This window comes from Bacillus sp. RC51 (assembly GCF_044908115.1).
Classification (GTDB): Bacteria; Bacillota; Bacilli; order Bacillales; family Bacillaceae_G; genus Bacillus_A; species Bacillus_A mycoides.
In genome coordinates this window covers 1-57,671 of sequence record NZ_JBIYCW010000001.1, presented here as the reverse complement: position 1 = coordinate 57,671, position 57,671 = coordinate 1, and the positions used below count along the sequence as shown (strand labels likewise).

Annotated in this window: 64 protein-coding genes, 3 riboswitches and 3 other annotated features (1 of these 70 running past the window's edge); of the genes, 14 read left to right on the top strand and 50 right to left on the bottom strand. The window is 36.1% G+C overall.

Features of this window, described 5'->3' with window-relative positions:
* Together ABH959_RS00320 and ABH959_RS00315 are read left to right on the top strand one after the other, a co-directional pair.
* Positions 1-681: the 3' portion of an inorganic phosphate transporter gene (locus tag ABH959_RS00320; protein ID WP_002030715.1), read on the top strand. It extends 318 nt beyond the left edge of the window; 681 of the gene's 999 nt are visible here — the last part of the coding sequence; its start codon lies beyond the left edge, outside the window; it ends in the stop codon at positions 679-681.
* A gap of 117 nt (positions 682-798) precedes the next feature.
* Entirely contained in the window at positions 799-1,599 is an 801-nt protein-coding gene (locus ABH959_RS00315) for a sulfite exporter TauE/SafE family protein (protein ID WP_002086690.1), read from the top strand.
* Between the two features lie 293 nt (positions 1,600-1,892).
* Here the strand turns inward: ABH959_RS00315 and ABH959_RS00310 are convergent, their stop codons facing one another.
* On the bottom strand, positions 1,893-2,120 hold the full coding sequence (locus ABH959_RS00310; protein WP_000883004.1) for a hypothetical protein: 228 nt from the start codon (positions 2,118-2,120) through the stop codon (positions 1,893-1,895).
* Between the two features lie 170 nt (positions 2,121-2,290).
* Between ABH959_RS00310 and ABH959_RS00305 the strand changes: the two genes are divergently transcribed.
* Positions 2,291-2,803: a Crp/Fnr family transcriptional regulator gene (locus ABH959_RS00305; protein ID WP_002086692.1), complete on the top strand. Its 513-nt coding sequence runs from the start codon at positions 2,291-2,293 to the stop codon at positions 2,801-2,803.
* A gap of 30 nt (positions 2,804-2,833) precedes the next feature.
* On the opposite strand, the gene hmpA is transcribed toward ABH959_RS00305, so the two are convergent.
* The 3 genes from hmpA to ABH959_RS00290 form a co-directional block, all read right to left on the bottom strand.
* Positions 2,834-4,042, bottom strand: a complete 1,209-nt coding sequence (gene hmpA / locus ABH959_RS00300) for an NO-inducible flavohemoprotein (protein WP_404492156.1) — start codon at positions 4,040-4,042, stop codon at positions 2,834-2,836.
* A 220-nt stretch (positions 4,043-4,262) separates the two neighbouring features.
* Positions 4,263-4,781 (bottom strand): hypothetical protein, encoded by a 519-nt coding sequence (locus ABH959_RS00295; RefSeq protein ID WP_113937027.1) that lies wholly within the window; start codon positions 4,779-4,781, stop codon positions 4,263-4,265.
* Positions 4,782-4,895: 114 nt separating this feature from the next.
* On the bottom strand, positions 4,896-5,993 hold the full coding sequence (locus ABH959_RS00290; RefSeq protein WP_113937026.1) for a site-2 protease family protein: 1,098 nt from the start codon (positions 5,991-5,993) through the stop codon (positions 4,896-4,898).
* Positions 5,994-6,145: 152 nt separating this feature from the next.
* Here ABH959_RS00290 and ABH959_RS00285 point away from each other — a divergent pair, with 152 nt between their 5' ends.
* Positions 6,146-6,343, top strand: a complete 198-nt coding sequence (locus tag ABH959_RS00285; protein WP_404492155.1) for a hypothetical protein — start codon at positions 6,146-6,148, stop codon at positions 6,341-6,343.
* Positions 6,344-6,471: 128 nt separating this feature from the next.
* Here ABH959_RS00285 and ABH959_RS00280 read toward each other — a convergent pair whose 3' ends face one another.
* Positions 6,472-7,323 carry a YhfM domain-containing protein gene (locus ABH959_RS00280; protein ID WP_113937025.1) on the bottom strand — a complete coding sequence of 284 codons (852 nt, stop codon included), beginning with the start codon at positions 7,321-7,323 and terminating at the stop codon, positions 6,472-6,474.
* Between the two features lie 108 nt (positions 7,324-7,431).
* Here ABH959_RS00280 and ABH959_RS00275 point away from each other — a divergent pair, with 108 nt between their 5' ends.
* The gene (locus ABH959_RS00275; protein ID WP_404492154.1) at positions 7,432-8,208 is read left to right on the top strand and encodes a class I SAM-dependent methyltransferase; all 777 of its coding nucleotides are present in this window, start codon (positions 7,432-7,434) and stop codon (positions 8,206-8,208) included.
* A gap of 39 nt (positions 8,209-8,247) precedes the next feature.
* On the opposite strand, the gene ABH959_RS00270 is transcribed toward ABH959_RS00275, so the two are convergent.
* Entirely contained in the window at positions 8,248-8,457 is a 210-nt protein-coding gene (locus ABH959_RS00270; protein WP_000880630.1) for a hypothetical protein, read from the bottom strand.
* A gap of 262 nt (positions 8,458-8,719) precedes the next feature.
* Positions 8,720-8,978 (top strand) — a binding site (T-box leader).
* 57 nt (positions 8,979-9,035) lie between these two features.
* Here ABH959_RS00270 and brnQ3 point away from each other — a divergent pair.
* Positions 9,036-10,391, top strand: coding sequence for a branched-chain amino acid transport system II carrier protein BrnQ3 (gene brnQ3, locus ABH959_RS00265; RefSeq protein ID WP_269481058.1), 1,356 nt, complete (start codon positions 9,036-9,038; stop codon positions 10,389-10,391).
* A 24-nt stretch (positions 10,392-10,415) separates the two neighbouring features.
* Here the strand turns inward: brnQ3 and ABH959_RS00260 are convergent, their stop codons facing one another.
* From ABH959_RS00260 to ABH959_RS00235, 6 genes are all read right to left on the bottom strand, one after another.
* Complete coding sequence (locus ABH959_RS00260; protein WP_002126339.1) at positions 10,416-10,772, bottom strand: DUF3992 domain-containing protein; 357 nt, start codon at positions 10,770-10,772, stop codon at positions 10,416-10,418.
* A 10-nt stretch (positions 10,773-10,782) separates the two neighbouring features.
* Positions 10,783-11,415 (bottom strand): response regulator, encoded by a 633-nt coding sequence (locus ABH959_RS00255; protein WP_000598709.1) that lies wholly within the window; start codon positions 11,413-11,415, stop codon positions 10,783-10,785.
* The gene (locus tag ABH959_RS00250) at positions 11,412-12,467 is read right to left on the bottom strand and encodes a sensor histidine kinase (protein WP_002011673.1); all 1,056 of its coding nucleotides are present in this window, start codon (positions 12,465-12,467) and stop codon (positions 11,412-11,414) included. The genes ABH959_RS00255 and ABH959_RS00250 overlap by 4 nt, the downstream gene beginning before the upstream one ends.
* Complete coding sequence (liaF, locus tag ABH959_RS00245) at positions 12,467-13,207, bottom strand: cell wall-active antibiotics response protein LiaF (protein ID WP_404492153.1); 741 nt, start codon at positions 13,205-13,207, stop codon at positions 12,467-12,469. Before liaF ends, ABH959_RS00250 begins: the two co-directional genes overlap by 1 nt.
* A 106-nt stretch (positions 13,208-13,313) precedes the next feature.
* Positions 13,314-13,976: a PspA/IM30 family protein gene (locus tag ABH959_RS00240; RefSeq protein ID WP_002011675.1), complete on the bottom strand. Its 663-nt coding sequence runs from the start codon at positions 13,974-13,976 to the stop codon at positions 13,314-13,316.
* A 44-nt stretch (positions 13,977-14,020) separates the two neighbouring features.
* On the bottom strand, positions 14,021-14,377 hold the full coding sequence (locus tag ABH959_RS00235; protein WP_002011676.1) for a lmo0954 family membrane protein: 357 nt from the start codon (positions 14,375-14,377) through the stop codon (positions 14,021-14,023).
* A 309-nt stretch (positions 14,378-14,686) separates the two neighbouring features.
* On the opposite strand from ABH959_RS00235, the gene ABH959_RS00230 reads away from it, so the two are divergent.
* Positions 14,687-15,109 (top strand): GNAT family N-acetyltransferase, encoded by a 423-nt coding sequence (locus ABH959_RS00230; protein ID WP_002149464.1) that lies wholly within the window; start codon positions 14,687-14,689, stop codon positions 15,107-15,109.
* Positions 15,110-15,177: 68 nt separating this feature from the next.
* On the opposite strand, the gene ABH959_RS00225 is transcribed toward ABH959_RS00230, so the two are convergent.
* From ABH959_RS00225 to gltP, 3 genes are all read right to left on the bottom strand, one after another.
* Positions 15,178-16,494, bottom strand: coding sequence for a Na+/H+ antiporter NhaC family protein (locus ABH959_RS00225; RefSeq protein WP_002149465.1), 1,317 nt, complete (start codon positions 16,492-16,494; stop codon positions 15,178-15,180).
* A gap of 94 nt (positions 16,495-16,588) precedes the next feature.
* Positions 16,589-16,694: riboswitch (SAM riboswitch) on the bottom strand.
* A 120-nt stretch (positions 16,695-16,814) separates the two neighbouring features.
* A complete protein-coding gene (locus tag ABH959_RS00220; RefSeq protein ID WP_002149466.1) occupies positions 16,815-17,333 on the bottom strand; it encodes a ribonuclease FAU-1 family protein in 519 nt (172 codons plus the stop codon).
* Positions 17,334-17,401: 68 nt separating this feature from the next.
* A complete protein-coding gene (gene gltP, locus ABH959_RS00215; protein ID WP_002086711.1) occupies positions 17,402-18,676 on the bottom strand; it encodes a glutamate/aspartate:proton symporter GltP in 1,275 nt (424 codons plus the stop codon).
* A 492-nt stretch (positions 18,677-19,168) separates the two neighbouring features.
* Between gltP and ABH959_RS00210 the strand changes: the two genes are divergently transcribed.
* Both ABH959_RS00210 and ABH959_RS00205 read left to right on the top strand, forming a co-directional pair.
* The gene (locus tag ABH959_RS00210; protein ID WP_044437969.1) at positions 19,169-20,443 is read left to right on the top strand and encodes a murein hydrolase activator EnvC family protein; all 1,275 of its coding nucleotides are present in this window, start codon (positions 19,169-19,171) and stop codon (positions 20,441-20,443) included.
* 98 nt (positions 20,444-20,541) lie between these two features.
* Positions 20,542-20,703: a hypothetical protein gene (locus ABH959_RS00205; protein ID WP_002158647.1), complete on the top strand. Its 162-nt coding sequence runs from the start codon at positions 20,542-20,544 to the stop codon at positions 20,701-20,703.
* 30 nt (positions 20,704-20,733) lie between these two features.
* Here the strand turns inward: ABH959_RS00205 and ABH959_RS00200 are convergent, their stop codons facing one another.
* From ABH959_RS00200 to ABH959_RS00145, 12 genes are all read right to left on the bottom strand, one after another.
* Positions 20,734-22,089, bottom strand: coding sequence for a sodium-dependent transporter (locus ABH959_RS00200; RefSeq protein WP_002086712.1), 1,356 nt, complete (start codon positions 22,087-22,089; stop codon positions 20,734-20,736).
* 111 nt (positions 22,090-22,200) lie between these two features.
* Positions 22,201-22,447, bottom strand: a binding site (T-box leader).
* Between the two features lie 61 nt (positions 22,448-22,508).
* Entirely contained in the window at positions 22,509-23,126 is a 618-nt protein-coding gene (locus ABH959_RS00195) for an NAD(P)-binding protein (protein ID WP_002166092.1), read from the bottom strand.
* Positions 23,101-23,853: a sirohydrochlorin chelatase gene (locus ABH959_RS00190; protein ID WP_002030685.1), complete on the bottom strand. Its 753-nt coding sequence runs from the start codon at positions 23,851-23,853 to the stop codon at positions 23,101-23,103. Before ABH959_RS00190 ends, ABH959_RS00195 begins: the two co-directional genes overlap by 26 nt.
* A 1-nt stretch (position 23,854) precedes the next feature.
* The gene (gene cobA, locus ABH959_RS00185) at positions 23,855-24,631 is read right to left on the bottom strand and encodes a uroporphyrinogen-III C-methyltransferase (RefSeq protein ID WP_002030683.1); all 777 of its coding nucleotides are present in this window, start codon (positions 24,629-24,631) and stop codon (positions 23,855-23,857) included.
* 84 nt (positions 24,632-24,715) lie between these two features.
* Positions 24,716-24,916: a DUF3906 family protein gene (locus ABH959_RS00180; RefSeq protein ID WP_000366913.1), complete on the bottom strand. Its 201-nt coding sequence runs from the start codon at positions 24,914-24,916 to the stop codon at positions 24,716-24,718.
* Positions 24,917-24,926: 10 nt separating this feature from the next.
* Positions 24,927-26,549 carry a nitrite/sulfite reductase gene (locus ABH959_RS00175; RefSeq protein WP_404492152.1) on the bottom strand — a complete coding sequence of 541 codons (1,623 nt, stop codon included), beginning with the start codon at positions 26,547-26,549 and terminating at the stop codon, positions 24,927-24,929.
* A gap of 11 nt (positions 26,550-26,560) precedes the next feature.
* Positions 26,561-27,154 carry an adenylyl-sulfate kinase gene (gene cysC / locus ABH959_RS00170; protein ID WP_002011691.1) on the bottom strand — a complete coding sequence of 198 codons (594 nt, stop codon included), beginning with the start codon at positions 27,152-27,154 and terminating at the stop codon, positions 26,561-26,563.
* A gap of 12 nt (positions 27,155-27,166) precedes the next feature.
* The gene (gene sat, locus ABH959_RS00165; RefSeq protein ID WP_113937016.1) at positions 27,167-28,303 is read right to left on the bottom strand and encodes a sulfate adenylyltransferase; all 1,137 of its coding nucleotides are present in this window, start codon (positions 28,301-28,303) and stop codon (positions 27,167-27,169) included.
* Positions 28,304-28,342: 39 nt separating this feature from the next.
* Positions 28,343-29,047, bottom strand: a complete 705-nt coding sequence (locus ABH959_RS00160; protein ID WP_113937015.1) for a phosphoadenylyl-sulfate reductase — start codon at positions 29,045-29,047, stop codon at positions 28,343-28,345.
* Between the two features lie 87 nt (positions 29,048-29,134).
* Positions 29,135-29,278 carry a YezD family protein gene (locus tag ABH959_RS00155; RefSeq protein WP_000116159.1) on the bottom strand — a complete coding sequence of 48 codons (144 nt, stop codon included), beginning with the start codon at positions 29,276-29,278 and terminating at the stop codon, positions 29,135-29,137.
* 72 nt (positions 29,279-29,350) lie between these two features.
* Positions 29,351-29,459, bottom strand: a riboswitch (SAM riboswitch).
* 117 nt (positions 29,460-29,576) lie between these two features.
* Complete coding sequence (gene lysA / locus ABH959_RS00150) at positions 29,577-30,893, bottom strand: diaminopimelate decarboxylase (RefSeq protein WP_219301800.1); 1,317 nt, start codon at positions 30,891-30,893, stop codon at positions 29,577-29,579.
* 180 nt (positions 30,894-31,073) lie between these two features.
* A riboswitch (Lysine riboswitch) is annotated at positions 31,074-31,255 on the bottom strand.
* An 89-nt stretch (positions 31,256-31,344) separates the two neighbouring features.
* Complete coding sequence (locus tag ABH959_RS00145) at positions 31,345-31,740, bottom strand: DUF3888 domain-containing protein (RefSeq protein WP_016092994.1); 396 nt, start codon at positions 31,738-31,740, stop codon at positions 31,345-31,347.
* A gap of 253 nt (positions 31,741-31,993) precedes the next feature.
* Between ABH959_RS00145 and ABH959_RS00140 the strand changes: the two genes are divergently transcribed.
* Together ABH959_RS00140 and pssA are read left to right on the top strand one after the other, a co-directional pair.
* Positions 31,994-33,880, top strand: coding sequence for an LTA synthase family protein (locus ABH959_RS00140; protein ID WP_242308971.1), 1,887 nt, complete (start codon positions 31,994-31,996; stop codon positions 33,878-33,880).
* A 165-nt stretch (positions 33,881-34,045) separates the two neighbouring features.
* On the top strand, positions 34,046-34,747 hold the full coding sequence (gene pssA, locus ABH959_RS00135) for a CDP-diacylglycerol--serine O-phosphatidyltransferase (protein ID WP_002011698.1): 702 nt from the start codon (positions 34,046-34,048) through the stop codon (positions 34,745-34,747).
* A gap of 32 nt (positions 34,748-34,779) precedes the next feature.
* Here the strand turns inward: pssA and ABH959_RS00130 are convergent, their stop codons facing one another.
* The 20 genes from ABH959_RS00130 to ilvE all read right to left on the bottom strand — a co-directional run bounded on the left by ABH959_RS00130 (position 34,780) and on the right by ilvE (position 53,015).
* Positions 34,780-35,760 (bottom strand): 2-hydroxyacid dehydrogenase family protein, encoded by a 981-nt coding sequence (locus ABH959_RS00130; protein WP_002011699.1) that lies wholly within the window; start codon positions 35,758-35,760, stop codon positions 34,780-34,782.
* Positions 35,761-35,895: 135 nt separating this feature from the next.
* A complete protein-coding gene (locus tag ABH959_RS00125) occupies positions 35,896-36,060 on the bottom strand; it encodes a YozQ family protein (RefSeq protein ID WP_002030670.1) in 165 nt (54 codons plus the stop codon).
* A 68-nt stretch (positions 36,061-36,128) separates the two neighbouring features.
* Complete coding sequence (locus ABH959_RS00120; RefSeq protein WP_404492151.1) at positions 36,129-37,148, bottom strand: histidinol phosphate phosphatase domain-containing protein; 1,020 nt, start codon at positions 37,146-37,148, stop codon at positions 36,129-36,131.
* A gap of 12 nt (positions 37,149-37,160) precedes the next feature.
* On the bottom strand, positions 37,161-37,484 hold the full coding sequence (gene hisE / locus ABH959_RS00115) for a phosphoribosyl-ATP diphosphatase (protein WP_002086729.1): 324 nt from the start codon (positions 37,482-37,484) through the stop codon (positions 37,161-37,163).
* A gap of 10 nt (positions 37,485-37,494) precedes the next feature.
* On the bottom strand, positions 37,495-37,800 hold the full coding sequence (gene hisI / locus ABH959_RS00110) for a phosphoribosyl-AMP cyclohydrolase (protein WP_002086731.1): 306 nt from the start codon (positions 37,798-37,800) through the stop codon (positions 37,495-37,497).
* Positions 37,797-38,555, bottom strand: coding sequence for an imidazole glycerol phosphate synthase subunit HisF (gene hisF / locus ABH959_RS00105; protein WP_113937009.1), 759 nt, complete (start codon positions 38,553-38,555; stop codon positions 37,797-37,799). The genes hisI and hisF overlap by 4 nt, the downstream gene beginning before the upstream one ends.
* Positions 38,549-39,268 carry a 1-(5-phosphoribosyl)-5-[(5-phosphoribosylamino)methylideneamino]imidazole-4-carboxamide isomerase gene (gene hisA, locus ABH959_RS00100; protein ID WP_404492150.1) on the bottom strand — a complete coding sequence of 240 codons (720 nt, stop codon included), beginning with the start codon at positions 39,266-39,268 and terminating at the stop codon, positions 38,549-38,551. Before hisA ends, hisF begins: the two co-directional genes overlap by 7 nt.
* Entirely contained in the window at positions 39,241-39,870 is a 630-nt protein-coding gene (hisH, locus tag ABH959_RS00095) for an imidazole glycerol phosphate synthase subunit HisH (RefSeq protein ID WP_404492149.1), read from the bottom strand. Before hisH ends, hisA begins: the two co-directional genes overlap by 28 nt.
* Positions 39,871-40,455 carry an imidazoleglycerol-phosphate dehydratase HisB gene (gene hisB, locus ABH959_RS00090; RefSeq protein WP_002030662.1) on the bottom strand — a complete coding sequence of 195 codons (585 nt, stop codon included), beginning with the start codon at positions 40,453-40,455 and terminating at the stop codon, positions 39,871-39,873.
* Positions 40,455-41,744, bottom strand: a complete 1,290-nt coding sequence (hisD, locus tag ABH959_RS00085; protein ID WP_002126285.1) for a histidinol dehydrogenase — start codon at positions 41,742-41,744, stop codon at positions 40,455-40,457. The genes hisB and hisD overlap by 1 nt, the downstream gene beginning before the upstream one ends.
* 12 nt (positions 41,745-41,756) lie before the next feature.
* Positions 41,757-42,392, bottom strand: coding sequence for an ATP phosphoribosyltransferase (hisG, locus tag ABH959_RS00080; RefSeq protein ID WP_033708301.1), 636 nt, complete (start codon positions 42,390-42,392; stop codon positions 41,757-41,759).
* Positions 42,368-43,630, bottom strand: a complete 1,263-nt coding sequence (locus ABH959_RS00075) for an ATP phosphoribosyltransferase regulatory subunit (protein ID WP_002064441.1) — start codon at positions 43,628-43,630, stop codon at positions 42,368-42,370. The genes hisG and ABH959_RS00075 overlap by 25 nt, the downstream gene beginning before the upstream one ends.
* Before the next feature lie 308 nt (positions 43,631-43,938).
* Positions 43,939-44,520 carry a 3-isopropylmalate dehydratase small subunit gene (leuD, locus tag ABH959_RS00070; RefSeq protein WP_113937007.1) on the bottom strand — a complete coding sequence of 194 codons (582 nt, stop codon included), beginning with the start codon at positions 44,518-44,520 and terminating at the stop codon, positions 43,939-43,941.
* Entirely contained in the window at positions 44,498-45,892 is a 1,395-nt protein-coding gene (leuC, locus tag ABH959_RS00065) for a 3-isopropylmalate dehydratase large subunit (RefSeq protein WP_002011716.1), read from the bottom strand. The genes leuD and leuC overlap by 23 nt, the downstream gene beginning before the upstream one ends.
* Positions 45,892-46,956, bottom strand: a complete 1,065-nt coding sequence (leuB, locus tag ABH959_RS00060) for a 3-isopropylmalate dehydrogenase (RefSeq protein WP_113937006.1) — start codon at positions 46,954-46,956, stop codon at positions 45,892-45,894. The genes leuC and leuB overlap by 1 nt, the downstream gene beginning before the upstream one ends.
* A gap of 78 nt (positions 46,957-47,034) precedes the next feature.
* On the bottom strand, positions 47,035-48,555 hold the full coding sequence (gene leuA, locus ABH959_RS00055; RefSeq protein WP_219301795.1) for a 2-isopropylmalate synthase: 1,521 nt from the start codon (positions 48,553-48,555) through the stop codon (positions 47,035-47,037).
* A 1-nt stretch (position 48,556) separates the two neighbouring features.
* The gene (gene ilvC, locus ABH959_RS00050; RefSeq protein ID WP_404492148.1) at positions 48,557-49,573 is read right to left on the bottom strand and encodes a ketol-acid reductoisomerase; all 1,017 of its coding nucleotides are present in this window, start codon (positions 49,571-49,573) and stop codon (positions 48,557-48,559) included.
* A gap of 21 nt (positions 49,574-49,594) precedes the next feature.
* Complete coding sequence (ilvN, locus tag ABH959_RS00045) at positions 49,595-50,104, bottom strand: acetolactate synthase small subunit (protein WP_269481053.1); 510 nt, start codon at positions 50,102-50,104, stop codon at positions 49,595-49,597.
* Positions 50,101-51,801 (bottom strand): acetolactate synthase large subunit, encoded by a 1,701-nt coding sequence (gene ilvB / locus ABH959_RS00040; protein WP_016093002.1) that lies wholly within the window; start codon positions 51,799-51,801, stop codon positions 50,101-50,103. Before ilvB ends, ilvN begins: the two co-directional genes overlap by 4 nt.
* A 73-nt stretch (positions 51,802-51,874) precedes the next feature.
* Positions 51,875-52,103, bottom strand: a binding site (T-box leader).
* A gap of 15 nt (positions 52,104-52,118) precedes the next feature.
* A complete protein-coding gene (gene ilvE, locus ABH959_RS00035; RefSeq protein ID WP_002011723.1) occupies positions 52,119-53,015 on the bottom strand; it encodes a branched-chain-amino-acid transaminase in 897 nt (298 codons plus the stop codon).
* Between the two features lie 415 nt (positions 53,016-53,430).
* On the opposite strand from ilvE, the gene ABH959_RS00030 reads away from it, so the two are divergent.
* Together ABH959_RS00030 and ABH959_RS00025 are read left to right on the top strand one after the other, a co-directional pair.
* Entirely contained in the window at positions 53,431-53,670 is a 240-nt protein-coding gene (locus ABH959_RS00030; protein WP_002011724.1) for a DUF3911 family protein, read from the top strand.
* An 86-nt stretch (positions 53,671-53,756) separates the two neighbouring features.
* Positions 53,757-53,996 carry a YkuS family protein gene (locus ABH959_RS00025; RefSeq protein WP_002011725.1) on the top strand — a complete coding sequence of 80 codons (240 nt, stop codon included), beginning with the start codon at positions 53,757-53,759 and terminating at the stop codon, positions 53,994-53,996.
* A 428-nt stretch (positions 53,997-54,424) separates the two neighbouring features.
* On the opposite strand, the gene ABH959_RS00020 is transcribed toward ABH959_RS00025, so the two are convergent.
* Positions 54,425-54,514 (bottom strand): hypothetical protein, encoded by a 90-nt coding sequence (locus ABH959_RS00020; RefSeq protein ID WP_000608225.1) that lies wholly within the window; start codon positions 54,512-54,514, stop codon positions 54,425-54,427.
* Positions 54,515-54,622: 108 nt separating this feature from the next.
* A complete protein-coding gene (gene ytfJ / locus ABH959_RS00015; protein ID WP_002030645.1) occupies positions 54,623-55,030 on the bottom strand; it encodes a GerW family sporulation protein in 408 nt (135 codons plus the stop codon).
* 307 nt (positions 55,031-55,337) lie between these two features.
* Here ytfJ and ABH959_RS00010 point away from each other — a divergent pair, with 307 nt between their 5' ends.
* On the top strand, positions 55,338-55,712 hold the full coding sequence (locus tag ABH959_RS00010; protein WP_080515469.1) for an imidazole glycerol phosphate synthase: 375 nt from the start codon (positions 55,338-55,340) through the stop codon (positions 55,710-55,712).
* A 34-nt stretch (positions 55,713-55,746) separates the two neighbouring features.
* Here the strand turns inward: ABH959_RS00010 and ABH959_RS00005 are convergent, their stop codons facing one another.
* Positions 55,747-57,090, bottom strand: a complete 1,344-nt coding sequence (locus tag ABH959_RS00005; protein ID WP_002011730.1) for a TrkH family potassium uptake protein — start codon at positions 57,088-57,090, stop codon at positions 55,747-55,749.
* Positions 57,091-57,671 lie beyond the last annotated feature (581 nt).

Sequence of the window (57,671 nt, the reverse complement as noted above, 5' to 3'; positions counted from 1 at the left end):
TCTTCGCATGCAATCATTGGCGCAATCGCTGGTGCAGCAATTGCTGCTGCTGGTATTAGCGCATTAAACTATAAAGGGTTTATAAAAATTCTTGAAGCTTTAATCATTTCACCGATCATCGCTTTTGTTATTGGTTACATCGTATATAGTATTTTTAAAGTGGTATTTAAAAACTTTAACTTAACGAAAACGAACAAGAACTTCCGTATATTCCAGATTTTCACCGCTGCATTGCAAGCTTATACGCACGGTACGAATGATGCACAAAAAGCAATGGGAATCATTACGATGGCTCTTATGGCCAATAACTATCATACTTCTGGCGATATCCCTTTCTGGGTACAATTATCTTGTGCAATCGCAATGGGTCTTGGTACTTCTGTCGGTGGTTGGAAAATTATTAAAACTGTCGGTGGACAAATTATGAAAATTCGTCCTGTAAATGGTGTAGCTGCCGATTTATCATCATCACTTGTTATTTTCGGCGCAACATTTATTCACTTACCGGTTAGTACGACGCACGTTATCTCTTCTTCTATTTTAGGAGTTGGTGCTTCACATCGCGTGAAAGGTGTAAAATGGGGAACTGCAAAACGCATGTTAATTACATGGGTTATTACACTTCCTATTTCAGCTTCTTTAGCTGCATTATTTTACTACTTATTACACTTAATCTTTTAATCAAAAGTCGTCTTCCTTATTTTTCTAGGAAGACGACTTTTTTGTGAACAAGCCTATTTCTTATTAAAAAGCGTGTATAATGATTGATGGATAAGTTATATAGAGGAGTTGGCAATTTTGGAATACATCATGTTACTTTTCATCGGATTAATCGCCGGGACAGTCGGGAGCCTAGTCGGACTTGGAGGCGGAATTATTATCGTTCCGTTATTAATTGGATTACACAGTTTATCACCACAACTCGCAGTAGGAACTTCTATGGTAACAGTCGTTTTTACAGGGCTGGCTTCTACCCTTACTTATATGAAACATAAACGGGTAGATTATAAAAGTGGACTTATTTTATTTATCGGGAGTGGCCCTGGTGGTATTATCGGATCATGGGCAAACAAATTTTTAAACCAAGATACATTTTCTTTATACTTTGGGATTTTTCTTATATTCGTCTCCATTCTTCTTATACTACGAGACAAATTGAAACCTCTTTCCCTATCAAATATGACTGTAATTAAGCGATCTTTTACAGATAACGAAGGAAATACTGTAGACTATCAATTTCCACCATTTCTCGCTATCTTTATTGCCTTTATAGTTGGATTTATATCCGGATTATTTGGAATCGGTGGTGGTGCCTTACTTGTGCCAGCGATGATGCTCCTTTTTGCGTTCCCAGCACACATTGCTGTAGCAACTTCAATGTTTATCGTATTTCTCTCAGCAATTGTAAGTTCTTTAACTCACATCTCTCTAGGAAATGTCAGCTGGGCTTATGCATTAATTCTTATTCCTGGTGCATGGATTGGCGGAAAAATCGGGGCTTATATTAACACAAAATTAAGCGGTAATGCAGTAATTAATTTATTACGTATCACATTAATTATTCTTGGAACTAGATTAATCATTACTTCATTTTTATAACGCGTTCTTTCTAGAATGCGTTTTTTCTTATACACATGAATATAAAAAGGCTCCTAGGAGAACAAATAAAACTAAACAAACACTTAATAGCATAAAATTTGAAATATGTAATTTCTTCAAGTTGATCACTCCTATAGCTATGACTGTTATCTTTATGATAGCGAAAAAACAGTTATCTTACAGTTACAAAGCGCTAACAATGCAAAATCATTTATTACAAATTTTATCCTTATATTTCATTTCTTTGTATAATCTATCGATTCAATAAAAAAAGATGTCATATTGACATCTTTTTAGTGAAGAAGTGACCATCCCATAAAGTCTTCATGTACTTGGCACGCCCTCTTATCGTTTCGATCATATAATTCAGCATAACTATCTGTTTCTTCATCATAAGCCATCGTATAAATAATTTGGCCGTCTATTTCAACGGATAAAACGACTCCACCTTTCATCTCTTCTACATGAATGATAGCATTCGCCGGAATTCTCATATCCGTCATCTTCATCGCATCTAACAATATACTAAACCCCCTACAGCGTATTCATTGCTAGTACTATTACACACTAAATAGTATACTACTGTAATAGCATACATTTCGTCAATGAAATTGCTGTTTAAAAAGCATATTGTCTTTATACATATACGCTAAAATATAAGAAATAGAAATGTTTTAATGGAGGGCTAACATTGATTCTACATAAGGGAGATGTATTATTCCGTCAAGGTGAGGACGGTCCATTATATTTTATAAAAACAGGTTTATTAAAAGTTATTCGGTTAGAAGAAGACGGAACACCATTTTTATTTAATATTATCGTTCCTGGTGAAACGATACCTCACCATTCTTTAATTTCACCGAAGGAATATCACGGTACAGCTATCGCTTTAATGAAAACAGAAGTTGAGCCTATAATTAGCAATGAATGGTACGACAAACTTCAGGCAAATCCTGCATCATATGAAAATATCGCTATACAATTACAATCGAAGTTAAGAATGATGCAACAGCGTATCGATCAATTGACAACTGTCTCTCCTAAAGAGCGCCTTCATCGTTTACAAGAGTGGTTCACCTTTTATTTAGGTGACATCCCTATTTATGAAATATTAACACAAACTGAAATTGGTCAGCTCATAGGTGTACGCCGCGAAACAGTAAATCGCTTACTTAGAGAACAAGCAAAAAACGAGGTAAAATAATACCTCGTTTTTTTGCTTGGCAACGTTAACCTATTGTAAGCTTGCTGCGGGACCGAAAAATTCATAATGAATGTTCTCTTGTTTAACACCCAAATCAATTAATGCAGTATTTATATGTTTCATAAATGGTACTGGACCGCAGAAATAAAATTCTGCTTCAGTCGTTGGAATAATAGTTTGTAACCATTCACGTTCAATGAATCCTTCTTGATCAAAATTCTTCATTTCCACATCTTGCTCTGTCGGTGAAGAATAGCAAGTATATGCTTTAACTTGTTCATACTCTTTTTCTACTGTCTCAACATGCTCTTTCATCGCATGTGTATTACTATTTATCGCCGCATGAACAAAGCATACATTACGCTTTGATTCTTGTTCAATTAACGTATTTAACATACTCATCATCGGTGTAATACCTACTCCACCACTAATTAGTACGACAGGTAATGTTGACTCCATATTTAATACGAAATCTCCCGCTGGTGCACTTACTGGTAAGACATCTCCTTCCCCTACATGATCATGTAAGTAATTAGATACTTTACCATCTGGTGTATCTACACCTTTTTCTTTCTTTACACTAATACGATAATATTCTTTTCCAGGAGCATCAGATAAGCTATATTGACGATTATGCGTATATGTTTCACCTTCAATATTTATTTGAATCGTTACATATTGTCCTGGGATGAATGAAGAAACTTTCCCGCCATCTTCAGGTTTTAAATAAAATGATGTAATAACATCGCTTTCCTTCACTTTTTTAACAATCATAAAGTTGCGGAAATCTTTCCATCCACCTTCTTTATGTGCAGCTTCTTCATACATACCCGCTTCAATGCTAATGAATGCATCAGCAATGACGCCATACGCTTCTCCCCATGCATTTAAAACTTCATCAGGTGCGCCTGCGACCTCTTTAATCGCTCGTAGTAAGCATGTACCTACTATTGGATAATGCTCTGCTTTAATACCTAAACTTCTATGCTTATGACCGATTTGTTTTACAACTGGAATAATAGCTTCTAAATTATCAATGTACATTGCAGCTGCATATACAGCATTTGCTAACGCTTGTTGTTGTCTTCCCTTTTTCTGATTCGTATGGTTAAAAATATTCAATAACTCCGGATGTTCCGAAAATAAAATTTGATAAAATCTCGTTGTAATTTCAACGCCTTTTTCTTGTAATAACGGTACTGTTGACTTTACGATTTCAATTGTTTTTGCATTTAACATTGTATCCCACTCCTCTATTTCCTTAACTGTTTTTAGTTTAACTGAATTGTATAATACATATTGTGATTTTAATCACTATTAACATGGTGTTTTTGTGAAAAATATATGAACAAAAACATATTAAATAAATTTTAACTAGTGGCGTGCTCCCATACGCTACTAATTATTAGCCTCATTAATTGGGCTCAAAAAAAGGCTAACTAGAATTCTAGCTAGCCTACTACTTCGTTTGTATCGCTTGTTCAATTACTTGTATATTCTGCCCATCTCCAAACTCGGTATACCCCCATACATTCGTCTCACCTTTATATTTATTTACAAGTATATCCAAGTCATGATATACGCGATGAGCATAGACTACATACTCAATATTCTGAAGCCCCACACCTTTTTTTACAATTTCATAACTTCTATTCACATCGCGTTTTATTTTTTCATTTTTTATTTCTTTATGTATATTTTTTAAAGAAGGTTCTTGCTCTTGAAACCATTGTTTAAAATGTTTCCAATCCCCATCTGTATATTTCTCTGCCTTACCGTAGTTCAAGAAATTATTATAACTTTCATGTGTCGTACGAACAAATTCGAGTGTCTTCTTCTTCTCTTGCACATCTTCTATTTGTGCTACTGTATTTACTCCAGCAGACTTATTCGCATAATACAATAGTACTTTCATAAGACTATAGCTCGCTATTGCCATTACAGTAATAGCTACCAATACACTTAACAATTTCTTCATATACAGAACTCCTTTTCTACTATGAATATTACAATGTACTGTTACACTTGTAACATTCTCTCGCAGAAATGTAATTCCTGTTTAAATCCTCCTTTTCATTTCGACACTATTTTTCTACAAACTTCTCCTTGGTAAATGCTCTTGTAAAACAACATAACCTTCATAAGCTGTATAACCGAGTATAGCCATTAATCCGATATAACAAGCAAATACTGTCCATTTCGTTTTCGTATCGACTTTATAATAATTTTCTTGTTGTTCCTTTTCTGTTTCCCATTCATTTAATTTTCTTTCTGACATTTCAAATGCTTCTCTTATATGAATTGTATGCATTTCTTTTTCATCTTCATATGGGACATAATCAAGTGGCTCAAATTTTGGTAAAAGGTACTCTAGCACTTCAATCTTTTGAAGTTCTCCTGTTTTTAATTCTTTTTCACGTTCTCTTTGTCTTAATACATTCATTTCATGGTGAATCATATAAATCGTTCGATGCACCGCATCAGTTTCTTTTAATTCCTCTTCAAGCCTAGTAACATATTCTTTCATTCCATCGATTTTATATCCTAATTCCTTAATCGGCTCATCTCTCTTTATTACTCTATATAGTTCCATACAGCCGATAATAAAAATAAATCCTCCTAAAATACTCTTGAAGTAAATAGAATAGCCGAGTAGTAAAACTAGCCCTGCCCCCCAAATTTTCGTGCTTACAACTGAAATTATTCGTCCACCATCTAATGGAGAAACTGGAATTAAGTTAAAGAAATTAATCATACTTCCAAGTAAAATAATAAGCGCCCAAAACGGCTCTTTCGTGATTATATACAGTGGGATCGCGGGTAAAAATGAAAGCAATCCGAAAAGAGGTCCCATATATGCAATGTAAGCTTCATCTTTTGCATTTTTCGGCATCTCTTTCATCCCAATAAGAGCTCCCATAAATGGTATGAAGATTGCTGGCGATGTTGGTATCCCTTTCTTTCTCGCTGCCCATAAATGCCCCATCTCATGTACAAACAATAAATATACGAGTGCTACCCCAAACTTCCAACCATATATGACTGCGTATGCACCAAGCGATAAAAACATACTAAATACTGTTGAAAATTTTGCTAACTTAAAAATTGCAAATACCCATTTTAACTTAGATAGTAAAAATAACCCTATTGCAACTATAACTCCCCATAATCCTTTTTTATTATTTTTCATATTCCTCTCCTTTATCTCGCTTTATTGAGTCATATACACTCATCAAAACTTATTCTTTTTCTCTATTATGACATATTTTTTTCTATTGTTAGAAATAATGTTTATTCCATCCATTTTTAGCCAAAAATAAAAATAAAAGGAGGTAAATACAAATGAAATTACAATCTCTTATGATAGGCGCTCTATCGTTTTTAGCTTCAACTCTTATTTTTTATACCATCAGCTACGTATTATTATTAGATTGGTTGCCAAATCACTTATTTATAGCCCTTATTATTCTTTCCGCTCTTATGATTTCCTTTCTAATTACACGAAAATCAATGAATGAGCCATCTGCAAAAGCAAAATAATAGAGGGGATCTTTCCCCTCTATTATCATTTCCTAGGAAAGGCCATATAGACTTTATGATTCTTACTACCCTCTATTTACGGGCAGTAAGAATCAGCGGGGGATGCCCCCACTGATTAAAATTTCACTTTATCTTTGTAAATTCATTTTTTCACCATACTCTTTAACAATTTGAATAATGTTTTGAAATGCTCCTACTTTTTCTTTCTTACTATTTAATATTTGTAAATCGTGATTATCATAATAGGTTTCTAGTGATTTTAATTGTGATTCTGAAGCATCTTTTATCGGAACAGTAACATTCAACTCATACTGTTTATACCCTTCCTTTACTTTTTCAGCTGAAATTATTTCACTCTCTTTTGCGCCAATTAATTTTTGAACCTTTTCCGGGAAAATTAATTGCAAATAATATTCTTGTTCCTTCGCTAACTTATTATATAGTGATTGTGAAATCGTATAACGTACTGTATAATTCATTTTTTGATCACCCGCTTTAATATGAAACGCAGTAATCTGCAAATCTTTTTTCGTTATTTCCGTTAAAGGCCCTACCTGCATCTCATCTTCTTTTTGTTCTGGAATCTTTGGAAAGATAGCCAAAAGCTTTTCCGTATCTTTTTCGTTAAGCATATACATATCTTTCTTATATTGAATCCATCCTCGGCGATCTTCTCCTCTTAACCATGCATAATATGTTTCTTTTTTTCCATCACTACTAATTTGTATTTCATATTCCGGTTCACCAAAACTACCCGTTACTTCTTGTTTTTCCGCTTTGTTTATAATATCCACCACTAACTCCGCATCTATTTTCTTTAATTTTTTTTCTTCTGTACCTTTTTGTATAACAGTTATTTGTAATGGTTCTTTCACTTCATTCACTGTCTCCTCTACTTGTTTCGATTCTTTCTTTTGCTCTGCTTGACCACACGACGCGAGTAAAATAACACATAAAACCATTAAATATTTTCCTTTCAAATCGATTCTCCTTTTCCAATAAGAAATTCTTATAATTCTCATACATAAAACAAAAACGTTACATTATATAGAATGAGCTATACTATACAATGAAGGGAGGATTTTACAATGTCCATTAATTTTCATGATGCAAATAATAAGTATACGTATGCAAGTCGTAACGCACATATTTCATGGCAGGAAACAATAAACAATATTGTAGATGTGCAAAATAAACAAGTAATTGATATAGGTTGTGGTGGCGGCATTTACACGAAAGAACTTGCTCTTATGGGAGCCAAAAGTGTTGTTGGGCTTGATTTTTCAAAAGAAATATTACAAGCTGCAAAAGAAAATTGTAACGACTTCCCAAACATTTCATTCATTCACGGTGATGCACATAATATCTCATTCCCTAATGAAACATTCGACCTTGTCATTTCTCGTGCAGTCATTCATCATTTACATGATATTCCCACATTTATACGAGAGGCTTCTCGCATATTAAAAAAAGACGGTATACTTATTTTACAAGACCGAACTATTGAAGATTGTACAATTCCAGGAAGTCCTGAACACCTTCGTGGATATTTTTTCTCTGTCTTTCCAAAACTCATTGAAACAGAAGCGAAAAGAAGACCAAAAACCACTACTATTCAGCAAGAATTACAACAATATTCTCTTCAAGTGTTCCCCATACAAACACAATGGGAAGTACGAAAAGTACATGATTCTGTAGAGGCTTTGCTACAAGATTTATCTCCTCGAACAGGCCGATCCATTCTATATGAACTAACAGATAATGAACTTTCTCAACTTCTACATCATATCCAAACGGCATTACAAAACGTCTCTCCTATCATCGAAAGAGATCGTTGGACAATTTGGAGCGCGAAAAAATTGTAAGGAAGGAAGCCTCACAAAGTAATGTGAGGCTTCCTTCTTTCATAATCTAATTTTGCAACACTCTTGATATCCTCCACTCCTGGCCTGTGCACTTCCACACTTCGGACATACTAAATATCTAGACTGATTTGTCAACAAACTACCTTTTTGAAAGAGTAAAACTTCTGCTTGTTTAAACGAACGCGAATAATATAACCACATAAAACCAATTATAGCAATAATGCCAAATAATACTCCCATCGCAAGCATTTCAGTCACCTCTTTTGGTTTGTTCTTTCCAGCAAGTGGATTGTTGTATTATTCTCTGCAAATTCAAACAATTCCTTCCTTACTCCTATAAATATCGATTTTCTCCATAATCTTTACAATTCTCTATAATGTTTTACAGCATTTTTACAAATAGTATTAACCCTTATATTCTCAGCTATATTTCTACAGGAAAGTCTATTTCCCAAAAAATATGTTGACTTTCTAAAAAAAACGTGTGAAAATACTGTCAGAATACTTGAATTAAAATTCATTGACGAGAACGAGTACGTTATAGGACTGTTCCCCAGAGAGTTGGCGATTTGCTGAAAGCCAACGTTCAGTGCTTAACCGAAAATCATCTCCGAGAAGTAGAACCGAATGCTAAAGTAAGTTCTTACCGGATGTCCCCCGTTACAAGGAACACGTATCATGTTGTACGTTGCAAAGCCGTATACATATAGATTTATTTCTACATGTATAAATTAGGGTGGTATCGCGGGTAATTATAACTCGTCCCTTTCTTTAGGGACGAGTTTTTTGTGTTCTTACAATGAATTTACAAAAAAGGAGGAAAAACAATGAACACTGTATCAAAAAAACATGTTTTTTTCACAGGCCTTATGCTATTTTCTTTATTTTTTGGGGCAGGAAATTTAATTTTCCCTCCAATGCTTGGACAAAATGCTGGTGAAAACTTTTGGCCAGCAATGATTGGTTTTTTACTAACAGGAGTCGGCTTACCACTACTTACTGTTATCGCTATTTCTCTATCAGGAAATGGAATGCAACAACTTGCAAGTCATGTTCACCCATTATTCGGAATATTCTTTACGGTAGTTGTATACATTGCAATCGGTCCATCTATGGGCATCCCACGTGTTGCTAATGTCGCTTATGAAATGGGGGTTAGTTCTTTCTTACCAGAAACTATTCGCTCTAGCAGCCTAGTGCTATTTTTATACACAGTCATCTTCTTTTCTATCGTATTTTGGCTTAGTTTGAACCCTTCTAAGCTCGTCGATCGTATCGGAAGTGTATTAACACCTATTTTATTACTCTCTATTTTTTTATTATTCGTTAAGAGTGTATTTACACCCCTCGGGCAATCTGGACCAGCCATGCAAGAGTATCAAACTTCTCCAATTTTCAAAGGTTTTATGGAAGGATACTTAACGATGGATACCATTTCAGCACTTGCATTTGGGATTATCGTTGTAAATGCAATTCGCTCAAAAGGTGTGAGTGATCGTAAATCAATTGCCATCGCTACAGCAAAAGCAGGACTTATTGCCGCTACTGGTCTCGTACTTGTATATGGTGCACTTGGCTGGCTCGGTACAACTAGTGTCTCTCTCGGATACGCAAAAAATGGAGGACAGCTACTTACCGTTATCGTACAACAATTATTCGGTCCATATGGTCTAATTCTGTTATCTCTTATCGTTACACTTGCTTGCTTAACAACATGCGTTGGACTTGTATCTGCGTGCAGTCAATACTTCTCAACATTATTGACAAAATTTTCATACAAAATGTTAGCAAGTGTCATTTGCTTGTTAGGATTATTAGTTGCCAACTTAGGTTTAACAAAAATTATCGCCATCTCTGTTCCTATTTTACTTGTTGTATATCCAGTTGCAATTGTACTCGTGTTATTATCATTACTTCATAAATACTTCGGTGGCTATCGATCTGTTTATGTATGTGCTTTAATCGGAACAGCAGTTGTTAGCGTTTTTGACGGATTAAAACAAGGGAATATTCCTGTTTCATTTATCACATCTTATTTTGAGTTTATTCCATTATATAATGAAGGAATTGGCTGGTTAGTACCAGCGTTAGTTGGGGCTATTATCGGTTTTGCTATCGCAAAATTAAGTCGTGCAAAAACAGTACCATTAACGGGGCATTCACCTGAATCGAAAGTATCATAAAAAAACTCCCATTTCGGGAGTTTTTTACATTTGATAAGAAGTATGATTAAAGCTACTTACTTTATAAGCTTTCGTATAGTAATCAATATTCGTATCCACTGTTTCTACTTTTACAACATCATAGCAATCTTCTTGCTTCACTAGAAATAAATAATATTCTTCTGTTGCCTCAATAATTGCAATACGATCTGTTTCAATATCATATTGTTCACAAAGTGCTTGCAACGCATTCACATAGTTACCTAATTTTTTCGTTTCATCCATTCCAAATATCGTTTGAACTAACATACACTCTCTCCCCTTTGTATGTACTGTTAACACCTTAATGATAACGCTTACATAAATAACCGTCAATAAAAAGCTTTGACCATATATAGTCAAAGCTTCCTTCTTATTTCGTCAATTGGTGTCTAAACGCATAAATAACCGCCTGTGTCCGGTCACTTACATTTAGCTTATTTAATATATTACTCACATGTGTCTTTACTGTTTTAAGGGCAATAAACAACTCATCTGCAATCTCTTGATTACTTTTCCCCTCTGCAATTAATAACAAAATTTCAGACTCTCTTTCTGTTAACTCCTCATGCAAAGGTTGTTCTTTCTTCTGACGCATACGAGACATCATTTTGCCAGTAACTTTCGGCTCTAATACCGTTTCCCCATCATAAGTAGCTCTTACAGCATCTGCAATATCACTCGCTCTTGATGTTTTTAATAAATAACTTGTCGCCCCCGCCTCAATAACAGGATATAACTTTTCATCATCTAAAAAGCTCGTGACAACTACAATTTTCGCTTCTGGCCATTCTTGAATAATAGCACGTGTCGCTTCAACCCCGTCCATCTCATCCATAACAAGGTCCATTAAAATAATATCCGGTCTTAATTGCAAAGCTAACTCTGAACCTTTTCTTCCATTTTCAGCTTCTCCAACTACTTCAATATCTGGCTGCGTTGATAAATATGCTGATACACCCATTCGAACCATTTCATGATCATCAACTAGTAATACTTTTATCATGATTCTCCCCCTCTCTCAATCATAATAGGTACTTTCACTTCTATTTGCGTACCTTTATTCGGAAAACTAAGAACTTTTAATGTACCACCAATTTCATGAACTCGCTCTTGCATTGACCTTAAACCGTATGAACCAGCCTTATTAACACCAACTTTAAACCCAACACCGTCATCAATAATTTTCAAAATCGCATATTGATCAATTTTCCGAAGGCGTACTTCGGTTTTCTTTGCCTTCGCATGCCGTAAAGTATTAGACAGCGCCTCTTGTACAATACGGAATAAATGATCCTCTACACCTTTTTTTAATTGAATCGGTTCAATTAACCATTCAATTTTCATATGTTGCTTTCTAGACAGTTCTGTTAATAATTCTTCTATACCCTCAGTTAGTTTCTTACCTTCTAACTGCACTGGGCGTAAATGAAGGAGCAATGCTCTCATTTCTGATTGTGCATTTACAACCATATTCTCAACAAGCTGCAACTGTTTTTTCGTCGTGTCTGGAATTTCAGCTGCTTGCTCATTAATGGCTGACATCATCATCGACATTGCAAAAAGCTGCTGACTTACAGAATCATGTAGCTCTCTCGCTAATCGATGCCTTTCTTGAGAAATCGCTTCTTGTCTCATCTCTTCATTCCAATGGGCTCGTTCATTCGTTACTTTTTGAAATAGCCCAGCTTGCTCCTCTAAGCGACGAGCAAGACCAATTACTTTTCGTTCCACTTCATGAAATTCATCGTCCGCAGTAAATGAAACATCACTCGGAAAATTCCCTCGCTCTACTTCAAATAGAAAAGTATTTAATCCTTGTATACGCTGTTCTATATAATAACCGATTGCATATCCTACAATTCCTCCGATAAGAAGACTCGTACTCATAATAAACAAGCCAATTGGAACAGAAGCAATGGATTCTTTCCAGAGTAAATCATAAACTTGTTGCTCGCTTTTCCATACATATACAATTGTACAAATAAGTGCGATACTCACAGAGGACAACATAGAATAACGAATATACATCCACGAAATATTCCTTTGTTTTTTCATTATACTTTCCTCACTTCCGTATCGCCTACGACAAGCGAAGAAATAATTTTAATACGACGAGGGGCTTCTTTATACTGTTCTGTTCTAAACGTAACATTACGGTTAAATCCAGTTTCTTCGTGTCCTGGCAGGAGCACTCGCCCAACAATAACAGAATGATTTAAAGACAATTCAATATCATATGGTACATATAAGCGAATATTACCAACGACGCCCCGAATCACAATAACCGTTTCTCCCTCTGGAATCATAGCAGTTGTTAAATCAATCTCGACGTCACAAGCACCATATTGGACGTTAATATCCTCTATTTCATAAATATGATCCATCATTCGTACATTACCTACAAACATATTTTTTATATACGGTTCTGTACGATATATTTGTTTTTCTTCATTTATATATCCCTGTTCTTTAATTTCAACTTTCATTGCTTTTTGCCGATGTCCTTGTTGAATAAGTTGATAACCAATTAAAGCTAAACAAGCAAACACAACAAGTACGAATGCCGCTGATGAAAATAAGAAGAATAAGAAGACAATACCACCGACAAATAAAAATACATTCCCTCTTACATAACGGTTCTTTTTTCGATAATGTCTTCCAAACATAATCATAATAAATGCAAATATTAGACCACCTGGTTCAAAATGTCCAAGTATCATATCAAGAAAAAGACCGAATCCAAATATGATGAGGAGCATCCCCATAAATTGTGTTTTTGAAAATTGCTTCTTCATTTCAGCTCCCCCCTCCTTGTCACATATACATAGAAGAAAAGGCATTGCTTTCCAACACCTTTTCTCCTATCACTATATCATAAGCCTGTTTTATTATATACTACAATTATTTTGTTACTTCTTTCGTTAACGATACTTCATTTTTCTCTTTCATTTCACTCTCTAGTTTTGCAATTTTCATATCAAATGTATCACGCTCATGCTCTTCATTTATACGAAGCTCTATGTCACGAATGTGATCTTCAATTTCTTCGAATCGTAAGAACGGATTATTTTCATCCATTTTATGCATAGCAGTATTCATACGGCGGTTTGCATGCGCCATATTTTCACGTGCCATTAATTCCATACGCTTTGCGTTCATTTCTTTTAATTTATTTTTCATTTCTGAAAGACGACGCTCTAACTCATCAATTTGCTCTACAACACCAGCATACATTTCTTCTAAGCGAGTTACTTGCCCTTCATAATACGCTACTTCTTCTAATGCACGTTCATGCAATTGCAATTCGCCTGCTTCTTGTGCGATGATAGCTTGCTTTGATCTTTTATTAACGAAATAACGTGCTTGCTCAAGCTCACGAGCGAAGTTAGATTTTAATGTTTTATGACGCTGAATTAATTTCTCAATTTTTGTTATTTCACGCTCACTATCGCGTAAATATTGGTTTAACATAGCAATTGGATTTTTTCTTTCTTTCTCATCTAACACATTATGAAAATCAGCTAAAATTGCATCGCGTACACGTCCGAATAAAGATTGTTTCATTATAATCTTCCTCTCTTCTACTTTATAATTTGATTTATTTTATATTAGTTTTTCATTAACTTGTTCCACTCATCTTCAAAGTTGCTATATGGTTTAGCACTTTCTGGAGCAGAATCAACAACTACATTTTTTCCTTTTTTCCACTCACGGTATCCGTAGTATAAAACTACTAATGCTGCGATACCGATTAATGCTGGGGAATGAGAAAGTGCAATGGACAAACCGATTAAACCAACAATACCCCAAGCTAACTTTCCAAAGAATGATTTAGCTCGCACAAATGATTTATAGCTCCAGTACACAACTCCTGCTCCAATGGCGAATCCTACAATACCAGCAAGACTACCAAGAGCAATTAAAGCCAAAATACCGGCTGCGATAAACGCTAGAAATTGTTTCATCTTGTGCTTGCCTCCCTTCGATTTGATACTCTTATCTTAACTATTTTTTCATTTTTTCATAACGAGCTTAAGAACCGTTTTTAACTCAGACTTAAGACTGAGTTAAATTCAGCCTTTTGCAAAACGAACATGTATGCGATGCGTATAGATACAGAAAAATTCTTATTCAATAACGGATGAAAATCTCAACTTGCGCGTCCAAAAAATTAGCAATACATACAAACGTTTATTAAATTACATTAAAAAAACATTAAGAAAATTATGTTAAAATAAATCAGAAAGCTATATTTAAATTAAAGGGGATATATCATGAATTTACACATTACGAAAGAAATCAATACCGCCGCTAAAAACTATATAAACAATCAGCTTTATGAATATAATTTAAAGCACTTTCCATCTGATTTAAGAGACAGATACTTAGAGATTCATTTATTTCTTAAAGATGAAAATGGTAAAATACGCGGGGGGATATTAGGTGAAGTCTGTTGGAATTGGTTAGAGATTCACTCTTTTATCATGGATGAAGATATACGTGCATTAGGGTATGGAACTAAACTGTTATTAGAAGTAGAAAAAATCGCTTTAGAAAGAAATTGTGATTTTATAAAAGTTGACACTTTAAGCTTTCAAGCATTAGATTTCTATAAAAAATACGGTTATAAAGAGTATGGTATCCTCGATAACGTAGGAAGAGATTATAAGCACTACTATTTGAAAAAGGATTTATAAATAATAAAAAACGCTCAGAGAATGTTCTCCGAGCGTTTTCAACTGCTAATAATAAATGTCTCTTTATGTTATGCAGTTTTATGATACTCTTTTTTTTCCGCCACTTTAGAAAACCTCGGGAAACCAATTAATATAGAAATGATTCCACATACTCCAACTAAAATTGGATAAAATGCATATGGTAACAATTCGACCGGAGATAACGCAGCAAATCCTGCCGCTGTTAACATTTGAGCACCATATGGGATTAACCCTTGTACACAACAAGAGAAAAGATCCAGTACACTCGCTGATTTACGGGGATCAATTTCATACTGATCTGCAATATTTTTCGCAAGCGGACCTGTAAAAATGATAGAGATTGTATTATTTGCTGTACACATATTCGTCATACTCACTAAGCCAGCAATACCGAACTCTGCTCCTTTTTTCGAACGAATATTACGCGTTAAAAGATTCATTAAATATTGAATACCACCATTATATTGGATTAGTTCGACCATACCACCGATTAAAATGGCAAGTAATACTAACTCCATCATACCGCCCATTCCAGTCGTTACACTTTTAAAGAAACTCTCCAACGTGTAACTTCCATCTATAAGACCGATAGCGCCAGATAATACAGTTCCACCAGTTAACACAATAAGTACATTCCAGCCAAGTAGCGCGGTAATAAGTACTCCTGCATACGGTAAAATCTTTATCCAGTCAAAACTATGGGCTTTAACTTGTGTATCACTTCCTAAAGTAATTATTACTAATAGTACAATTGTAATAATAGCGGCTGGTAATACAATTAAAAAGTTCGTTTTAAACTTATCTTTCATTTCTGTTCCTTGTGAACGAACAGCAGCAATTGTTGTATCTGAAATAAATGATAAATTATCACCAAACATCGCTCCGCCCACAACAGTAGCCATCGCAAGTGCAATTGAGATATCAGTTTGCCCACTAATACCTACAGCAATTGGTGCTAGTGCTGCAATTGTTCCCATTGAAGTTCCCATCGCTAATGAAATAAATGCCCCTATAACAAAAATTCCAGCAACGATAAATCCTGGTGGCAAAATAGATAACGCTAAATTAACAGTTGAATCAACTCCGCCCATTCCTTTTGCTGTTTCAGAAAACGCCCCTGCAAGTACAAAAATTAATACCATAATCATAATATCCGGATTTCCTGCACCTTTAGCAAATCGTTCTACTTTCACATTAAAGCTTTCTTTACGATTCATCACTAAAGCAATTCCTACAGCAATTGAAATTGCTACAAGTATCGGCAATTTATAGAAATCACCTGTAATAATTCCAGAGCCAATAAATAGCGCCAAAAATATTCCAAGTGGTAATAACGCTAAACCATTTCCTCTCGTTTCTTTCAAAGTATCATCTCTCCCTAGTTTTCAACCTTTTCTAGTGAATAACAAAAGACCTCTTCCGATGAGAAGAGGTCTTATACATCTATAAGAAACACTCTTCTCATCTTTCAAGCACATGCTTGCTGGATTTGGCACAGCACTCTGAAATCGAGTCCGCTGCCGAGGCATCGTAGGGCCAGTCCCTCCGCCTCTCTTTATAAGAAGGTTTCATATTTATTTTTTAATAATAATTTCTTCCCTAACTTTACTCGCTTACAAAACAAAAGTCAATTATTTTTTGTATAGATTTTTTTGGTAATTATACAAAAATATGAATACATCAATCATTTTAACTTTTCAATTTCTTCATCCAATACTGAGATCCAATAAAATTCTCCATTTTTTATCGCTGATATAATCCACTTCGTTGTATGCCAAGCTAATTCATATTCTTCCTTCTTAACATCGTCCATTCTATAAGCATCCTCTAACTCATCTTCATCTAATACATAAATCTCACCGTTTGGTAACAATACGACATCTAAATATAAATCATCAAAATAAGGTAAACCACGCTCGTCTATTTTATATTCTTTCGTCACATCGATATAATATTGCACTAATTTTTGCTGATCATCTAACATAGCTGTAATTGCAAAGTTTTTGCCGTTTATAAAATATTGCATCCATGTATACCCATCACCTGCAATGCAAAGATTTTTACCGTTGTATTCTTTATGACTATGTTCTCTCACCTTTTTTATGTCCAGTATTCCTAACATTCCATCCTCTACTTGCTTAACCCTATAATCCTTCTCTATTAGTCGCTTCCACGAAGAACCGTCACCATATTTACGTTTCATTACGTCCGCTCCTCTTCTATATATAGAAAAGCCCCCACATATTATGTGAGAGCTTGTTCATATTATAATTAAGCTGCTTGACCCTTTTCAGATATCTCTTTTAAATAGGCTTGTCCTTTTTCAGCGTCATATTGACCTTCCCACTTAGACATAACTACAGCCGCTAAAGAGTTACCTACAACGTTAACTGCTGTACGAGCCATATCAAGAATACGGTCAATACCTGCAATAAACGCTAAACCTTCAGCTGGAATACCTACTGTACCAAGTGTTGCTAATAATACAACGAATGATACGCCCGGTACACCCGCGATACCTTTTGATGTAACCATTAATACAAGTAATAACGTAATTTGTTGTGTAATGGATAATTCAATACCGTACATTTGAGCTAAGAAAATTGCCGCAATTGCTTGATATAAAGTTGATCCATCTAAGTTAAATGAATAACCTGTTGGAATAACGAAAGATGTAATTGCTTTCGGACAACCGAACTTTTCCATTTTCTCCATAATTTTCGGTAAAACCGTTTCTGAACTTGCTGTAGAATACGCTAAGATCAGCTCGTCTTTTAAAATCTTAAAGAATTGGAAAATGTTTATTCCAAAGATTTTCGCTGTAAGTCCTAATACAACTACAACGAAGAAGATCATTGCCCCATATACTACAATGAGTAATTTCCCTAATGGAATTAATGAAGCTAATCCGAATGTAGAAACTGTAACACCAATTAATGCGAATACACCAAATGGTGCAAACTTCATAACTTGGTTCGTTACATAAAACATTGCATCTGCTACACCTTGGAAAAATTGTAGAACTGGTTTGCCACGCTCACCAACTGCTGCTACACCTAAACCAAATAATACTGAGAAGAAGATAATAGCAAGCATATCACCTTCAGCTAATGATTTCATAATGTTCGTCGGAACAATATTTACAAACGTATCTGCGAACGAATGACTTTGTACTTGCTCTGTCGTATGTGTATATTTAGAAATATCTGTTTTTGTTAACTTATCCATATCAACGCCTTTTCCAGGTTGGAAAATGTTTGCTATTAATAGACCGACAGCAATTGCAATCGTTGTAATAATTTCAAAGTAAATAATTGTTTTTCCGCCTAGTCGACCTAACTTTTTAACATCGCCAACACCAGCAACCCCAACAACAATACTCGCTACAACAATCGGTACAACAATCATCTTAATTAATCGGATGAAAATATCACCAATTGGTTGTAAGTACTTCACCACTTCCGGATTGCCAAAGAAAATCGCCCCAACTGCAATACCAAGCGCAAGTCCTATTAAAATTTGCCATGCAAGTCCTATTCTTTTCATACTTGTGGTAACCCCCTCTTCGATGTGTCACTCTATCTCTCATTCTATCTCTATAAAACTTGAAATTAAGAGTATTACATATTATTCGACAATTCACTACATTTTGTCCCTGTTGAAAATCATAAATCAAAATTTAAAATCTGACAACAAAATAAGTTTGCACGAATGCAAATAATTTTCTTGACAAAAACAAACTCCATGTCAGAAAACCTCACATGAAATCGATTCCTCACTAGTGATTGGTAGGTTTTTAAAATACTGTTTCATTATGGAAAACTCCATCATTTCCCATGTTTTTTTAAAAAAATATAGAAATTGATATCTTTTTCTATACATTCAAGAATTTTAAATTTATGACAAACACTACGAAAAGATACTAAATTCCGACAAAACTTAGCAAAATTATAAAATTTTCTTTACATTATGATTACAACGATAGACACTCTTCTTCTTATGATATATAACATTCATAGGGAAAGGAGCAAGACAACCATGAAAAAGAAATTTGCAGCATTTAGTGTTTTAGCAGCTGGAACGATTTTCGTTTCCCCGTTACTTTCACCCGTATACGCTGAAACGAATGAGAATAAATTATCTAATATTCAATCCGAATTAGAAGGCAAACAAAATGACTTACAAAATAAATCAGCTGAGAAAGAACAAATAGAAAAAGAAATCCAGGAATTACAAAAGAAAATCGACGAATTAACTACTTCTATTAATAAAAACGAAGCTGAATTAAACGATACAAAAAAAGAAATTAGCAACACACAGCAAGTTATTACTGAAAAAAAGAAACATATAGAGCAATTACAAACGAACATAGATACACGACAGGAAGTTATTAAACAACGACTACAATCTATGCAAGAAAAGCCTCGTACGAGTATCATTACAGAAGTAATAACAAGTTCTGCAAATATTGCTGATCTTGTTGATAATATGTATTCTGTAAGTTTAATTTTAAATAACGATACAGATATTGTGAAAAAGCAAACAAGTGATCAGAATGCTGTTACGACAGAAAAAGAAGCTGTTGAGAAAAAAGAGCAGCAATTGAAAGAATCCGAGCAAAAATTAGAACAAAAACAGCAAGAATTACAAAGTAACCAACAACAGCAACAAACTTTTATTAACGATCTACATACGAAAGTAGCAAAAGTAGATTCAGAGATTGAAGGGTTAGAAGAATCAAAAGGCATTTTAGAAAACCAGCGTCAAGCTGTTCAAAAAGCAATTGAAGAAGAAAAACGTGCAGAAGAAGCGCGGAAAGCTGAAGAGGCACGTAAGGCTGAGGAAGCAAAAAAACAGGTAGCCGCTTCTGCTAAAGAAAGCACACAATCCGCACCAACACCGCAAGATACGAACAAAGGTGGATTTATTAAACCTGCCGCTGGATCGAAAACTTCAGGATTTGGTACACGTTCTTTAGATAACCATAAAGGAATCGATATCGCAGCTTCAGGAACAGTGCCAATCGTAGCTGCTGCAGATGGCGTCGTTATCCGTTCAGAATTATCATCTAGTTACGGAAATGTTGTATACTTATCTCACCGTATAAACGGAAAAACATATACAACTGTATATGCACATATGAGTAGCCGTTCTGTATCTAATGGACAAACTGTAAAACAAGGCACTCAACTTGGATTTATGGGGAACACTGGCCAATCATACGGACAACATTTACACTTCGAACTTCACCTTGGGGAATGGAATGTCGGTAAGACAAACGCAGTTGATCCATCTCCTTATATCGGATTATAAAAAACTCGGTGCATACCGAGTTTTTTTTACTACTTCACACTTTTTAGGCATTTTACATAAACTACAACTAAATGCCTATATTTTGCGGGGTGATAAATATGAATACACAATTACAAGAAGAAATAGAAGAAGCTAGAGAAACATACATCGGCCGGTTATTTACATTCGGCGGCTCAGCGTTATTTTTAATTGGATCATTTATCGCAGTTGTCACAGCTTATAAAGCATATAATCGCTTATTAAATACTTCTACAACATAATAAAAAGACGGAGAAATCTCCGTCTTTTTATTATGCAAATATTTTAAATACGCCTACCGCATTTAAAAATACGATAATTACAGTTACCGGAATAACATAACGAAGCAAGAAGAACCAAATATTAAACAATGTTTTCCCTTTCGTTTCCGTAACTTCTAATTCCTTCATTAATAGCTCTTTACTCATTTTATTTGGTACAAATAGCGAAATGGCTAGTACTCCGAGTGGCAGTAATACATTACTTACCGAAAAATCGACGAAATCAAAGAATGTCTTACCAAATATTTTCACATCACTCATAATTCCAAACGATAACGCTGATGGAATTCCAACTGCAAAAATAAGAATACCAATTAATAACGAAGCTGACGGACGCTTCTTCTCATTATCTTTCGCAACAGATGCTACTACAATTTCAAGCATTGAAATCGCAGATGTTAAAGTCGCAAAGAAGAATAAAACTAAAAACATAATGAAGAAAAATTGTCCAAATGGAATTTTTGCAAAGACAGCAGGAAGAACGATAAACAGTAGCCCTGGTCCTTCTGTCGGTTTAACTCCTAATGCGAAAATCGCTGGGAAAATCGCTAACCCTGCAAGTACTGTAATAAATACAGTTAAACTTACAATAGATGTTGCTGATTTAGCTAAATGCTCTTCTTTCTTTAAATACGAACTATACGTTACCATTACCGAGGCACCTACCGTTAGTGAGAAGAAAGATTGCCCCATCGCATATAAAATCGTATCTGCTGTAAGCTTTGAAAAATCTGGTTTTAAGAAGAACTCTACCCCAGCCATAGCACCATCAAGTGTTAATGCACGAATAATGATAGCAATAAATAAAATGAATAATAACGGCATCATGTACTTACTTGCTTTTTCTATGCCTTTTTCCACACCTTTACTAACAACAAAAATGGTACAAAGCATAAAGATGAATTGCGCCCCAATCGCACTTACTGGATTTGAAATTGTTTCAGCAAACAATTGTCCATAATCGACTACTCCGTTCCAAAAACTACCTGTGACACTATAGTATAAATAAAGTAAAATCCATCCACCTACAACACTATAAAAAGATAGTACGCTAAAACAAGTAACAACCCCCATACGACCAATCCAAGGATATAACTTGCTATTCGGTACTAATACTTTATAAGCTGTAACGGCCTCTTTTTGAGTACTACGGCCAATAACAAATTCAGCTAAAAGAAGAGGCATACCAATAAATAAAGTTAATAGTAAGAATACAAGGAAGAATGCGCCTCCCCCACCATTACCTGCAACATATGGAAACTTCCATATTGCACCAAGACCTACTGCGGCTCCGGCTGCTGCGAGTACAAAGCCAATTTTCGACGTCCATTGCTGTGTTTCTTTCATCATAAATTCTCCTTTTCTGAATATTATAACTTTTATCAATTATACACTTTCATTTCATACTCGCACACCTCCTTTAGAAAATAAAAAAGTCCCCTACACGCAAATATGCATGTAGAGGACGATATATGTAATAGAATACCGTGGTACCACCTCAATTGGATCAATAAATCCCACTTGTTCAGGTACAGGAAAATTCCGATACCCTATCCTTTTAACGGCGGAACCCGGGTTGCCTACTGCAATGTTCAGCATACCTCTCGCAAGCCCATTCTGTATATTTTATCGTACCGGGCTCACACCTTACCCCAGCTCTCTGAACGCATCAAATATACGTACTCTTCTTGCTCATCGATTTCATCTTTTGAAGTTACTTGTGATTATAAATTATATTTTTATATTTGTAAAGCACAATTCACTCACTATCCTATATAAATTCCCCTCTCTAATTCTTGTAAAAAAAGCTCTCTTTTTTGTTCACTTTGAACATATATCGACTTTAATACTTCTTGTAACAATATATTTTTTTGCCTTTTCTCTACTTGTAATTCTTTCACTTTTAGTCTAACTTCATATAAAAAATCAAGATACGATTCATACTTCTCATCATATTTATTTGCGATATCATCACGAATTTTTTTTGCAAGTTTCGGACTTGCCCCTCCAGTAGAAACAGCTACATTAAGCAATCCACGATGAATTGCCGCCGGAAAATGAACATTTCCACTTTCCGGATTCGTAATAACATTTACCAATTGATTCACTGCGGCATCTTCAGCAATCTGTTCATTTAGTACCGAATCACTAGTCGCTGCAACTACTAAAAAAGCATCTTTAATATCACTTTTCTCATACTCTCTTTGATACCAACGAATTTGCTTTTCTTCTACAAGTTTCACTAAATTTGCATCTAATTCTGTACTTACTACAACAATATCCGCACCTTGTTTTAGTAAAGGAATAATTTTAAACCCCGCTACTTTCCCTCCACCAATGACAACAACACGTTTCTTATCAACTCGCACTGTAAGTGGATACATATTGATCTCCCTTCAATATTTCCTCTGTTTTCTGAATTAACATCTCTCGAAACGCTACATTCTTTCCTAAATAGGGACTTATTTTTATCTCTTCCGACTCATATTGACGCACTTCTTTCTCAACATGTTTCATGAGTAAGCCTGTAAATAATAAGTAAGGTAACACAACAATGTTCCGTTCTTTTTGTTCTACAATTTCTTTCAACCTCTCATCAAACTTCGGCTCCGCGGCTGCTAAATAACAAACTTCCACCTCTTTAATGTTCTCTTCTTTTTGAAATAAAGAAGAAATCCACTTTATGTCTTGTAAAGTTTCCGGATCACTACTCCCTCTTGCAACGAGCAAAAGTGTTACTTCTTCTTTGTAGTCTTTAATACCACTTCCGTTATATACCGCTTTTACAAGCACTTCTGATACACCAAATGGATTACCATACACTATTTTGATATCCGGATATTCCTCGTTTAACTTTCGTAATTCAAACGGAATATCTTTCTTTACATGTCCTGCCGCTAATAAAAAAACAGGAATAGCGACAATCTCTGTAGCACCACGCTTCACACATGTACGAAACCCTTCTTCAATAGAAGGATTCGCTAGCTCTAAAAAACAAATTTCTTGAATATTTGCCTCTACACGGTTCATACATGACGTAATAAATGCAACCGCTTCTTCTTTTGCTGCTTTCAAACGGCTTCCATGACATATATATATAACAGCCTTCATTTTACAATACTCCGCTTACTTGATATGCATTTTCCGTTTGTTTCTCAAACCAATGTATCTTTTCTCTAAAACGGACAACTTCTCCAATAACAATCATACTTGGATTTTGAATTCGTTCTTTTTTGGCAACATCTACAATTGTTCCTAACGTCGCTGTAACAGTACGTTGCATAGATGTCGTTCCCCACTCAATGATAGCGGCAGGTGTACTTTGATCTTTTCCATGTTTTATTAGTTGTTCACATATGTAAGGTAAATTACTAACCCCCATATAGACCGCTAATGTATCTACACCTTTCGCTAAACTTTCCCACTTCACTTCCTCTTCAGCCCCTTCTTTCCGGTGCCCTGTCACAACAGCAAAACTTGCACTTGCATCGCGATGCGTTACTGGAATTCCAGCATAAGCAGGAGCAGCTATACCAGCTGAAATACCAGGAATAATTTCAAATGGGATACTTTGCTTCGCTAACGCTTCAGCTTCTTCTCCACCTCTTCCAAATACAAATGGATCTCCGCCCTTAAGTCTCGTTACAACTTTTCCTTTTTTCGCATATTTAATAAGAAATGTGTTAATTGTCTCTTGCTTCATCGTGTGATAATTTGGGAGTTTCCCGCAATAAATTAAATCCGCTTCAGGCTTTGCATGAGAAAGCAATTCTTTATTTACGAGACGGTCGTACAATATAACATCAGCCTTCTCGATGCATCTCAACCCTTTAACAGTAATTAAATCCGGATCACCAGGACCCGCCCCGACGATATAAACCTTCCCCATAATCTCTCCTCATTTCTACTATAAAATGAAACTTCCACTCCTAATCACGAATGGAAGTTACTATTATTTCGTATTACATGTTCTCTACTCATGAATAACAAATGCCGCCCCTTTTCGAATCTTCTTTTTTTCAAACAAAGAAATCTCTTTCACTTCTGGTAACGGTAAAAAATGTTTTTCAAGCTCAATTTCCGCAAGCTTAAATGCCTGTTCTTCACTCTGAGCAACGACAACAATTGGAACAATACTATTTACTAATACAGCTTCAAATCGATATAAGTCCATATTGCCCCTCCTAAGATGCTATTACTTCTTCTAATACACGATTTAGTACAATTTGTAATTCTTCCACTCCAACACGTCCTACGAAATCATAAAACGTTTCGGCTAGTAATTTATTCTTTTGGAAATAACTTAAAAAGGACACGAGAACATCCGGCAAATCTTCTCCATCTATTTTCCCTTTTAACTTTTCGTTATATGCTCCTCCGTCTAATAGTGTTCCGCCCACATATATTTCAAACGCCTCAACGATTCCCTTTTCCTTCGTTTTCAGTTTTATCCCTTGCAAACCAATATCAGCAATTTGACGTTGACCACATGAGTTCGGGCATCCTACCATATGAATTCGAACCGGAACATCGAGTGCAATTTGTGTATCTAAGTACTCTGCGATTTTGCGTAATCTTTCTTTCGTTTCTACTAGCGCAAGATTACAATACTCAATGCCAGTACATGAAACCGCATGACCGATAAACGATTTCGGATTTGCTGAAATTGCTTCAAACAACGGTTCACTTAATAATCCTGCAACATTTTCTGGCGGAACATTCGGAATAATGAAGTTTTGTGAGTTACAAGTTCGAATTTGCCCGTTTCCATATTTCTTTGCAATTCTTGCAATCTCAAACATTTCCTCTGCGTGTAAACGCCCTACTGGTACATTAAAGCCGACATACTTTAATCCTGCTTGTTTTTGATCTTGAACGCCATAAAAGTATCCTGCATTCCATCCTTTGAGAGCACTTTCCCCTTTACTTTGCAATGGGCCTGTGTATTCTACTAGTTTCTCTTTAAATTTCTCAACGCCCCAGTCAGCGACAAGAAATTTCAAACGTGCTAAGTGGCGTTTTTCACGATATCCAAAATCACGGAATATAGTAGCAATTGCAATCGACACTGCCTTCACTTCTTCTGGTAAAACGAATACATCTAATTCTTCCGCTAAGTATGGACGAGCTGATAATCCTCCGCCTATTTTTATATGAAACCCAACCTTTTCCTCACCATTTATTTCTTTCGTAGCAGGTGTAAACGCCACACAGTTAATCTCTGCATTTGCTGAATTATAAATGTTAGAACTAATAGACATTTTGAATTTACGTGGTAGATTAGAAAACTCTTCATTATGTTGGAAGTAATCGTATATTTCTTTAACAATCGATGTTGTATCAAATAGTTCATTCGCATCAATTCCAGCAAGTGGATTTCCTGTAATATTACGCGTAATATCACCGCATGCCCCTGCTGAAGATAAACCAACTCTAGCTAACCTCTTAAAAATATCCGGAATTTGCCCAATTTCTAACCAATGAAACTGAATCGCCTGTCTTGTCGTAATATCTAACACATCACGCCCATAATCTTCAGCAATGGAAGCCAGCACCTCTGCCTGCGCATTTGTAATAATTCCAGAAGGAATGTTGACACGCATCATAAAATAGCCCGCTTCTTTCGGTCTTTGCAAATACAATCCCGCCCATTTAAAAGCGTCCCACTCTTCTTTCGGAATAGATTCAAATCCATTCTCCGCATAGTAAGGAATATCATTAAAGATTTCTAATCCGTCTTTCTCTAATTTCTTTTTCTCTGTTTGATTTAATTTTTCATTATTAGCCCACACTTTTTCATAACTCATCTTTTATCCCCCTATATGAAACTACGCTCTTGTAAGTACTTCACAATTTGCTCTGCACATTCTTCAATAGAATACTTGTGCGTTTCTACAATTAATTCTGCTTGTTTTGGTTCCTCATACGGTGAATCGATACCTGTAAACTCTTTAATATCACCTTTTCTCGCCTTTTTATAAAGTCCTTTCGGATCACGTTTCTCACACTCTTCAATTGGACATTTTACAAACACTTCTATAAACTCATCTGCAGCTAATAGTTCCCTAACTTGTTTTCGGTCTACTCGAAATGGTGAAATAAACGCTGTAAGGACAACAGTTCCTTGATCTACAAATAACTTCGCCACTTCACCAATACGTCTTATATTTTCCATGCGATCACTTTCAGAAAAACCTAAATCTTTATTTAAACCTTGGCGAATATTATCCCCATCTAGCACATAATTTCCGATATTCTTTTCAAACAGTTTGCGAGCAACCGCATTCGCTACTGTAGATTTACCCGAAGCTGATAAACCAGTAAACCAAACTACAAAACTGTGATGCCCATTCTTCACTCTTCTCTCATCTTTTGAAACAGAAGCTGTATGCCAAGTAATATTCGTATCCATCTCATTCTCTCCCTATTCTGTTACTACTTCTTTTTTCAAACCTTTAATTAGCACTTCCACTACTTCTTTACGACTAAATGTACTTGGCGGAATCTCACCATTCCTTAACATTTCTCGTACTTTCGTACCCGATAAGATGACACGGTCTTCTTTTCCATGCGGACATGTTTTCGTTGAAGCCATTGCTTCACATTTCGTGCAGTAAAAACTATGTTCAAAAAATAACGGCGTAATCCCTAACTCTTCTACTGTAAAATTCGTAAAGATTTCCTGCGCTTCATATGTTCCGTAATAGTCTCCTACCCCAGCATGATCACGCCCTACAATAAAGTGGGTACAACCAAAGTTCTTTCTTACTAGTGCATGAAATATCGCTTCCCTTGGTCCTGCGTAACGCATTGCTGCAGGAAATACACCTAAAAAGACACGATCTTTCGGATAATAGTTTTGAAGTAATACTTCATAGCTTTCCATCCTTACATCAGCAGGAATATCATCTGACTTCGTTTCCCCAACGAGCGGATTTAAAAAGAGACCATCTACAATTTCAAGGGCAGATTTTTGAATATACTCATGGGCACGATGTACTGGGTTTCTCGTTTGAAATCCAACTACTGTTTTCCAAGCGCGTTTTTTAAATTCTTCTCTCGTTTCAATTGGATCTAAATGATAAGAAGGAAACGGATTATTTCCAAAGCGTTTTGTAAGAATAATAGCTCCTCCAACGTAAACATTTGGTCGTTCATATAATTTTTTCACCCCTGGATGTGCTTCATCCGTCGTTTTATATACAAGTAACGCTTCTTTTTCTTTATCTGGTACAAAAATATCTTCTATTTGAATAACACCATATACATTTCCGGCGTTGACAAGTTTTACTTCCTCTCCAACCTGCAGTTTCTCCGCTACTTCTTCTGTTACCGGTAGTGTAATCGGTATACTCCATACGCTACCATTTGCTAAACGAAGCGTTTCTACTACTGAATCATAATCTCTCTCCCCTAAAAATCCTGTAAGAGGGCTATATCCTCCTGTCGCCAAAAGTTCTAAATCACTAAGTGCAATTTTGTCTATCTCGATTTCCTTTACAATGTTCGATATTTCATATGTTTCATCAATGCGGTTTACTAATTCATTTGTTGTACTCATCTTCTTATATCCCTTCTTAGCTTTATTTCAAAATCTATCTCATTGAAAGTGAAGGCCACATTCCGTCTTCATTTTCCCAGCCCATCTTCCATCTCTTGAGTTGCCACCATCACCTACAGGTAATGTACATTTCTCACACCCAATACTCGGATAGCCAACATCATGCAATGGGTTATACGGCAAACTATGTTTATATACATATCGCCAAACTTCTTTCCAAGTCCAATGAATGAGCGGACAAACTTTAATAGATTGAAAACGACGATCTTGATTTATAAACTGTGTATGCTTACGCGTTTCTGATTGTTCCCTTCTTAAGCCTGATATCCACGCTTTTTCCGCTGCTAATGATTTTTCTAACGGTAAAATTTTTCTAATACTACAGCAAAGATTCGGATTACTTTCCCATAACTTCTCTCCATGAAGCTTCGCTTGTTCATCGAGTGTAAGTTCTGGCTGTTTTTCTATAATATTTAATGAAGGAAATCTCTCGCGTACCTTCTTAATTAATTCGTACGTTTCTTGAAAATGAACATTTGTATCCAAAAATACAACTTTAGCAGATGGATTTACTTGGTTTATAAGATGCAATAAAACCATTCCCTCCACCCCAAAGCTACATGCATATACAATTTCATCTTTATATTCTTTATAAGCCCAACTTAATACTGATAGCGCGCCTTTCGTTTCATCTTCTTCAGAAAATGAAACACTATTTTCTTTCCACGTTTCGTACGTCAACATGTTTTTTCCCCCTGTAAAAGCAAAAAGACGGCTTTAACCTATTAAAAATAGATTAAAACCGCCTCTAGTTTTTCTAGTCAGCGCTTTTTACTTTAAACGAACCTTTTCACTTTTTTCTAATTGAATCACTTTTCCATCTTGCACAACAATTGTAATGGAACCATATTTCATATCAGCAAGCATCGCTTGAATTTTCTCAGATACTTCATCAAAATGCTCCCGTACGCTCACGCAAACAGCCCCCCTTTTTATTCATAAAAAAAATCTTTCCCATTTCGAAAAGACTGTTCGGTAATATATTTTACCTTATCTTTCAAAATGGATTCCATTTTGCTGGATTTAGCACCTTGCTTTCTATAAGCAGGTTGCCGAGCTTCGTAGGGCCAGTTCCCTCAGCTTCTCTTGATAAGCTTTGTATTTGTATTTTATCACAATTCTGATTTTTTTCAATCCTAGTTTTCCGATATATTTAATTATTTTTCTTTTTTTAAAAGGAGTTGCCTTTACTAGACAACTCCTTCTTTCTCATTCACACCAGCTCTTTAATACGTATGCGATCGTTCCCAATGATATTTTCATATGTTTCACGTTCTACGACAATTTGTGACGTCCCGCCTTTCGCAAAGACGACAGCTGGTCTACGAATACGATTATAATTATTCGCCATCGAGTACCCATATGCCCCCGTACAAGAAATTGCTAGTAAATCAGAAGAAGCAACTTGCGGTAAGTTAATATCCCAAATCAGCATATCTCCACTTTCACAGCATTTCCCAGCAATCGAAACGAGTTCCTCATTCTCATCATTCCCTCGATTCGCCAACATCGCCTCATAACGGGCTCCGTATAGAGCTGGTCTTAAATTATCTGTCATTCCACCATCGACTGAAACATATTTCCGAATGCCAGGAATCTCTTTCACCGCTCCGACTGTATAAAGTGTTGTTCCCGCATCACCTACGATACTACGACCTGGTTCAATCCATACTTCTGGAAGCGGATATTCACATAATGTAAATTGTTCTCTTATCGTACTTGTTACAGCGTGCACATACGTTTCAAGTGTTAACGGTGTATCTGAATCCGTATAACGTATACCGAAACCTCCGCCCACATTTAATACTTTCATCACATAATGTGTTCGCTCTCTCACTTCTTCTAAAAATTGGCGGAGTACTTCAATTGCTCGAACAAATCCAGCCGTTTCAAATATTTGTGATCCGATGTGCGAGTGAATTCCTAGCACATTATAATTTGATTTTTGCAAGGCAAGCTCAATTGCTTGCATCGCTTGACCATTTGAAACACCAAATCCAAATTTCGAATCCTCTTGACCTGTTGTTATATATTCGTGTGTATGTGCCTCTACTCCAGGCGTTACACGGATTAATATGTTCACAAATTTCCCATGTTGCATTGCTAAATCGTGCAAGATTTCTAATTCTAAGAAATTATCTACTACAAAACAACCGATATTCGCCTGAAGAGCCATAATCATTTCTTCTTCTGTTTTATTATTTCCGTGAAAATGAATACGCGATGCCGGAAAACCAGCTTGGAGCGCAGTATATAATTCTCCTCCAGAAACAACATCTAAAGACATATTCTCTTCACGAGCTACTCGGCACATCTCCATGCACAAGAACGCCTTGCTTGCATATGCTACTTGATAAGAGAAACCACTTTCTTTAAAAGCACGATGAAACGCGCGGCACTTTCCTCGAATAGACTCTTCATCGTATACATAAAGTGGTGTTCCGTATTGTTTTGCTAGCTGCGTCGTATCGCACCCACCAATTTCTAAGTGTCCTTGCCCATTGATTCGGCTTGTGCCGTGTAAATACATTTAAATTCCTCCCTTATTTCCTCTAAAACTCATAACCCCAATCTTCTATTCATTGCAGCACGCTTTTAGATAGACAAAAAACGCGCGGAACAATGTTCACACGCGTTTCTTATTAGGAAAAATATATATTGAAAAAATAAACGAGTTGTTATCTTCTCAAAATAAGAAACCGCATCAACATCTCCAAATAGCTCTTCATAAAATAAATCTTATGACAGTACTACATTTATTCAATGCAGTCCCAATATATGAATAAGATGGTTATTCTTATATTTCGGCAATAGTCCCTTTCAACCTATGATCACAGATTCCACTAAATCTCCCATAGCTTACTCTTTCCTATCGCGGCCTCTACCTTTGAGAGTAGATGAGGTAAGTCTATTTAATTTTCAAACATCTAATTGTTGCTATTAACAATACCAAAGGACCATTTTATTTGTCAAACAATTTTTTATATTGTTTTTTTACAGTTTAATTTTGTATCATTTGGTAAGCGCTTTACTGAAACCTTTGTCACTTCCCATTCGCCCTCTTCGTTATTAAATGTAATCGTTACCTTCTCAAATGGTGGAACAATTTTCCCACCAACCTGTTCATACTTCGTTACTTCAATACTCGCTTGAAATAAATATGTACCACTATACACTTTTTTTAAACTAATAATTTTAGGACATTGATAAGGCTTCAAGCTCCCATATTGTTTTTCAATTGCCTTATTTATTTTTGGAAATAAAACAGAATAAAGGGCATCTTCCATAAGGGGTGCATCATATTGTGCTACCGACACACTCGGTGAAGCAAAAAGTATAACACTACTGCATACTATAAAATATAATAATTTTCGCATTATAACCTCCGTTTTATTACTCGATTCTTTTTGCGCACGATAATTATCATACATAGAAACTCCGTTTTATTGTCTCCCACTGCCCTTTTTCTACTCAATTATTATAAAAAAGCCCACAACTCTCTTTTATTTTCGTATAATGATACTCATAGTATAATAAACATAATAACAAAGGACTGTTCGTATATATAAAATGAGGCGCTAATCAAACCGGCTCACAAGAACCGTCATGCTTTTAGGAGAGGAGTATATTATGCTACAAAATCTGTTTCCAAAACTGCGATTTGCACTAGTTGCAGTCGTTTTATTATGGATAAAAACATATATTGTGTACAAGCTAGCATTTGATATTAGAATTGATAACTTCTTTGAAGAGTTTATGCTTTTTATTAATCCACTAGCTTCGTTACTTTTATTTTTTGGTTTCGCTTTACTTGCATCTAAGTACCGAAACCGAATTATTATTGTAATTAGTTTTATACTGTCATTTATTTTATTTGGAAATGCAATGTTTTACGGGTTCTATAACGATTTTGTTACTTTCCCTGTTTTATTCCAAACAAATAATATGGCTGACTTAGGGACGAGTATAAAAGAACTCTTTACGTATAAAACATTACTTTTATTTGCAGACGCAATTATTTTAATGTTTATTTCGCGTAAATTCCCATCATTTGGTGATAAAACACCCCTTTCTCGCTCTGAGAAGCGAACTTTCTTTAGCGGTGTAACAGTATTATTAGCACTACAAATTGTTGTTTCAGTTATATATAAACCACAAATGTTCTCACGCTCATTTGATCGTCAAACTGTCGTGAAAAATTTAGGGTTATACACATATCATCTATTTGATATTACACTTCAATCTAAGTCTTCAGCTGAGCGTGTATTTGCAAGTGGCGATGGATTCTCTGAAATTAAAAACTATACAGACTCAAAAGATAAGCAAGTTGATAAAAACTTATTTGGAGCTGCAAAAGGTAAAAATGTAATTTTAATTTCAATGGAATCTACACAAAGTTTTGTTATTAATAAAAAAATAAATGGAAAAGAGATTACTCCATTTTTAAATGAGTTTATAAAAGATAGTTTTTACTTCGATAACTTCTATCATCAAACGGGACAAGGTAAAACTTCTGATGCTGAATTTATCGTTGAAAATTCCCTTTATCCGTTAGACCGTGGTTCTGTATTCTTTACTCATGCAACAAATGAATACACTGCCACACCAGAACAATTAAAGAAATACGGATATTCTTCTGCTGTCTTCCATTCAAACGATAAAACGTTTTGGAATCGTGACGTAATGTATCCAGCGCTTGGATATGATCGTTACTTTAATTTAAATGATTACGCAGGCACTGAACAAATGTCTGTCGGTTGGGGATTAAAAGATAAAGAGTTCTTTGAGCAATCTATTCCAAAGTTAAAATCTTTACCACAACCGTTCTATACGAAATTTATTACTTTAACAAATCATTTTCCATTTCTTCTAAATCCAGAAGATCAATATGTTGATGAATTTAATTCCGAAAGTGGTGTTTTAAATCGCTACTTCCCAACCGTTCGTTACACGGATGAAGCTCTTAAATTATTTATTAAACAATTGAAAGACGAAGGACTATATGATAATTCCGTTATTGTCATTTATGGTGATCATTACGGCATTTCTGAAAACCATAATGCAGCTATGGCTCAGTTCCTTGGGAAAGACGCTATTACACCGTTTGATTCTATGCAATTACAACGCGTCCCTCTCATTATTCATGTGCCTGGCCAAGAGGGGAAGGTCATCTCTAAAGTATCTGGTCAAATTGATATTAAACCAACGTTACTTCATTTACTTGGTATTAAAACGAATCAATCAGTTGAATTTGGAACTGACTTATTTATAAAAGAAAAAGATCCTCTTATGGTAATGCGCGATGGTAGTTTTGTAACAGAGGATTATGTGTACACAAAAAATATGTGCTACAAAAAAAGCTCCGGTGAAGAGGCAGATGTAGCGCTATGTCAGCCGTATATTGAAAAAGCAAAAACAGATTTAAAACTCTCTGACAAACTGATTTATGGAGATTTATTACGGTTCGATCCTAACAATCGATATAAAACTGGAACGATGACAACGAAATTTGAATAATGTTAGAAGCAACTTTGTGAAAAGTTGCTTCTTTTTTACTTACACTTCAAATCTTTCACAAATTGGGAATTTTTTTCGTTTGAGAAAGAAATTTATGGTATGATAAAATAAGTAAACTTTCATACACTAATTAAGAATTTATAACAGAAAGCAAGGGATCAGATTTTGTATAGAGCAGCTATTCCAAACTTATTTACGCTCGGGAATTTATATAGCGGATTTTTGTCAATCGGCTATGCATCTTTAGGATATTATAAATCAGCTGCTATTTTAGTACTGATCGGGATGATGTTAGATAGTCTTGATGGTCGTGTCGCTCGTTTATTACGCGTTGATTCACAAATGGGAAAAGAGCTTGATTCACTCGCGGATGTTGTAACATTTGGCGCAGCACCTGCTGTTTTAATGTATTACACATCTTTTTCCAACTACGGAATCATTGGACTATACATAGCGGGATTATTCCCTCTGTTCGGAGCATATCGCTTAGCACGATTTAATGTAACACCATCTTCTACTTCTATGAAATATTTCACTGGAGTTCCGATTACTGCAGCAGGAGGGCTTGTTGCTTTCTTAACATTATTTTCACATACCATTCCAAAAATCGTTCTCATTACCGTATTCGTAACGTTCGCATTTTTAATGGTGAGCCGTGTTCGTATCCCAAGTTTAAAAGATGTACCAATTCCACGATATAGCATAATTATTACACTATTTTTAGTTGGAATTATTATCACAATGTACCAAACAAGTTTTGGCAACATTTCTGTTTTCTTATTCATTGCCATTCCACTATACATTTTGTATATGTTATCTCAATTTATTAGACAAAGACCTTCTAAAAAAGCGAATAAAGAAAAATAAAGAAACCTTCCGTATTTCGGAAGGTTTCTTTTTTATTTTGTAACTAATACTTTTTGATTTACAGGTGTTACAGGTTCTTCACCATTTAATACAGCTAAAATATTTCTTACTGCCATTTCAGCCATTGCATCACGTGTTTCGAATGTTGCATTTCCTACGTGAGGAGCAAGTACTACATTCTTTAATCCTTTTAGCTCTTCTGTAATTTTCGGTTCAAATTCAAATACGTCAAGAGCTGCACCTTCAATTTCATTCGTTTTTAGTGCATGAGCAAGTGCTGATTCATTCATAATTGGTCCACGTGAAGCATTTATAATATATGCTGTTTTCTTCATCATTTTAAACTGTTCTTCATCAATCATATGATGTAATTTCGGATTATAAGCACAGTTAATTGTAATAAAGTCCGCTGTTTGTAATAATTCTTCCAACGTTACGTATGTCGCTTCCAGTTCACTTTCAGCTTCAGGCTTTCGATTTGGTCCTGTATATAAAACATTCATTCCAAATGCTCTCGCACGCTTTGCAACTGCCTTCCCGATTTCCCCAAGGCCAATAATTCCGATTGTCTTACCGTGCACTTCGCGGCCCAAGAAGAATAACGGTGCCCATCCGTTAAATCCAGTTGTACGACATAACGTATCACCTTCAGGAATTCTACGTGCAGCTGCTAAAAGAAGTGCAAACGTTAATTCTGCTGTTGCCTCTGTAGATACTTTCGGCGTATTTGTAACAGCAATACCCTTTTCTCCAGCATATGTGTAATCAATATTATCGTAACCAGCACCATAATTTGCGATAATTTTCAAGTTTGGTGCTGCGTCAATAACCTCTTTCGATACCTTCGTAGAAAGTAAGCTTAAAAGTGCATCTTTATCTTTTACACGTTCTGCTAATTCTTCTACACTAATTAATTCTTCTTTATTGTACATTTCTACATCATGATTTTTCAATAATTCTAATCCGATTTCTGGAATTTTCCCTGCTACTAATATTTTCGCCACTACTAACACCTCTTCTATACAAAATATGATATCTCTTATATTTCATTGTAAGAAATCTACATATAAAAACCAAGGAATTTGATTATAGTTTTGAAAATCGACACTTTTCCATAAAAAAAGAGGAGATGCAACTCTCCCCTCTTTTTACGCTTTTTCTTGCGATTCTTTCCCAAGCTTCGCATCGATTGTTCCTTCTGCAACTGTATCGCTAATTTGTTCCTCAATAACTGAGTTAGCAGTATTATTTGTTTCAGAAGTATAGGCTTGATCTGCCGCTTGTACGTTTTGTTTATTTTGTTGTTTCGCCATTTTTTATCCTCCTTTTCATTCTTTCTTATTTTGAACAAAAAGGGTGATTTTCATCAAAAAATCGTGTTTCATTTTGAAATTATTCCTTCTTCTTCAAGCAATCTCATCGTTCTTACTCGTTTCGTAAATGTAGCTATGTGAGAAATATCATGATTGCGTAATGTCTTTATATTCTCTTCCACATACTTTCCTAAATCATTCGGATAATGGGCATCTGAGGATAGAGTAATCGGAACTCCATGCTTAGCTAATACTTGTAAATAAAGCGGACTTGGGCACATTTCGCGCACAGGATATCGATAGTACAATCCCGCATTTATTTCTGTTGCTGTATTTGTTTCCACTAACGCACGAGCAATTTCCTTATAATAAGAAAGCTGTTCATTCTCATCCAATCGATAATTAAATACTTTTATGTTATCGAGGTGAGCTATAATATCAAAAAGTTCGGAACGAACAGCACTTTCAACTGTAGCGAAAAACGCGTGATATAAAGTATGTAACTCATGCGTACCAAAATACTCTTTCGTATCTGGATTATCAAATCCCCATCCATCTATAAAATGGACCGAACCGATTACATAATCAAAGTCTCCTAATGCTAGTAAACCTTTTAACTCTTGTTCACCCCCGATAAAATAATCCGCTTCAATTCCAAGTTTGAGCGTTATCCCTCGTTTACTCCATCGCTCCTTTGCCTCTTCAATCATCTTTGTAAAATCATAAATAGACGTTACTCTTACTTGTTCTAACCACTCTTTTTGCAGGCGACCAAGCTTAGAATCACTAATATCTACATACTTTTCATAATATCCTTTCGCTTCATGAAAACGATATAAATGATCGACAATACCAACTTCTTTTATACCTTTTCGCACAGCTTCTTCTAAATATAAATCAATCCATTTCGCTGTAAATGGACCTTCCTTCACACGTCTTTGCAGGCGTTCTTGTGTTTTCATAAGCCATTCCATAGAATGTTTTTCTTCTTTAAGCGGTTCAAAATATTGTAGCGCATCATTTATTTTAGCTAGCCACCCTATTGAATATGGCCCTTCTTCTAAATGAATGTGATAGTCCACTTTCATCCATATTCCCCCTTATAATGTATCTATTTCTCTTCTGTCCCCTACTCGCGAAAGCTTTCCATTTCTTTCTTTCATTTCTTGCATGACATCTTCTAATGGAATATTTTTTTCGGCTAATAGAACAAAACAGTGATAGAACACATCAACCATTTCTTTTACTATTTCTTCTTTATCATTATTTTTAGACGCAATAATTACTTCGGTGCACTCCTCACCAATTTTCTTTAAAATTTTATCTTCACCTTTTGAAAATAAATAATTCGTATATGATTCAGAGAGTGGATTTTTCTTTCGTTCTTCAATTGTTTCAAATAATAACTTAAGGATATCTTCCATATGTATCCCCCTATATAATTTTGTAGTGAAAACACGTTTTTTCTCCCGTATGGCAAGCAGGCCCTACTTGCTTTACGACAACAACGATTGCATCTTGATCACAGTCTAAATAAAGTGATTGCACATATTGGACATTTCCCGATGTACCTCCTTTATTCCATAACGATTGTCTCGAACGGGAATAAAACCATGTTCTTTTCGTTTCCAGCGTCTTGTCATACGCTTCTTCATTCATATAAGCTAACATTAAAACTTCTTTCGTATCTTCCTCGATAACAACAGCTGGTATCAATCCTTTTGCAAAATTAGGTTTCATAACCGCACCTCAACGTTTGCTTCTCTTAATTTTCTCTTTACATCTTGTACAGTCGCTTCACCATAATGAAAGATTGATGCTGCTAATGCTGCATCAACTGTTGTCTTTTGAAATACTTCTATAATGTGATTCACATGACCACATCCCCCTGATGCGATTACTGGAACAGAAACGCTGTTTGAAATTGCTCCTGTTAAACGAAGATCATATCCATTTTTCGTTCCATCTGCATCCATACTCGTCAACAAAATTTCTCCTGCCCCGAGCTGGGCAACGTGCTTCGCCCATTCGATTGCATCCATTCCCGTATTAAGTCTTCCGCCATTTACGTATACATTCCATTTATCTTCTGCTACTTTTCTAGCATCGATTGCTACGACAATACATTGTGAGCCAAAATGCTCCGCACCTTCCTGGATTAACTTCGGATTTCTCACTGCCGCTGAGTTTATTGAAACTTTATCTGCTCCAGCTCTTAGTAAATTGTACATATCTTTAACACTTGAAATCCCCCCGCCAACTGTGAGAGGTATGAATACTTTTGAAGCAGTTTTTTCTACAACATCTATAATCGTTTTTCGCCCTTCATGCGTCGCAGTAATGTCTAAAAATACGATTTCATCTGCTCCCGCATCATTATATAATGCGGCTATTTCAACAGGATCACCGACGTCTTGTAACCCTATAAAATTCACACCCTTTACTACCCGCCCTTCTTTCACATCTAGACATGGAATAATTCGTTTTGCTAACATAGTTTTGTTACCTGTAACACTTTTTCTAAATCAATCGTTTTCTCGTAAAGCGCCTTCCCAATAATGACGCCATATATGTTCATATCATTTAATCTTTTCACATCTTGAATAGATGCGACACCTCCAGATGCAACCACACGAATACCCACGCTTTTTTGCAGTAACTCTAATTGCTCAAAATTTGGTCCTGCAAGTGTCCCATCTTTTGAAATGTCCGTAAACACAATCGTTTGAACACCTACACTTTCCATTTGCTTCGCTAAATCGATGTACGAAATTTCAGACACATCTAACCAGCCCCTCGTTGCTACGAAACCATTTTTCGCATCAATTCCAACTATGATTTGCTCCTTATATAGACGAACCGCTTCTTCTAAAAATGATTTATCGTAAAGGGCAGCCGTTCCTAATATCACTTTTTCTACACCTACTGACAACAACTTCTCCACTGCCGCGAGTGACCGAACTCCTCCTCCAATTTGCACCGGAATACGTACCGCCTTGCATATTTTTTCAATGACAGGTAAATTTACTGACTCCCCAATAATCGCTCCATCTAAATCAACAACGTGTAGTATTTTCGCTCCAAGTTTTTCAAATATGATTGCTTGTGCGACTGGATCTTCATTCATCACCGTTTCTTTACTAAACTCTCCTTGATAAAGCCTGACGCATCGTCCTTCTTTTATATCGATAGCTGGGAAGATTTCCATACTTCTACCACCCCTTTGAAATTTTTTAACATTCGCATCCCAATTTCCCCACTTTTTTCAGGATGAAACTGTGCGCCAAATATATTTCCTTTTGCTACAAAACCAGGTACTTTCACTCCATATTCACTTGCCCCATACACAATTTCATTCGGACAATCTGCATAATAAGAGTGGACATAATATACGAAAGAACCGTCCTCTACTCCATTCCAAAGCGATATTTCTCCTTCTTTTTTTAATTCATTCCACCCCATATGTGGAATTTTATAAGGAACTTTTAACTTTCGAATAACACCTGGCAATAAATTTAATCCGTTACAATTTTGTAATTCCTCACTTTTTTCAAATAAAAGCTGCATTCCTAAGCAAATACCCAGAAGCGGTTTTCCTAAACTCCCAACTTCTTTTAGCACACATACTAAATCTTTTTCTTCTAAAACACCCATCGCTTTCGGAAATGTGCCTACTCCTGGTAAAATAACTCCATCACTTCTCAATATTTCTTTTTTATCATCCGTTATGATGTACTCTGTTCCAATATATTTTAATGCTTGTTCCACACTACGAATATTTCCCATTCCATAATCTATAATTGCAATCAATTACAACATCCCTTTCGTTGAATTTACACCATTAATATTGGCATTTTTATCGACTGCCTCTCTAAGCGCTCGACCGAACGCTTTAAATAAAGCTTCAATTTTGTGATGTGTATTGCTTCCGTATAAAATGCGAGCATGTAACGTAATATTTGCAGCATGAGCAACTGCTCTAAAAAATTCTTCCGTTAATTCTGTGTCAAAATCCCCTAGCTTTGGATTTGTTAATTCACCTTGAAATACAATATATGAGCGCCCGCTTATATCAATCGCTACAAATCCTAAAGATTCATCCATCGGTACATACGCTGAGCCGTAACGGTTAATCCCCTCTTTATTTTGCAATGATTCTTTCAAGCAAGTTCCGAGTACAATTCCAACATCTTCAACCGTATGATGAGCATCAACGAATACATCACCTTCAGCTTCAATTTGCAAACCAAATCTTCCGTGTCTAGCAAATAAAGTTAGCATATGATCAAAAAATCCAACTCCTGTTTGCACAGAAACATTCGTACTTTCATCAAGTTGCAAACTTAATTTAATTTTTGTTTCCGTCGTCTCACGTACTTGACTAGACTCGCGCATTATTCTTCCTCCTTAAACCTAATTTGGATTGCTCTTGCGTGTGCATGTAAACCTTCTTTATTTGCAAGTTCTACAATATGATGCTGTACACTTCTTAACGCTTCTTCCGTATACGAAACGAAGCTTGATTTTTTTACGAAATCATCGACAGATAACGGAGAAAAAAATCTTGCCGTTCCACTTGTCGGTAATACGTGATTCGGCCCCGCCAAATAATCTCCGAGCGGTTCAGGTGCATATGGACCAAGAAAAATTGATCCAGCATGCTTTACATAAGCTAGAGCATTCATTGGCTCTTTTATGTGTAACTCTAAATGTTCTGGAGCGATTTCATTTGATAAATGAAACGCCTCTTCTAAAGAAGGGACAATAAAAATTGCTCCATTTCTTTTTATGGATTCACGAGCGATTTCACTTCTAGGCAACGTCTCTAGCTGCCTTTCTATTTCTCTTTCTACTTCTTTAGCAAGCTTTATATTTGTTGTAATACAAATAGCTGTTGCCCTCTCGTCATGTTCTGCCTGTGATAATAAATCAGCAGCAATATATTCGGCATTTCCTGTTTCATCTGCGATAACTACAATTTCTGATGGTCCAGCAATCATATCGATATTGACTATCCCATATACTTCTCGCTTTGCTAGCGCGACATATAAATTCCCTGGTCCAACTATTTTATCTACTTTAGGAATCGATTCCGTTCCATATGCTAGAGCAGCAATTACTTGAGCACCACCGGCCATATATATTTCATCTACACCTGCAAGACTTGCAGCAGCTAAAATATGCGGATCAATTCCTCCTTGCTTCGGCGGTGTTACCATTACAATTTTTTTCACTCCTGCGAGTTTTGCTGGCAATACATTCATTAATACTGATGAAGGATACGAAGCAGTCCCGCCCGGCACATATACACCTACATTTTCTAACGGACGAATAAGCTGCCCTCTAATTACCCCTTCACTCACGCAATCAAACATAGATTGTCTTTTTTGCTTTTCGTGATACGAGATAATATTTTTCTTCGCCTCTTTTAACGCTTCTAAAAAAGCTTGTTCTACAAACTTACTTGCTTGTTTTATTTCTTCCTCACTTACACGAAAATCTTTTGTCTCTACACCATCAAATTTTTTTGTATAGAACGATAAAGCCTCATCTTTACTCTCCCTTACGTTTTGAACAATTTCACTTACACTTCTTTGAACAGTTTCTTCTATTATATTAGCGCTTTCTCGTAGCGATTTTATTTTCGATAAAGCCTCTTGGAAATCTTCAAAAACTATCTCCATTTAAAGTCCCCCCTATTTCCCTGACAAAATTTCTTGTTCCATCATATTTATAATGCAGAATATTTCGTCTTTTTTAGTTTTCAGTGCAGCCTTATTCACAATCATTCGAGCTGATATAGAGCACATTTCCTCAAATACAATTAACCCGTTTTCTTGTAATGTTTTTCCTGTTTCAACAATATCAACAATTGCATCTGCCAAACCTAGAAGTGGAGCAATCTCTACAGATCCTTCTATTTTAATAATTTCTACATCCTCCCCTTTATCATGAAAATATGTAGAAGTAATGTGCGGATATTTCGTAGCAATTCGTTTTTTTCGATAACTCTTCGGATTATACGTAGGAATAGAAGCGACACAAAATTTACACACGCCCACTCCTAAATCGACCATCTCATATATATCTTTCTCAAATTCCATTAATATATCTTTTCCAACGACTCCAATATCAGCTACGCCATGTTCTACATAAGTAGCAACATCTACCGCTTTCACTAAAATAAATGAAATGTTTGTGTTTTTACTTTTAAACACAAGTTTTCTTCCTTTATCTTTGAGCTCCGAACAATCAATTCCAATTTTTTCAAACAGTGGAATAACATGCTTTTCTAATCTTCCTTTCGTTAACGCAATTTGAATGTTACGCATGAAGCCTCCCCTTCTTTCTGGATGATCCATTTCTCTCTCCATACATATTCCACTAGTGACTCACTCTTCGCCTCAACGACTGTCATTATTTTATTCTTGTTTGCAAATTGAAAAGTATCGTTTAAATTAGAGAATAAAGATAACTGGGCATTCTTCCCGTCCTTTTGAAGTAAATTTCGTAACCTTTCCGCTTCTGCTAATCTATTTAACTCATAATGAATCATAATATCTATTCTCTTTCGTTTATATGGTTCTTGCTGCTCTTGAAGTGCCTTAACTATTTGATTTACTTGCACCGCGAGCCCAACCGCTGGCATCATCTCTCCAAAATTTCCAATTAACTCATCATATCTTCCGCCACTAACAATCTCTTCTCCAATTTCATATATATACCCTTTGAAAATAACACCCGTATAATAATCCAAATGTTGAACCATACCTAAATCAATTGATATGTAAGAGCCATATCCTAACTGTTCAATTGTTTCATATATTTCTTTCACTCTCGCAATGGCCATTTTCATTTCATTACTTGAGGCGAGTTTTTCTGCTTCCTCAACAACATCTAAACTCCCGAATAACCTTGGTAGTTTCTCAAGTAACCTTACTGTTTCATCACACCGATTTAATTTCTTTTCTTCTATAAAGTGTGAGAGTCCAGCATAATTTTTACTTTCAATATACGTTCTAAGTAACTTCTCTTCTTCATCATTAATGGGGAGCTTTTTTACGATACATTTATATAACTGCACTTGCCCAATCTCAATTGTGAAAGATTGCACCTTTAATTTTTGAAGTGCTTGAATTACGCTTATCACACATTCAATTTCAGCCCTTACATTTTCAATCCCGATAATTTCAATACCACTTTGCACTATTTCATTATATTTCCCAGTAAGGGACTCATTCGCCCGAAATACATTCCCGCTATAAGTTACTTTAAGAGGAATATCCCCTCTCTGTGTTCCAATTACTCTTGCTAAAGGAATTGTCATATCTGGGCGTAAAACGATAATCCGTCCTTTTTCATCGAAAAATTTATACATCTTTTCTTCATCTATCGGCCTGTTTTGAAATGCAAAAACATCATAAAATTCAATTGTAGGTGTCCTTATTTCTTCATAACCTCTCTCTAAAAAGGTCCGTCTTAATTTTTGTTCCACTTCTTCAATTAACGTACATTCTTCGAATAAGTAATCTCTCGTTCCATTCGGATTTGCCCGTTTCCACTTTGTCATCTCATTTCACACACCTTTCCCTCTTTAATTTATGCCCATTCGATCCACCCAAACCGAAAATAAAAAGAGCCTTGTAGACAAAATACCTACAAGGCTCTTTAGTAGAGTGTAGGTACAACGGGAATAACCCTTGTGCCTACACGTTTTCACGTTAGGTTCAAGGGTTTCATGTATGATGATGTAGTTGTGTAAGCATTTTTATAGATTGCACGATATTCATAATACTTACTCCCTTTCTCCTCTGATTTTCACATAGTATATAACAGTTAATTCTGAATGTAAATACATTTTTAATATTCCGTTATTTCTTAATATAAGGCTATTTCTCTTTCATACTCTCCAATTTCTCGTTCGTATTGCATCGTAATGCTGATTTCATCTAGACCATTTAATAATTTTTCTTTCCACATTTTCTCGATTGTAAAATGAAACCTGTGCGTATTCGTAATAATTACTTCATTCTCTAAATCAACTTCCATTTGATCTCTCGCATTCGTTTTGGCAAGTTGTTCACGCATCTCTTTATCCATTACAATCGGTAACATACCATTCTTCATACAATTCATATAAAAAATATCTGCAAATCCTCCGGCGATAATAACGCGGAAACCATAATCCGCAAGCGCCCACGGAGCATGTTCTCTTGAAGAACCACATCCAAAATTATCACCTGTAATTAATATACTTGCTCCTTTTCGTTCTTGTGCATTAAGGGGGAAATTAGGATTTTCATGGCGCTCATTATCGTAACGCCACTCATCAAATAAATATTTTCCAAATCCCGTCCTTTCAATTCTCTTCAAATATTGCTTCGGGATAATTTGATCTGTATCAATGTTATCATTCATAAGTACTGCGGCAGTACCTTTATGAATATGAAATGGTTCCATCGTAACTCTCCTTTCTAATATCAACAAAATGACCATATAACGCAGCTGCTGCAGCCATAGCTGGACTTACCAAATGTGTTCGTGCTCCTTTCCCTTGCCTTCCTTCAAAATTACGATTTGAAGTAGAAGCACAATGTTCTCCTTCAGGTACTTGATCTGGATTCATCCCAAGACACATTGAACATCCAGGCTCTCTCCATTCAAATCCCGCTTCTTCAAATATGCGATGTAAGCCTTTTTGCATCGCCCGCTCTCTCACACTTTTTGATCCTGGTACAACGAGTGCTCGCACACCTTCTTTTACCTTTTTCCCTTTTACAACAGATGCAGCAATTTCTAAGTCAGATAAACGTGAATTTGTACAAGAACCAATGAAGACATGCTTAACAGGAATTTCAAACGTACTTTGCCCAGGGCTCAATCCCATATATGAAAATGCTCTTTCATCATTTTCGTTATGCTTCTCTGGTAATTTTTCATCAATAGGAACACCCATACTAGGATTTGTTCCCCAAGTGACATACGGTGCTAAATCCGTAACATCTACCGAAATATGTAAATCATAAATTGCATCTGAATCTGTATAAAGCTCCGACCATTTTCCCGTAAACGTTTCATAGTCTTTCGGTGCATATTCACGCCCTTTTACATAAGAAAATGTTTTCTCATCTGGTGCAATGATGCCAGCTTTCGCTCCCCCTTCAATTGCCATATTGCAAAGTGTCATTCTCTCTTCCATACCCATATCACGAATCGTCTCTCCGTAGAATTCCATTACATGACCCGTTCCAACCGCTACACCGTACTTTGAGAGAAGATGCAAAATTATATCCTTTGCATAAACGCCTTTCGGTAACTTTCCTTTTAATTCAATCCCCATCGCTTTCGGTTTTCGTTGCCACAACGTTTGAGTTGCTAATACATGTTCTACTTCACTCGTACCAATACCAAACGCTAAAGCACCGAAAGCACCGTGGGTTGCTGTATGGCTATCACCACATACAATCGTTTTCCCCGGTTGTGTGAGCCCAAGCTCTGGTCCTATAACGTGAACGATTCCTTGCTCTTCATCACCAATATCGGCTAATCGCACCTTAAATTGTTTACAATTGTCACGAAGTGTATCCAATTGCTGCTTCGCAATGCGATCGGTAATATTCCAAACATCTTTCGTTGGAATATTATGATCCATCGTTGCAAACGTTAATTCCGGTCTCCGAACAGTTCGATTTGCAAGCCGCAAGCCTTCAAAGGCTTGCGGTGACGTTACTTCATGAACGAGATGAAGATCGATATATAATAAATCCAATCCATTTTCATTCGTTACAACTACATGTCTCTCCCAAAGCTTATCTAGTAACCTTTTCCCCATTATCTTCCTCTCCCTACTAGTGCCTGCTCTTCCATTTCTTGAATAACTGCCCTCGTAAATGAAGTTGTCGTCTCATTCCCCCCAATATCAGCTGTACATTTCCCAGATTGAAGAACTGCAGAAATTGCCTCTTCAATCGCATACCCTTCTCTCGTTAATCCAAATGATTGCCCAAGCATCATCGCTACTGAACGCATCATCGCAATTGGATTCGCTTTATTTTTACCTGCAATATCTGGCGCTGATCCATGAATAGGCTCATATAAAGACGGCCCGTTTTCCGCATGGCTCGCTGATGGAAGCATTCCTAATGACCCTGCTAATACAGAAGCCTCGTCGCTCAAAATATCACCAAATAAATTTTCTGTTACGATAACGTCAAATCTCCTTGGGTTTCGAATTAACTCCATAGCAGCTGCATCTACTAAAATGTGCTCTAATTCAACATTAGGATAACGAAGAGCTACTTCTTCTGTAACAGATCTCCACAATTTACTAGATTCTAAAACATTCGCTTTATCAATAGAGGTTACTTTTTTCTCTCTCTTACTCGCTAATTGAAAAGCATACGACACGATACGTTCAATTTCATGACGATGGTACGTAAGTGTATCAGTTGCCGATTCTTCCGTTCTTTCTTTCGGATAAGAGAAATAAATACCGCCTGTTAGTTCACGAACGACAACGAAGTCAATTTCATCTGCGTTTTTTAATGGCGATAAATGTGCAGTTGCGCTTTCTACTGTTACAGGGCGAACGTTTGCAAATACACCAAGTCCTTTTCTTAAAGCTAATAATCCTTTCTCTGGCCTTTCTTTCGCATCATCCCACCGCGGTCCACCAACCGCTCCAAGTAAAACCGCATCACTTGCTAAACAAGCGGCAAGTGTTCGCTGTGGTAATGGTTGCCCATTTAAATCGATAGCCGCTCCGCCAAAGTACTCATCTTGTAAATGAAAGTGATGTCCATATAGCCTCTCTACCATATGCAATACTTCCTTCGCGCTTTCCATAATTTCCGGACCAACACCATCACCCGCTAAACAAACGATACGTTTTTCCAATTAAAACACTCCTTTTTATCTGAATTTTCAGAAATATATTTTGATAAGTAAGGGACGATCCCCTCACTTATCAAACAGTTACTTCACAAGAGTAATAAAAGATTTTAATTTTCCGGCCGCATGAACATACGCTCTCGCCGATGCTTCTAATACGTCTTGCGCAACACCAAAACCTGATACTTGATGAGTTCCTTCTTTTAATTCAACATGAACATGTGCAAGTGCATCTTGACCTTGCGTTATAGATTGTATGCGATAATCCGCTAAGTCACATTCTAATCCTAAAATTCTTTGAATTGCATTATAGATCGCTTCAATACTTCCAGAACCAGTTGCTGCATCTTCGTACATATTTCCTTCCTCATCTTTTAGTACAACCGTTGCACACTGTGTACTATTTGATACGAAATGTACTTGCAATTGAGTAATGCTATATTGCTGGGCCGCAAATGCTGCTTCACCAAGCATAAGCGCACGTAAATCTTCTTCTGTAATTTCTTTTTTACGGTCAGCCAAGTTTTTAAATGCTTCAAACACCACATCTCGTTCTTCTTTTGTAAACTCATAACCAAGTTCTTTCATTTTTTCAGTAAACGCATGGCGCCCGGAATGCTTTCCTAATACAAATAGATTTTGTGACTCTCCAATCAGCGATGGTTCAATAATTTCATACGTCGTTACTTCTTTTAATACACCGTCTTGATGAATACCTGATTCGTGAGCAAAAGCGTTTGCTCCAACAATTGCCTTATTTTTCGGTACAACCATACCCGTTAACCGACTTACTAACGTACTCGTCGCTTTAATTTCTTTTAATGTCATAGAGGATTCTGCTTCATAGAAATCTTTTCTAATATGGAGAGCAACCGCGACTTCTTCTAGCGCCGCATTTCCTGCTCTTTCTCCAATTCCGTTAATGGTTCCTTCTACTTGTAACGCTCCGCCTTCAACCGCTGCTAACGAGTTCGCTACTGCCATTCCAAGATCATCGTGGCAATGACAAGAAAAAATTGCTTTTTCATAAGAAGGAACGGATTCTTGTAAGTATTTAAAAAGAGAATAGTATTCTTCAGGATTCGTATATCCAACTGTATCAGGAATATTGATTACATTCGCTCCTGCGCGAATCGCGACTTCTACTGCTTCAGCTAAAAATGCTCTCGATGTTCTTGTTGCATCTTCTGCTGAAAATTGAACTGTTGGAAATAGTGATTTCCCGAGTGTAACCGAGCGATGAATGCTATCTAATACATCTTCTTTTGACATACAAAGCTTATATTTCATATGAATGTCACTCGTAGCTAAAAATACGTGTAATCGAGGAGAGACAGCACCTTTCACTGCGTCATAGGCTCTTCGAATATCACTTTCTTTCGCTCTAGCTAAACTCATAACCGTAGCATTTTGAATGGTATTTGCGATACGTTTTACCGATTGAAAATCACCTTCAGAAGCTGCTGCGAATCCAGCTTCCATTACATTAATACCAAGTCTCTCTAGTTGCCTCGCAATCTGTAATTTCTCTTGTTCATTTAAATTAACTCCTGGTGATTGTTCGCCATCACGTAGCGTCGTATCCATGAACAAAATTTGCTTCATATTATTTGACCCCTGCCTTTACTCGCGGCTGTACAAACGGCATCATTTCACGTAATTTACGTCCAACTACTTCGATTTCATGTTCATTTTCTTTTTCATTTGTCGCATGGAAATTTGGTTTTCCTGCTTTATGCTCTGCGATCCAGCCTCTTGCAAATGTACCATCTTGAATTTCTGTTAGCACTGCACCCATCGCTTTCTTCGTATCTTCCGTTACAACGCGTGGTCCTGATACGAAGTCGCCCCACTGCGCTGTATCTGAAACTGAATATCTCATATTTTCAAGTCCGCCTTCATACATAAGGTCAACGATTAGTTTTAGTTCATGTAAACATTCAAAATATGCAACTTCCGGTTGATAACCAGCATCAACTAACGTTTCAAACCCAGCTTTTACTAGTGCAGTCACTCCGCCGCAAAGTACAGCTTGCTCTCCAAATAAATCTGTTTCTGTTTCTTCTTTAAACGTTGTTTCTAATACACCTGCTCTCGTCGCCCCAATTCCATCTGCATATGAAAGTGCCTTTTCAGTCGCAACTCCTGTTGCATCTTGATATACTGCAAATAATGCAGGAACAGCTCCCCCTTCCGCAAACGTACGACGTACTAGATGTCCTGGACCTTTCGGTGCTACTAGAAATACATCTACATTAGCTGGCGGTTTTACTTGATCAAAGTGAACATTAAATCCATGCGCGAAAACGAGAGAATTGCCGCCTTGTAAGTTTGGTGCAATTTCAGCTTCATATACTTCCGGCTGTAATTCATCAGGTAGTAGAATCATTACTACATCTGCTTTTTCTGCTGCTTCCGCTACTGTATATACAGAAAAACCGTCTTCTTTCGCCTTATCCCATGACTTCCCTTTCCTCAGTCCTACTACCACATCAAATCCGTTATCACGTAAGTTTTGCGCATGCGCATGGCCTTGCGATCCATATCCGATGATTGCTACTTTCTTTTCCTTTAATACATTTACCGTTACGTCTTTTTCATAATAAACTTTCGCCATTTTCATTTCCCCCTATTTTTTAAATAATTATTGAATTAACATAACTTGTTTATCTTGTTTTTTCATACTACGTGTAAATGCTGTTACACCTGTTCTAGCAATTTCTTTCAAACCATATGGACGAAGTAATTCAATTAACGCTTCTACTTTCTCCTGGGTACCTGTTACTTGCACCACTATGGAATCCTTCCCAACGTCTATTACAGCGGCTCGGAACGGTTCAATTAAACTATATAATTCTGCTCTTGCTACAGACGTTGCTACTTTAATAAGTGCAAGTTCTCTAGCAATCATCGCTTCTTCTGTAATATCTGATACTTTCAGTACATCGATTTGCTTATGAAGTTGTTTAATTAACTGCTCAACTTGCTGTTCATTTTCAACGTGTACAACAATCGTCATTCTCGAAATATTCGATGATTCCGTATGACCTACTGAAATACTTTCAATATTAAAATGTCTACGTGTCATAACACCTGTAATTCGATTTAACACACCGCTTTGATTTCGAACTGTCGCTGTTACAATTCTCTTCACCTTTTCTCCACTCCCTCCATTTGATGAACGCCTTTTCCTGGGGCAACCATCGGCATTACCTTTTCGGATTGAAGTACGCGGCAATCAATTACAACAGGCTCTCTTAACTCAATTGCATACTGTAATTGTTGCTTTGCAAGAAGTGGGTCTTCAATACGAACACCTTTTATGCCATAAGCATTGGCAAGCGCAACAAAATCTGGTTGGCATGAAAGTAAGGAGTGCGAATATCGCCCATTATAAAATTCCTCTTGCCATTGTCTTACCATCCCTAAAGCTTCATTATTTAAAATAAAAACTTTAACTGGTAAAGAATGCTCTTTTAACACACTAAGTTCTTGCAAGGTCATTTGAAATCCAGCATCACCGACAATTGCAATAACTAGTTCTTCAGGCTTTGCGATTTGTGCACCTATTGCTGCTGGAAACCCGAAGCCCATTGTTCCCAACCCCCCAGAGGTTACCCATCTATCTGGGTTTTTCAGCGGATAATATTGAGCTGCCCACATTTGATGTTGCCCAACATCTGTCGTTACAATCGCTTCTCCTTTCGTAATTTCGTATAGCATATCAATTGCATATTGAGGTTTAATACGCTCTGCATGTTCTTTGTAAGAAAGAGGGTATTTTTCTTTTCTACTATTCAATAACGAAAGCCAATCATTGTGATGTACTTCCCCTTCTTTAAAAGTAAGTAGAGCCTCTAATGCTTGCTTTGCACTCGCAACAATAGGGATTTCAGTCGGCACATTTTTCCCAATTTCCGCTGGATCAATATCTATATGTGCGACAATCGCTTCTTTAGCAAAATAAGCTAAATTCCCAGTAAGACGATCATCAAACCTTGCACCTATATTAATAAGTAAGTCACATTCATATAACGCCATATTTGCGGTGTATGAACCGTGCATTCCTCCCATCCCTAGAAATAGTTCATCATCTGGTGGAAACCCACCAAGACCAAGTAATGTATGAACAACTGGAATATGATATTTGCGAGCAAAACTTGTTAATTCTTTCGATGCTTTCGCATGCAATACACCTGCTCCAGCTAAAATTAATGGCTTTTTTGAGACCTCAATCGCTTGTAATAATTTGTTTATTTGTAGTAGATTCGGTTCATAATTAGGCTGGTATCCTGGTAAATCCATTTGTACGTCGCTACATCGCTCACCTTGCTCTACTACCATATCTTTCGGAAGGTCAATTACGACTGGGCCCGGTCTTCCTGTTCTAGCGATATGAAATGCTTCTTTAATAATTCGGGGTAAATCCGATGCTTTTCGCACTTGATAATTATGTTTTGTCACCGGCATCGTAAGTCCCATAATATCTGCTTCTTGAAAAGCATCACTTCCGATTAACGTTGTTGCTACTTGCCCTGTAAATACAACAAGTGGCAATGAATCAATCATCGCGTCAGCTAGACCAGTAATAACATTTGTAGCACCCGGTCCACTTGTTGCAATTACCACTCCTGGATTTCCTGTAATTCTTGCATATCCTTCAGCAGCATGAATTGCACCTTGCTCATGCCTCGTTAAAATATGCGGAATTTCACAATCATAAAGCGCATCATATAGAGGTAAAACCGCACCACCTGGATAACCAAAAATCACCTCTACTCCTTCCTTTTCTAGCGCTTCTAACAATAGCTGTGCACCAGTTGCCAGTTTCTCTTCCGTTTTTGAAGACATTTTTCTTATAAGCCCCCTTTTTTAAAACATTTATAAAATAAAAAAATCCTACGTCCACACTCCAGCTATGTGCTGAAGGGACGAAAGATTTCGCGGTACCACCCTTCTTTGCAAGATTACTCTTGCCTCAGTGACTCGGGATATGAGTCTAGCTAATAACGGAGCTACCGTCTAAGCCTAAACAAACGTTTCAGCTTAGCACTCAAGGGTGATGTTCGTCGACGTGAACCATCGGTTTCCAGCAACCACCGACTCTCTGTGAGGCTTCACAGTCAACTACTCCTCCCTATCAACGCTTTATCATGTCATAAGAGCTATTATCCAACTTTATTTTCTTCGTAAATTTTCTCTCCATCTTCTACAACTAATTTACGGAATTCTTCTAATAAACGATTCGTATGTGGCCCTGTTCTACCTAAACCAATCGTTCTTCCATCTACTGTCGTAACAGCAATTACTTCAGCAGCTGTTCCTGTTAAAAACACTTCATCAGCTACATATACATCATGCCTTGTAAATAATTCTTCTCTTACGTCATATCCAAGTTTTTCGCCGATTTCTAAAATCGCGTTTCGTGTAATACCTTCTAACGCTCCAGCAGAACTTGGTGGTGTAATTAATTTATTTCCCTTCACAATAAATACATTATCTCCAGAGCCTTCAGCTACATATCCTTGGTCATTTAACATAAGTGCTTCTTGTACTCCAGCTAATTTCGCCTCAATGCGAACTAAAATATTATTTAAGTAATTTAAAGATTTTACTTGAGGCGATAAAACATCCGGGCGATTGCGACGCGTTGCAACTGTTATAATCGGAATCCCTTTTTCATAATATTCTTGTGGAAATAAAGATAATTGCTCTGCAATTACTACTACATTTGGTTTCGTACAAGAATCGGGATCTAATCCCAAGTTCCCAGGTCCTCTTGATACAACGAGGCGGATATATCCATTAGATAGTTTGTTTTGTCGAATCGTTTCAACAACGATTTTCGTTGCTTCTTCTAACGTATATGGAATCTCTAACATGATGGATTTCGCTGATTCATATAACCGGACAAGATGCTCTCTCAAACGGAAAACATTACCGCTATATACCCTAATTCCTTCGAACACTCCATCGCCATATAAATAGCCATGATCATATACTGAAACCTTTGCTTCGTCTTTTGGAACAAATTCTCCATTTAAGAAAATCCACTGCTCGTTCACTTGAAAGCGCCCCCTATGTTCTATGAGTTTTTTATTGTTTCCTAGTCTACTCTCCTTTTCAAATAAATCAAGTGAATTTTTAGAAAATTTTTAATTTTTAATCGTACGTACATCTTTGTTTATATTGATTTAATAACATTGTTAACGTTTACAAAAAGTCAAAAAAATTTTTTCGTCAAATTCTACTAAAAAAATATTTGTTTAAAAGAAGGGTTTTCGCCAATTGATACGAATCTATTGTATTCAATAAACGGACGTCCGATTTTATAAATCCGGGAATATACAACGACTTTTGGTGAAAAAGGGGGAAAATAACAAAAATAACGCTGTCTAAAAATAACATTCATATTTTTCATTTAGTAATCATAATCCTATTTTTAAAAAACAATTTGTCAAATTGAAGGAGGAAATAACAATGGCGTGTGTACAAATTAAAGGAACGAGACAAGAGGTAGTAGAAATGCTACAACTATTTGATCTAATGGATACGAAAGGATTTTGTAAATTCGATAATTACGTTGAAGTAGAACCAAATAGTAGGAAACATAACAACTACACAGCTTCAATCGATATTCAGTCTAATAACAGTTCAGCACAAGATACATTAAATGATCAATTCGTTAGTCAAATGCTTACTGGTGTATATAACGACTAAACAAATATTCTCTTCCTACCATCTTTTCATAAATATATGCTATGGACTTGGGCATACTAGCAACTAGATGGTAGGAGGTGAAAATTATGGCTAGAATTGGTGTTGAGAACTCTTTAACAGATGTTCAACAAGCTCTTCAGCAACAAGGACATGAAGTCGTTTCACTTAACTCTGAAAATGATGCACATGGGTGTGATTGTTGCGTTGTAACCGGGCAAGATTCTAATATGATGGGCATTGCAGATACATCGATAAAAGGATCTGTAATTAAAGCACATGGTTTAACAACAGATGAAATTTGTCAGCAAGTTGAAAACCGCACTTAATCATTTTTATCACATTATTTGTGAGCTAACATGTAAAGGGAATAGAATGGTCCCACTGATTATAGTTTCAATTTATTTATAGAAAGAGGGCTCCTTTTCAAAAGGAGCCCTCTTTTTTATATTCACCTAACGGGAAAGTAACATATACTGGATGAAAGCCCTACCTCTCTCTCATCATTACGGTTCCACTGACCGCTCCTTGATTCACTAGTATACATATAAAGCTTACATATACAATTTATAGGGTTTGTTCACAAAAGTTGTTGGTAAGACTACCCGATCTTTCGCAAACTTTTCGTATTATATTCATAAGATTTATTTACTTTACACTAGCTTTAACCGAGACACGAATTAAAATTTTAACACCATTACAATAACTTGTCAACAATTTTTACAAATTAAAAACAGACATTAACGGTTTGTCTGTTTTAGAATGGAGCTTTTTCTTTTATTACATATACAACAAAACCGCTTACTAACATACATAAGCCAACTACTAAGTTTTTGATATTAATCATAAATTCCTCTCCCTTATTCCACACATCATATATATTTACAGTTCAATTATTCCGATCGTCATAAAGCGCACTTTTTCTAATATATCATAATTCCTAAAAAATGCAAGTTCACTTTTGGCGACCATTCACAAATTTATCCACAGTGCTTGGCACAGTATTTAACGCTTTTTCAATTAAATGTGTACTACTATTGAGATGCAACACTTGCACACCGTTAGAACCAACTACTAAAAAAGCAACTGGGCTAATAGAAACCCCAGCCCCGCTTCCGCCTCCGAATGGATGACTTTGCTTGTTCTCTTTATGCTGCCCTTGTCCGCCGTTATGTTTTTCAGAAATAAAATCACCTTTAAAGTCACTTCCACCAGCTCCAAAACCAAAAGCCACTTGAGATACTGTTAATACTACATTTCCGTCAGCTGTTGAAACCGGACTTCCAACAATCGTATTTACATCTACCATCTCTTTTAAATTTGTCATTGCTGTTTTCATTAAATTTTCAATTGGATGTTCCATTATGTACTACACCCTTTCCTCATTATTCTTTTTTATACTTTCCAAAATAGAGGAAGTCATACTAAGTTTTCCTATTTTGAAAAAACATTTTCCACTTTCCAATTGGATATTACTCTCTGTACAAGTTCGGATAAAGTGAAACTTTAATCAGTGGAGGTTTTGTTCATCCCCCACTGATTATTAGCCCACACCAATCGGACGTTTACGGGCAGCAGGGCTCCAGCCAAATTTTGAGGTGGGAGTCTTACTGCTCGCAAATAGCGGGATAAAAACAGTAAAGAGAAACATACTACTATTGAACCTTGTTATGAAAGGAGTCCTTACTTTGACTGAGAAATTTGATGAATATAAAAAAAGAGATCGAATAGATAGTGATTATAAAGAAGAATACGCAGCTGAAGTTGCACCACAGCATATCGATTATGATGATAAAGATAACGATGATGTAAGATCGTCTGCAGCTGGATCGACTGCTGGTTTCATTGCTCTTGCCTTAGCAATATTATCATTATTCACATTCCCAACACTATTTGGTCTTGTGTCTGTTCTACTTGGTATTTACGCTTATAATCGCGGGGCTACTGTAACTGGCGGTACCGCTGCCATTGTGGGTGGTATCGCTGCACTCATTGCGATTTTATTCCGAGTGGCGCTTATTGGTTTATTGTTCTCTCTTTTTTAAAAAGAAAAAGGTATCTCGCTTTATGCGGGATACCTTATCCTGTAAATACATCTTCTGATGGATATTTAATTTTTTGTTTTGCTGGTCGTGCCAAAGAGAACACAAGTGTTAACGGTCCGATTAATCCACAAAACATAACAAACATAATAATACATTTTCCAAACGCCGATAGCTTCGCAGTAATTCCCATTGTTAACCCTACTGTACCAAACGCTGAAATTGTCTCAAATAATAACTGAATAAAACTAAAGTCTTCTGTAAGCATTAATACAAATACCGCTGTAAAAATAAGTATTTGACTAGCAACGACAATTGCTAACGCTCTCGTTACTGTCGACATTTTAATCGTACGCTGAAATAAAACAAAATCCTCTTTCTTTCTAAAGAAAGAAAGAACTGATGTAATTAAAATAACGAATGTCGTTAACTTAATTCCACCGCCTGTCGATACACTTCCCGCACCAATAAACATTAATACCATTGTAAATAGTATCGATGACTCTTCCATCCCCCCATAATCTACCGTGTTAAAACCAGCTGTACGAGGTGTAATTCCTTGGAAGAACGAAGCCCATAATTTTTCATTTAAAGATAAGTGCCCCAAAGTCTTCACATTATTATATTCCAATACAAAAATCACAATCATCGCAATAACATTAAGTGCTATCGTTCCAACAATCATAATTTTGGAGTGCAGTGATAATTTTCGGAAACTACGGCTATACCATATATCAATTAATACCGTAAAACCTAACCCTCCTATTATAATTAAAGAACAAATCCCAATATTAATAATAGGATCTCCTACATATCTTGTTAAATTATCTGGCCAAAGCGCAAAGCCGGCATTATTATATGACGCAATAACGTGAAAAATACTATAGTATAAACCTTTTCCAAAACCAAACTCTGGAATAAAGCGAATCGATAAAAAGATAACTCCAATTAGCTCAATACAAATAGAAAAAATAAAAACACGTTTTACTAATTTCACAAGACCACCAATATTTGTTTGATTAAATGCTTCTCCAATTAATAATCGGTGGCGTAAACCAATTTTTTTCCCTAATACCCAAACAATTAAAATGGCTATCGTCATAAGACCGAGACCACCCGTTTGAATTAAAAACATAATAACAATTTCACCAAACATCGTAAACGTACTCGCAGTATCTACAACACCTAAACCAGTTACAGTCGCCGCCGACGTAGCTGTAAAGAAAGCATCTACCCAACTAATATGTACTTTCGTTGCAAACGGTAACTTTAATAACAATCCTCCGACCACAATTAAACAAAAAAAGCCTAATGCTAAAATTTGTGGTGGATTCAATCGTATAAAACGATTATACAACCCTTGTTTTTTTGCTACTTCCATATCACTAACTCCCTTTATCAAGTGAAGCTTTTATCCCCTCATAAATAAAGACTCTTTAAGAGCCTACAAGTAGCGGGATAAACCTTATATTCTCATAATATAGTTGAGCATAATCCTTTTTTTCATAGATTTCAACTTTTATTTATATTCAGACTCCTATCGTTTTACAAAAGAATATTTTCTATTATATCTCCACTTATACTATAACTCTTACAACAACTATTTTATCCCTTTTCAAATTCCCATATCTTTCACTCCATGTTCACACGAGGGTCACATCCACCTTTTATAGTATATGTATCGAAGCTGTTCCTCCCTAATTTATAAGACATTCCCCAGTGTCTTTGAATAGCTTCCATCCCTAATTAAATTGACATAAATTGTCCCCTTTCCTTGACCATCCTATATGTGATGGTCTTATTTTTTTATTCTTTCTATCTTTTATTTGAAACTCCCTCTCTCTTTCACTCCATGTTCACACGAGGATCACATCCACCTTTTATAGTATATGTATCGAAGCTGTTCCTCCCTAATTTATAAGACATTCCCCAGTGTCTTTGAATAGCTTCCATCCCTAATTA

What these genes read in the sequence shown, in the direction of transcription:
- hmpA (WP_404492156.1), bottom strand. Translation starts at nt 4,042, where the DNA reads ATGTTAAATGCAAAAACAATTGAAATCGTAAAGTCAACAGTACCGTTA.
- ABH959_RS00295 (WP_113937027.1), bottom strand. Translation starts at nt 4,781, where the DNA reads ATGAAGAAATTGTTAAGTGTATTGGTAGCTATTACTGTAATGGCAATA.
- ABH959_RS00290 (WP_113937026.1), bottom strand. Translation starts at nt 5,993, where the DNA reads ATGAAAAATAATAAAAAAGGATTATGGGGAGTTATAGTTGCAATAGGG.
- ABH959_RS00285 (WP_404492155.1), top strand. Translation starts at nt 6,146, where the DNA reads ATGAAATTACAATCTCTTATGATAGGCGCTCTATCGTTTTTAGCTTCA.
- ABH959_RS00275 (WP_404492154.1), top strand. Translation starts at nt 7,432, where the DNA reads ATGTCCATTAATTTTCATGATGCAAATAATAAGTATACGTATGCAAGT.
- ABH959_RS00270 (WP_000880630.1), bottom strand. Translation starts at nt 8,457, where the DNA reads ATGCTTGCGATGGGAGTATTATTTGGCATTATTGCTATAATTGGTTTT.
- brnQ3 (WP_269481058.1), top strand. Translation starts at nt 9,036, where the DNA reads ATGAACACTGTATCAAAAAAACATGTTTTTTTCACAGGCCTTATGCTA.
- ABH959_RS00255 (WP_000598709.1), bottom strand. Translation starts at nt 11,415, where the DNA reads ATGATAAAAGTATTACTAGTTGATGATCATGAAATGGTTCGAATGGGT.
- ABH959_RS00250 (WP_002011673.1), bottom strand. Translation starts at nt 12,467, where the DNA reads ATGAAAAAACAAAGGAATATTTCGTGGATGTATATTCGTTATTCTATG.
- liaF (WP_404492153.1), bottom strand. Translation starts at nt 13,207, where the DNA reads ATGAAGAAGCAATTTTCAAAAACACAATTTATGGGGATGCTCCTCATC.
- ABH959_RS00240 (WP_002011675.1), bottom strand. Translation starts at nt 13,976, where the DNA reads ATGAAACAATCTTTATTCGGACGTGTACGCGATGCAATTTTAGCTGAT.
- ABH959_RS00235 (WP_002011676.1), bottom strand. Translation starts at nt 14,377, where the DNA reads ATGAAACAATTTCTAGCGTTTATCGCAGCCGGTATTTTGGCTTTAATT.
- ABH959_RS00230 (WP_002149464.1), top strand. Translation starts at nt 14,687, where the DNA reads ATGAATTTACACATTACGAAAGAAATCAATACCGCCGCTAAAAACTAT.
- ABH959_RS00220 (WP_002149466.1), bottom strand. Translation starts at nt 17,333, where the DNA reads ATGAAACGTAAATATGGTGACGGTTCTTCGTGGAAGCGACTAATAGAG.
- gltP (WP_002086711.1), bottom strand. Translation starts at nt 18,676, where the DNA reads ATGAAAAGAATAGGACTTGCATGGCAAATTTTAATAGGACTTGCGCTT.
- ABH959_RS00210 (WP_044437969.1), top strand. Translation starts at nt 19,169, where the DNA reads ATGAAAAAGAAATTTGCAGCATTTAGTGTTTTAGCAGCTGGAACGATT.
- ABH959_RS00205 (WP_002158647.1), top strand. Translation starts at nt 20,542, where the DNA reads ATGAATACACAATTACAAGAAGAAATAGAAGAAGCTAGAGAAACATAC.
- ABH959_RS00200 (WP_002086712.1), bottom strand. Translation starts at nt 22,089, where the DNA reads ATGAAAGAAACACAGCAATGGACGTCGAAAATTGGCTTTGTACTCGCA.
- ABH959_RS00195 (WP_002166092.1), bottom strand. Translation starts at nt 23,126, where the DNA reads ATGTATCCACTTACAGTGCGAGTTGATAAGAAACGTGTTGTTGTCATT.
- ABH959_RS00190 (WP_002030685.1), bottom strand. Translation starts at nt 23,853, where the DNA reads ATGAAGGCTGTTATATATATATGTCATGGAAGCCGTTTGAAAGCAGCA.
- cobA (WP_002030683.1), bottom strand. Translation starts at nt 24,631, where the DNA reads ATGGGGAAGGTTTATATCGTCGGGGCGGGTCCTGGTGATCCGGATTTA.
- ABH959_RS00180 (WP_000366913.1), bottom strand. Translation starts at nt 24,916, where the DNA reads ATGGACTTATATCGATTTGAAGCTGTATTAGTAAATAGTATTGTTCCA.
- ABH959_RS00175 (WP_404492152.1), bottom strand. Translation starts at nt 26,549, where the DNA reads ATGAGTTATGAAAAAGTGTGGGCTAATAATGAAAAATTAAATCAAACA.
- cysC (WP_002011691.1), bottom strand. Translation starts at nt 27,154, where the DNA reads ATGGATACGAATATTACTTGGCATACAGCTTCTGTTTCAAAAGATGAG.
- sat (WP_113937016.1), bottom strand. Translation starts at nt 28,303, where the DNA reads ATGAGTACAACAAATGAATTAGTAAACCGCATTGATGAAACATATGAA.
- ABH959_RS00160 (WP_113937015.1), bottom strand. Translation starts at nt 29,047, where the DNA reads ATGTTGACGTACGAAACGTGGAAAGAAAATAGTGTTTCATTTTCTGAA.
- lysA (WP_219301800.1), bottom strand. Translation starts at nt 30,893, where the DNA reads ATGTATTTACACGGCACAAGCCGAATCAATGGGCAAGGACACTTAGAA.
- ABH959_RS00145 (WP_016092994.1), bottom strand. Translation starts at nt 31,740, where the DNA reads ATGCGAAAATTATTATATTTTATAGTATGCAGTAGTGTTATACTTTTT.
- ABH959_RS00140 (WP_242308971.1), top strand. Translation starts at nt 31,994, where the DNA reads ATGCTACAAAATCTGTTTCCAAAACTGCGATTTGCACTAGTTGCAGTC.
- ABH959_RS00125 (WP_002030670.1), bottom strand. Translation starts at nt 36,060, where the DNA reads ATGGCGAAACAACAAAATAAACAAAACGTACAAGCGGCAGATCAAGCC.
- ABH959_RS00120 (WP_404492151.1), bottom strand. Translation starts at nt 37,148, where the DNA reads ATGAAAGTGGACTATCACATTCATTTAGAAGAAGGGCCATATTCAATA.
- hisE (WP_002086729.1), bottom strand. Translation starts at nt 37,484, where the DNA reads ATGGAAGATATCCTTAAGTTATTATTTGAAACAATTGAAGAACGAAAG.
- hisI (WP_002086731.1), bottom strand. Translation starts at nt 37,800, where the DNA reads ATGAAACCTAATTTTGCAAAAGGATTGATACCAGCTGTTGTTATCGAG.
- hisF (WP_113937009.1), bottom strand. Translation starts at nt 38,555, where the DNA reads ATGTTAGCAAAACGAATTATTCCATGTCTAGATGTGAAAGAAGGGCGG.
- hisA (WP_404492150.1), bottom strand. Translation starts at nt 39,268, where the DNA reads ATGGAAATCTTCCCAGCTATCGATATAAAAGAAGGACGATGCGTCAGG.
- hisB (WP_002030662.1), bottom strand. Translation starts at nt 40,455, where the DNA reads ATGCGCGAGTCTAGTCAAGTACGTGAGACGACGGAAACAAAAATTAAA.
- hisD (WP_002126285.1), bottom strand. Translation starts at nt 41,744, where the DNA reads ATGGAGATAGTTTTTGAAGATTTCCAAGAGGCTTTATCGAAAATAAAA.
- hisG (WP_033708301.1), bottom strand. Translation starts at nt 42,392, where the DNA reads ATGCGTAACATTCAAATTGCGTTAACGAAAGGAAGATTAGAAAAGCAT.
- ABH959_RS00075 (WP_002064441.1), bottom strand. Translation starts at nt 43,630, where the DNA reads ATGACAAAGTGGAAACGGGCAAATCCGAATGGAACGAGAGATTACTTA.
- leuD (WP_113937007.1), bottom strand. Translation starts at nt 44,520, where the DNA reads ATGGAACCATTTCATATTCATAAAGGTACTGCCGCAGTACTTATGAAT.
- leuC (WP_002011716.1), bottom strand. Translation starts at nt 45,892, where the DNA reads ATGGGGAAAAGGTTACTAGATAAGCTTTGGGAGAGACATGTAGTTGTA.
- leuA (WP_219301795.1), bottom strand. Translation starts at nt 48,555, where the DNA reads ATGAAGCAAATTTTGTTCATGGATACGACGCTACGTGATGGCGAACAA.
- ilvC (WP_404492148.1), bottom strand. Translation starts at nt 49,573, where the DNA reads ATGAAAATGGCGAAAGTTTATTATGAAAAAGACGTAACGGTAAATGTA.
- ilvB (WP_016093002.1), bottom strand. Translation starts at nt 51,801, where the DNA reads ATGTCTTCAAAAACGGAAGAGAAACTGGCAACTGGTGCACAGCTATTG.
- ABH959_RS00030 (WP_002011724.1), top strand. Translation starts at nt 53,431, where the DNA reads ATGGCGTGTGTACAAATTAAAGGAACGAGACAAGAGGTAGTAGAAATG.
- ABH959_RS00025 (WP_002011725.1), top strand. Translation starts at nt 53,757, where the DNA reads ATGGCTAGAATTGGTGTTGAGAACTCTTTAACAGATGTTCAACAAGCT.
- ABH959_RS00020 (WP_000608225.1), bottom strand. Translation starts at nt 54,514, where the DNA reads ATGATTAATATCAAAAACTTAGTAGTTGGCTTATGTATGTTAGTAAGC.
- ytfJ (WP_002030645.1), bottom strand. Translation starts at nt 55,030, where the DNA reads ATGGAACATCCAATTGAAAATTTAATGAAAACAGCAATGACAAATTTA.
- ABH959_RS00010 (WP_080515469.1), top strand. Translation starts at nt 55,338, where the DNA reads ATGAAAGGAGTCCTTACTTTGACTGAGAAATTTGATGAATATAAAAAA.
- ABH959_RS00005 (WP_002011730.1), bottom strand. Translation starts at nt 57,090, where the DNA reads ATGGAAGTAGCAAAAAAACAAGGGTTGTATAATCGTTTTATACGATTG.